This window comes from Azonexus hydrophilus, assembly GCF_001956855.1.
GTDB classification, from domain to species: Bacteria; Pseudomonadota; Gammaproteobacteria; order Burkholderiales; family Rhodocyclaceae; genus Azonexus; species Azonexus hydrophilus_A.
Window position 1 is genome coordinate 1 of sequence record NZ_MTHD01000001.1, and the last position, 54823, is coordinate 54823.

Annotated in this window: 64 protein-coding genes and 1 pseudogene (1 of these 65 cut by a window edge); 39 read left to right on the top strand and 26 right to left on the bottom strand. The window is 63.9% G+C overall.

All coding sequences use genetic code 11. From position 1 onward, the window contains the following. Positions 1-194 (top strand): annotated as a pseudogene (gene cca, locus BJN45_RS00005) (multifunctional CCA addition/repair protein); the annotation flags it as partial. Here cca and BJN45_RS00010 read toward each other — a convergent pair. After that, positions 159-356: a DUF2905 domain-containing protein gene (locus tag BJN45_RS00010; protein WP_076090859.1), complete on the bottom strand. Its 198-nt coding sequence runs from the start codon at positions 354-356 to the stop codon at positions 159-161. The pseudogene cca and the gene BJN45_RS00010 overlap by 36 nt on opposite strands. Positions 357-424: 68 nt before the next feature. Here BJN45_RS00010 and BJN45_RS00015 point away from each other — a divergent pair, with 68 nt between their 5' ends. Beyond that, positions 425-1231 carry an alpha/beta hydrolase gene (locus BJN45_RS00015; RefSeq protein ID WP_076090860.1) on the top strand — a complete coding sequence of 269 codons (807 nt, stop codon included), beginning with the start codon at positions 425-427 and terminating at the stop codon, positions 1229-1231. Here BJN45_RS00015 and BJN45_RS00020 read toward each other — a convergent pair. Then, positions 1221-1412, bottom strand: a complete 192-nt coding sequence (locus BJN45_RS00020) for a YjfB family protein (protein ID WP_076090862.1) — start codon at positions 1410-1412, stop codon at positions 1221-1223. The genes BJN45_RS00015 and BJN45_RS00020 overlap by 11 nt on opposite strands. Before the next feature lie 48 nt (positions 1413-1460). Further along, a complete protein-coding gene (locus tag BJN45_RS00025) occupies positions 1461-2621 on the bottom strand; it encodes a class I SAM-dependent methyltransferase (RefSeq protein WP_076090864.1) in 1161 nt (386 codons plus the stop codon). A 109-nt stretch (positions 2622-2730) separates the two neighbouring features. Here BJN45_RS00025 and ttcA point away from each other — a divergent pair, with 109 nt between their 5' ends. Together ttcA and BJN45_RS00035 are read left to right on the top strand one after the other, a co-directional pair. Next, on the top strand, positions 2731-3600 hold the full coding sequence (ttcA, locus tag BJN45_RS00030; protein WP_240494462.1) for a tRNA 2-thiocytidine(32) synthetase TtcA: 870 nt from the start codon (positions 2731-2733) through the stop codon (positions 3598-3600). Between the two features lie 55 nt (positions 3601-3655). Then, complete coding sequence (locus tag BJN45_RS00035; RefSeq protein WP_076090866.1) at positions 3656-4555, top strand: adenylate/guanylate cyclase domain-containing protein; 900 nt, start codon at positions 3656-3658, stop codon at positions 4553-4555. 21 nt (positions 4556-4576) lie between these two features. Here the strand turns inward: BJN45_RS00035 and hprK are convergent, their stop codons facing one another. Genes hprK through recA form a run of 7 tightly spaced genes read right to left on the bottom strand, consistent with a single transcriptional unit; the run spans position 4577 to position 10027 of the window. Then, complete coding sequence (gene hprK / locus BJN45_RS00040) at positions 4577-5512, bottom strand: HPr(Ser) kinase/phosphatase (RefSeq protein ID WP_076090868.1); 936 nt, start codon at positions 5510-5512, stop codon at positions 4577-4579. Positions 5513-5520: 8 nt separating this feature from the next. Next, the gene (ptsN, locus tag BJN45_RS00045; RefSeq protein ID WP_076090870.1) at positions 5521-5970 is read right to left on the bottom strand and encodes a PTS IIA-like nitrogen regulatory protein PtsN; all 450 of its coding nucleotides are present in this window, start codon (positions 5968-5970) and stop codon (positions 5521-5523) included. Positions 5971-6022: 52 nt separating this feature from the next. After that, complete coding sequence (gene hpf, locus BJN45_RS00050) at positions 6023-6346, bottom strand: ribosome hibernation-promoting factor, HPF/YfiA family (RefSeq protein ID WP_076090872.1); 324 nt, start codon at positions 6344-6346, stop codon at positions 6023-6025. Positions 6347-6361: 15 nt separating this feature from the next. Then, complete coding sequence (locus BJN45_RS00055; protein WP_076090874.1) at positions 6362-7816, bottom strand: RNA polymerase factor sigma-54; 1455 nt, start codon at positions 7814-7816, stop codon at positions 6362-6364. Positions 7817-7840: 24 nt separating this feature from the next. Further along, positions 7841-8575, bottom strand: coding sequence for an LPS export ABC transporter ATP-binding protein (lptB, locus tag BJN45_RS00060; RefSeq protein WP_076090876.1), 735 nt, complete (start codon positions 8573-8575; stop codon positions 7841-7843). Next, on the bottom strand, positions 8572-9006 hold the full coding sequence (gene recX, locus BJN45_RS00065; protein ID WP_076090878.1) for a recombination regulator RecX: 435 nt from the start codon (positions 9004-9006) through the stop codon (positions 8572-8574). Before recX ends, lptB begins: the two co-directional genes overlap by 4 nt. Then, positions 8999-10027 carry a recombinase RecA gene (gene recA / locus BJN45_RS00070; RefSeq protein WP_076090880.1) on the bottom strand — a complete coding sequence of 343 codons (1029 nt, stop codon included), beginning with the start codon at positions 10025-10027 and terminating at the stop codon, positions 8999-9001. Before recA ends, recX begins: the two co-directional genes overlap by 8 nt. Before the next feature lie 230 nt (positions 10028-10257). Here recA and BJN45_RS00075 point away from each other — a divergent pair, with 230 nt between their 5' ends. The 7 genes from BJN45_RS00075 to BJN45_RS00105 are packed head-to-tail and all read left to right on the top strand — an operon-like array spanning position 10258 to position 15607. After that, positions 10258-10464 (top strand): hypothetical protein, encoded by a 207-nt coding sequence (locus BJN45_RS00075; protein ID WP_205750522.1) that lies wholly within the window; start codon positions 10258-10260, stop codon positions 10462-10464. A gap of 1 nt (position 10465) precedes the next feature. After that, complete coding sequence (locus tag BJN45_RS00080; protein ID WP_076090882.1) at positions 10466-11146, top strand: pseudouridine synthase; 681 nt, start codon at positions 10466-10468, stop codon at positions 11144-11146. A 42-nt stretch (positions 11147-11188) separates the two neighbouring features. Then, entirely contained in the window at positions 11189-12604 is a 1416-nt protein-coding gene (locus tag BJN45_RS00085; RefSeq protein ID WP_076090884.1) for a sodium:solute symporter family protein, read from the top strand. A gap of 38 nt (positions 12605-12642) precedes the next feature. After that, on the top strand, positions 12643-13716 hold the full coding sequence (locus BJN45_RS00090; RefSeq protein WP_076090886.1) for a VanZ family protein: 1074 nt from the start codon (positions 12643-12645) through the stop codon (positions 13714-13716). A gap of 42 nt (positions 13717-13758) precedes the next feature. Continuing rightward, on the top strand, positions 13759-14067 hold the full coding sequence (locus BJN45_RS00095) for a (2Fe-2S) ferredoxin domain-containing protein (protein ID WP_076090888.1): 309 nt from the start codon (positions 13759-13761) through the stop codon (positions 14065-14067). Beyond that, the gene (locus tag BJN45_RS00100) at positions 14064-14702 is read left to right on the top strand and encodes an alpha/beta hydrolase (protein WP_076090890.1); all 639 of its coding nucleotides are present in this window, start codon (positions 14064-14066) and stop codon (positions 14700-14702) included. The genes BJN45_RS00095 and BJN45_RS00100 overlap by 4 nt, the downstream gene beginning before the upstream one ends. Then, the gene (locus BJN45_RS00105) at positions 14690-15607 is read left to right on the top strand and encodes an ATP-binding cassette domain-containing protein (protein ID WP_076090892.1); all 918 of its coding nucleotides are present in this window, start codon (positions 14690-14692) and stop codon (positions 15605-15607) included. The genes BJN45_RS00100 and BJN45_RS00105 overlap by 13 nt, the downstream gene beginning before the upstream one ends. Positions 15608-15622: 15 nt before the next feature. Here BJN45_RS00105 and BJN45_RS00110 read toward each other — a convergent pair whose 3' ends face one another. Beyond that, positions 15623-17188: a B12-binding domain-containing radical SAM protein gene (locus BJN45_RS00110; protein WP_076090894.1), complete on the bottom strand. Its 1566-nt coding sequence runs from the start codon at positions 17186-17188 to the stop codon at positions 15623-15625. A gap of 118 nt (positions 17189-17306) precedes the next feature. Here BJN45_RS00110 and BJN45_RS00115 point away from each other — a divergent pair, with 118 nt between their 5' ends. From BJN45_RS00115 to dsbD, 3 genes are read left to right on the top strand one after another with little or no spacing between them, the layout of a single operon-like run. Beyond that, a complete protein-coding gene (locus BJN45_RS00115; protein WP_076090896.1) occupies positions 17307-18092 on the top strand; it encodes an ABC transporter permease in 786 nt (261 codons plus the stop codon). A gap of 9 nt (positions 18093-18101) precedes the next feature. Further along, a complete protein-coding gene (cutA, locus tag BJN45_RS00120; RefSeq protein WP_083650800.1) occupies positions 18102-18419 on the top strand; it encodes a divalent-cation tolerance protein CutA in 318 nt (105 codons plus the stop codon). Beyond that, positions 18416-20179 (top strand): protein-disulfide reductase DsbD, encoded by a 1764-nt coding sequence (gene dsbD / locus BJN45_RS00125; RefSeq protein WP_430793407.1) that lies wholly within the window; start codon positions 18416-18418, stop codon positions 20177-20179. Before cutA ends, dsbD begins: the two co-directional genes overlap by 4 nt. Here the strand turns inward: dsbD and BJN45_RS00130 are convergent. After that, positions 20176-20886, bottom strand: coding sequence for a phosphatase PAP2 family protein (locus tag BJN45_RS00130; protein WP_083650798.1), 711 nt, complete (start codon positions 20884-20886; stop codon positions 20176-20178). The genes dsbD and BJN45_RS00130 overlap by 4 nt on opposite strands. A gap of 62 nt (positions 20887-20948) precedes the next feature. Between BJN45_RS00130 and BJN45_RS00135 the strand changes: the two genes are divergently transcribed. Genes BJN45_RS00135 through BJN45_RS00225 form a run of 19 tightly spaced genes read left to right on the top strand, consistent with a single transcriptional unit; the run spans position 20949 to position 37008 of the window. Then, on the top strand, positions 20949-21215 hold the full coding sequence (locus tag BJN45_RS00135; RefSeq protein WP_240494463.1) for an acyl carrier protein: 267 nt from the start codon (positions 20949-20951) through the stop codon (positions 21213-21215). 2 nt (positions 21216-21217) lie between these two features. Beyond that, positions 21218-22465, top strand: a complete 1248-nt coding sequence (locus BJN45_RS00140) for a beta-ketoacyl-[acyl-carrier-protein] synthase family protein (protein ID WP_076090902.1) — start codon at positions 21218-21220, stop codon at positions 22463-22465. A gap of 17 nt (positions 22466-22482) precedes the next feature. Continuing rightward, positions 22483-22767 carry a phosphopantetheine-binding protein gene (locus tag BJN45_RS00145; RefSeq protein WP_076090904.1) on the top strand — a complete coding sequence of 95 codons (285 nt, stop codon included), beginning with the start codon at positions 22483-22485 and terminating at the stop codon, positions 22765-22767. After that, a complete protein-coding gene (locus BJN45_RS00150; RefSeq protein ID WP_076090906.1) occupies positions 22767-23426 on the top strand; it encodes a hypothetical protein in 660 nt (219 codons plus the stop codon). The genes BJN45_RS00145 and BJN45_RS00150 overlap by 1 nt, the downstream gene beginning before the upstream one ends. After that, positions 23423-24760: an AMP-binding protein gene (locus BJN45_RS00155; protein WP_076090908.1), complete on the top strand. Its 1338-nt coding sequence runs from the start codon at positions 23423-23425 to the stop codon at positions 24758-24760. The genes BJN45_RS00150 and BJN45_RS00155 overlap by 4 nt, the downstream gene beginning before the upstream one ends. Then, complete coding sequence (locus BJN45_RS17720; protein WP_076090910.1) at positions 24753-25061, top strand: hypothetical protein; 309 nt, start codon at positions 24753-24755, stop codon at positions 25059-25061. Before BJN45_RS00155 ends, BJN45_RS17720 begins: the two co-directional genes overlap by 8 nt. Then, a complete protein-coding gene (locus tag BJN45_RS00165; RefSeq protein ID WP_076090912.1) occupies positions 25058-25969 on the top strand; it encodes an acyl-CoA synthetase in 912 nt (303 codons plus the stop codon). The genes BJN45_RS17720 and BJN45_RS00165 overlap by 4 nt, the downstream gene beginning before the upstream one ends. Continuing rightward, positions 25966-26535, top strand: coding sequence for a LolA-related protein (locus BJN45_RS00170; RefSeq protein ID WP_076090914.1), 570 nt, complete (start codon positions 25966-25968; stop codon positions 26533-26535). The genes BJN45_RS00165 and BJN45_RS00170 overlap by 4 nt, the downstream gene beginning before the upstream one ends. After that, complete coding sequence (locus tag BJN45_RS00175) at positions 26532-28871, top strand: MMPL family transporter (RefSeq protein ID WP_076090916.1); 2340 nt, start codon at positions 26532-26534, stop codon at positions 28869-28871. The genes BJN45_RS00170 and BJN45_RS00175 overlap by 4 nt, the downstream gene beginning before the upstream one ends. Beyond that, positions 28868-29512 (top strand): alpha/beta fold hydrolase, encoded by a 645-nt coding sequence (locus BJN45_RS00180; protein ID WP_076090918.1) that lies wholly within the window; start codon positions 28868-28870, stop codon positions 29510-29512. The genes BJN45_RS00175 and BJN45_RS00180 overlap by 4 nt, the downstream gene beginning before the upstream one ends. Before the next feature lie 3 nt (positions 29513-29515). Then, positions 29516-30316: a polysaccharide deacetylase family protein gene (locus BJN45_RS00185; RefSeq protein ID WP_076090920.1), complete on the top strand. Its 801-nt coding sequence runs from the start codon at positions 29516-29518 to the stop codon at positions 30314-30316. Then, a complete protein-coding gene (locus tag BJN45_RS00190) occupies positions 30313-31038 on the top strand; it encodes a class I SAM-dependent methyltransferase (protein ID WP_076090922.1) in 726 nt (241 codons plus the stop codon). The genes BJN45_RS00185 and BJN45_RS00190 overlap by 4 nt, the downstream gene beginning before the upstream one ends. Positions 31039-31043: 5 nt before the next feature. After that, entirely contained in the window at positions 31044-32219 is a 1176-nt protein-coding gene (locus BJN45_RS00195) for a DUF1615 domain-containing protein (protein ID WP_076090924.1), read from the top strand. Positions 32220-32264: 45 nt separating this feature from the next. Continuing rightward, positions 32265-33131 carry a YihY/virulence factor BrkB family protein gene (locus BJN45_RS00200; RefSeq protein WP_076090926.1) on the top strand — a complete coding sequence of 289 codons (867 nt, stop codon included), beginning with the start codon at positions 32265-32267 and terminating at the stop codon, positions 33129-33131. A gap of 30 nt (positions 33132-33161) precedes the next feature. Further along, positions 33162-34352, top strand: a complete 1191-nt coding sequence (locus BJN45_RS00205; RefSeq protein ID WP_076090928.1) for a beta-ketoacyl-[acyl-carrier-protein] synthase family protein — start codon at positions 33162-33164, stop codon at positions 34350-34352. Further along, the gene (locus tag BJN45_RS00210; protein WP_076090930.1) at positions 34349-35152 is read left to right on the top strand and encodes a beta-ketoacyl synthase chain length factor; all 804 of its coding nucleotides are present in this window, start codon (positions 34349-34351) and stop codon (positions 35150-35152) included. Before BJN45_RS00205 ends, BJN45_RS00210 begins: the two co-directional genes overlap by 4 nt. Beyond that, positions 35146-35598: a hotdog family protein gene (locus BJN45_RS00215; RefSeq protein ID WP_076090932.1), complete on the top strand. Its 453-nt coding sequence runs from the start codon at positions 35146-35148 to the stop codon at positions 35596-35598. Before BJN45_RS00210 ends, BJN45_RS00215 begins: the two co-directional genes overlap by 7 nt. Then, on the top strand, positions 35595-36314 hold the full coding sequence (fabG, locus tag BJN45_RS00220) for a 3-oxoacyl-ACP reductase FabG (RefSeq protein ID WP_076090934.1): 720 nt from the start codon (positions 35595-35597) through the stop codon (positions 36312-36314). The genes BJN45_RS00215 and fabG overlap by 4 nt, the downstream gene beginning before the upstream one ends. A gap of 7 nt (positions 36315-36321) precedes the next feature. Continuing rightward, a complete protein-coding gene (locus BJN45_RS00225) occupies positions 36322-37008 on the top strand; it encodes a 2-phosphosulfolactate phosphatase (RefSeq protein ID WP_076090936.1) in 687 nt (228 codons plus the stop codon). Between the two features lie 5 nt (positions 37009-37013). Here the strand turns inward: BJN45_RS00225 and BJN45_RS00230 are convergent, their stop codons facing one another. The 9 genes from BJN45_RS00230 to BJN45_RS00270 all read right to left on the bottom strand — a co-directional run bounded on the left by BJN45_RS00230 (position 37014) and on the right by BJN45_RS00270 (position 45694). Further along, positions 37014-37331 (bottom strand): thioredoxin family protein, encoded by a 318-nt coding sequence (locus tag BJN45_RS00230; protein ID WP_076092421.1) that lies wholly within the window; start codon positions 37329-37331, stop codon positions 37014-37016. Between the two features lie 13 nt (positions 37332-37344). Then, positions 37345-38544 carry a cation:proton antiporter gene (locus tag BJN45_RS00235; protein WP_205750523.1) on the bottom strand — a complete coding sequence of 400 codons (1200 nt, stop codon included), beginning with the start codon at positions 38542-38544 and terminating at the stop codon, positions 37345-37347. After that, positions 38541-39293 (bottom strand): class I SAM-dependent methyltransferase, encoded by a 753-nt coding sequence (locus BJN45_RS00240; protein WP_076090938.1) that lies wholly within the window; start codon positions 39291-39293, stop codon positions 38541-38543. Before BJN45_RS00240 ends, BJN45_RS00235 begins: the two co-directional genes overlap by 4 nt. Before the next feature lie 8 nt (positions 39294-39301). Further along, the gene (locus BJN45_RS00245; RefSeq protein WP_205750524.1) at positions 39302-40069 is read right to left on the bottom strand and encodes a glycosyltransferase family 2 protein; all 768 of its coding nucleotides are present in this window, start codon (positions 40067-40069) and stop codon (positions 39302-39304) included. Further along, positions 40069-40839, bottom strand: a complete 771-nt coding sequence (locus tag BJN45_RS00250; protein ID WP_076090940.1) for a lysophospholipid acyltransferase family protein — start codon at positions 40837-40839, stop codon at positions 40069-40071. Before BJN45_RS00250 ends, BJN45_RS00245 begins: the two co-directional genes overlap by 1 nt. Beyond that, complete coding sequence (locus BJN45_RS00255) at positions 40836-41831, bottom strand: hypothetical protein (RefSeq protein WP_240494464.1); 996 nt, start codon at positions 41829-41831, stop codon at positions 40836-40838. The genes BJN45_RS00250 and BJN45_RS00255 overlap by 4 nt, the downstream gene beginning before the upstream one ends. Position 41832: 1 nt before the next feature. Then, a complete protein-coding gene (locus tag BJN45_RS00260) occupies positions 41833-43167 on the bottom strand; it encodes an NAD(P)/FAD-dependent oxidoreductase (protein ID WP_076090942.1) in 1335 nt (444 codons plus the stop codon). 68 nt (positions 43168-43235) lie between these two features. Further along, a complete protein-coding gene (locus tag BJN45_RS00265) occupies positions 43236-44882 on the bottom strand; it encodes a B12-binding domain-containing radical SAM protein (RefSeq protein WP_076090944.1) in 1647 nt (548 codons plus the stop codon). Positions 44883-44920: 38 nt separating this feature from the next. Next, a complete protein-coding gene (locus tag BJN45_RS00270; RefSeq protein WP_076090946.1) occupies positions 44921-45694 on the bottom strand; it encodes a sulfite exporter TauE/SafE family protein in 774 nt (257 codons plus the stop codon). 92 nt (positions 45695-45786) lie between these two features. Between BJN45_RS00270 and BJN45_RS00275 the strand changes: the two genes are divergently transcribed. From BJN45_RS00275 to BJN45_RS00290, 4 genes are read left to right on the top strand one after another with little or no spacing between them, the layout of a single operon-like run. Then, positions 45787-46383: a DUF2726 domain-containing protein gene (locus BJN45_RS00275; RefSeq protein WP_076090948.1), complete on the top strand. Its 597-nt coding sequence runs from the start codon at positions 45787-45789 to the stop codon at positions 46381-46383. Positions 46384-46399: 16 nt separating this feature from the next. Then, complete coding sequence (locus BJN45_RS00280; RefSeq protein WP_076090950.1) at positions 46400-47164, top strand: ABC transporter permease; 765 nt, start codon at positions 46400-46402, stop codon at positions 47162-47164. A 4-nt stretch (positions 47165-47168) separates the two neighbouring features. Next, positions 47169-48017 (top strand): MlaD family protein, encoded by an 849-nt coding sequence (locus tag BJN45_RS00285; protein ID WP_076090952.1) that lies wholly within the window; start codon positions 47169-47171, stop codon positions 48015-48017. Continuing rightward, complete coding sequence (locus tag BJN45_RS00290; RefSeq protein ID WP_076090954.1) at positions 48014-48655, top strand: hypothetical protein; 642 nt, start codon at positions 48014-48016, stop codon at positions 48653-48655. The genes BJN45_RS00285 and BJN45_RS00290 overlap by 4 nt, the downstream gene beginning before the upstream one ends. 245 nt (positions 48656-48900) lie before the next feature. Here the strand turns inward: BJN45_RS00290 and mnmE are convergent, their stop codons facing one another. Genes mnmE through rpmH form a run of 5 tightly spaced genes read right to left on the bottom strand, consistent with a single transcriptional unit; the run spans position 48901 to position 52673 of the window. Beyond that, entirely contained in the window at positions 48901-50259 is a 1359-nt protein-coding gene (gene mnmE, locus BJN45_RS00295; protein ID WP_076090956.1) for a tRNA uridine-5-carboxymethylaminomethyl(34) synthesis GTPase MnmE, read from the bottom strand. A gap of 3 nt (positions 50260-50262) precedes the next feature. Further along, positions 50263-51918: a membrane protein insertase YidC gene (gene yidC, locus BJN45_RS00300; RefSeq protein WP_076090958.1), complete on the bottom strand. Its 1656-nt coding sequence runs from the start codon at positions 51916-51918 to the stop codon at positions 50263-50265. Between the two features lie 25 nt (positions 51919-51943). Continuing rightward, on the bottom strand, positions 51944-52153 hold the full coding sequence (gene yidD, locus BJN45_RS00305; RefSeq protein ID WP_076090960.1) for a membrane protein insertion efficiency factor YidD: 210 nt from the start codon (positions 52151-52153) through the stop codon (positions 51944-51946). Further along, entirely contained in the window at positions 52150-52521 is a 372-nt protein-coding gene (gene rnpA, locus BJN45_RS00310; RefSeq protein WP_076090962.1) for a ribonuclease P protein component, read from the bottom strand. The genes yidD and rnpA overlap by 4 nt, the downstream gene beginning before the upstream one ends. A gap of 17 nt (positions 52522-52538) precedes the next feature. Continuing rightward, a complete protein-coding gene (rpmH, locus tag BJN45_RS00315; protein WP_027457001.1) occupies positions 52539-52673 on the bottom strand; it encodes a 50S ribosomal protein L34 in 135 nt (44 codons plus the stop codon). Positions 52674-52908: 235 nt separating this feature from the next. Between rpmH and dnaA the strand changes: the two genes are divergently transcribed. Further along, entirely contained in the window at positions 52909-54291 is a 1383-nt protein-coding gene (gene dnaA / locus BJN45_RS00320; protein WP_076090964.1) for a chromosomal replication initiator protein DnaA, read from the top strand. 210 nt (positions 54292-54501) lie between these two features. Further along, a protein-coding gene (gene dnaN / locus BJN45_RS00325; RefSeq protein WP_076090966.1) for a DNA polymerase III subunit beta crosses the window boundary here: on the top strand, positions 54502-54823 show its 5' portion. Its footprint extends 785 nt past the window's final position; 322 of the gene's 1107 nt are visible here — the first part of the coding sequence; it begins with the start codon at positions 54502-54504; its stop codon lies off the right edge, out of view.

Consider the following 54823-nt stretch of genomic DNA (forward strand, 5'->3'; position numbering starts at 1 on the left):
GCTGGGAAATGCGCAGCTACGACAGCCCCGCGCGAATGCTCAAGGTGCTTGCTGCGGTCAACAGTGTCGATGCGGGAAAAATCGCTGCCGATTGCGTCGATCGCGGCAAGATCCCCGAACGGATCCGCCAGGCACGCATCAAGGCCGTGCGGCAGGCGCTAAATGAGGCGGCTGATGAGCCAGAGCAGCAATGAAAGCAGGATGATGCTGGCGAAGGGGAAACTGTAGGTCCGGCCGCGCAGGCGAAATGCCACATCGCCAGGCAACTTGCCGAAGCGGATGAAACGGGCGAGATGTGGCGTCACCAGCCCGAGCAGGAAGATCGCAATGACCAGCGTCAATATCCACTTCAGCATGAATCCGATTCAACCCGACAAGATGTGCGAAAGCACGCATTTAACCACGGCCGAGAACCCCTGACCCCATGATCACCAAACAAGACATCAACGGCCTGGAAGTATTTTCCTGCCTTCCCGAAGGCAAAAGCCAGCGACCGCCGCTGCTTTTCATCCACGGCGCCTTCGCTGGCGGCTGGATGTGGACAGAAACCTTCATGCCGCATTTCGCGGCGGCCGGTTACCCCTGTTACGCGCTGTCGCTGCGCGGTCACGGGGGCAGCAAGGGGCATCAGCAGATCGACTGGCTGTCGGTGGCTGATTACGTCGACGACGTGCGCCAGGTCGTCGACACGCTGAACATCGATCCGGTACTGCTCGGCCATTCGATGGGCGGCTTCGTCGTCCAGAAATATCTGGAACGGCATCCGGCGCGGGCTGTGGCACTGCTCTGCTCGGTCCCGCCACAGGGCCTGATCGCCGCACAGTTTCACCTGTTGCTGCAGAAACCCCAGATCTACCTGGAGATCAACCGCATCCTGGCCGGCGATCACACCGATACCGATACGCTGCGTGATGCGCTGTTCGCCGGCGAAGTCGAGCCGGCAATGCTCGCCGAGTGGCTGGAAAAGATGCAGAACGAGTCGCAACGGGCAATCTGGGACATGTCGATGTTCAATCTGCCCAATCTCTACTGCATGCGCCGTCCGCCGATGCTGATCGTCGGCGCCGAAAAGGACATGCTGGTTCCGGCATTCCTCGTGCAGACGACCGCGCACACCTACGGTCAGCCGTGCCACATCCTGCGCAACATGGGCCATGCCATCACCCATGAAAAGGAATGGCCGCACGCGGCGGCCATCATTGAAACCTGGCTGGAAAGCCTTACGCCTTGATATCGACGCTGTTGCCCAGATTGGGCGGGTTGCTGGAAACTTGCGGCAATGCCTGCAGCAGTTGCTGGGCATTGCTTGCCTCAAGGTCAATAGATTTCTTCAACACCAGCATGGCGGCAGCCGCACCGGTCTGTTCCTGCGTCATGGCAGAACTGAGACTGCCCATTCCTGAAACGTCCATCGCTCATCTCCTGATGGCTTGATCACGCATTCAGTGTAGTCCACTTTCCTACAAACGGCGACTCTGGTCGCCACTGGCAAACCCGAGCAGGGGTGCGTTGATGCCGCGACCAATGGCAATGACCTTGAACAACTCACCCATTTCGTGCGGCATCAGCAACTTGCCGGCGGCTGCCGAAGCCCGGAAATAATCCGGCGTCGCCTGCGGAATCCTAGCCAGGCAATCGAGCAGGCCGCAGTTCATCAGGAACTGTCCCTGACTGGTGTAGCCGAGCAGATCCAGACCGCTGGCGTGGGCGGCGGCGATAATTGCCGTGAAATCGACGTGGACCGTAACATCCTGCAAACCCGGCAGATAAAAGGGATCGGGATGCGAATGATGGCGGTAGTGGCACATCAGCGTGCCCTGATCGCGCTGCGGGTGATAGAACTCGTGGCGCGGAAAACCGTAATCGATCAGCAACAACGCGCCACGTTGCAGGCGATGCCCCCATTCCGCCGCCCACGCCCGGGCTGCCAGCGCAATTTCGCTGAGATAGGGCGACTCGATCCGGCATTGATCGGCGATCTCGTCAGCGGCCGCGAGCAGGGCGCCACTGGCCGGGCGGTCGTTCCACGTGAAACGGCCCGCGTCGTCCACGGCAACACCACGTTCGCATATGCCATCCGCCGTCCACAGCACGAGATGGGCGGGCAGTGCATCAAGCAATTCGTTGGCGACAACGACACCGTCAAAGCTTTCCGGCAGGCAGTCCAGCCATTCGACGCGGTCAAGGAGATGGGGCGCCGCAGCGGCAATCGTTTCACGCTGACGGGCGCGCAGGTCGGCGGACAGGTCGAGGATGGCGTAACGCTCGGGCAGCACCGACAGCGCTTCCAGCGCCAGCAGCAGATCGGCCGCGAGCCGTCCGGAACCGGCACCAACTTCGATCACCGCCGGCGCCGACAGCGCCATCACCTGCGCCACCTGGCGCGCCAGCGACTGGCCGAACAGCGGCGTCATTTCCGGTGCGGTAACGAAATCCCCCGCACTGCCGAACTTGCGTGCTCCGGCGGCGTAATAACCAAGTCCGGGCGCGTAGAGCAGCAGTTCCATGAACCGGGCGAACGACATCCAGCCGCCTTCCTCGCCGATTTTCCGGGCGATGTCGGCATGCAGGCGCTGGCTGTGAGCCAGCGCTTCGGGAGTGGGCGAGGGGAGGTTGCTCATCGGCAGGCAAAAGCCAGCATTCTAAATGCCCGGCACGCGTTTCCGGACGATGCGTGTAAACTTGCGACCTGCGGTCGACCGCAGCAATCTCACGAAAATGTCGCTGATCATGCATATCCCTGTCTCGTCCAACCTGCAAAAACTCCGCAAATTCCTCGAAGGCCGCACCGGCAAGGCGATCATGGAATACAACATGATCGAGGACGGCGACACCGTCCTGGTCTGCTGCTCCGGCGGCAAGGATTCCTACACGCTGCTGGCCATGCTGATGGCGCTGCAGCAGCGCGCACCGGTCAAGTTCCGCCTGATCGCGATGAACCTCGACCAGAAGCAGCCCGGTTTTCCCGCCGACGTCCTGCCGGCCTATTTCGAATCGATTGGCATCGAATACCGCATTGTCGAGGCGGACACGTATTCCGTGGTGAAGGACAAGATTCCCGAAGGCAAGACCACCTGCTCGCTATGTTCGCGACTGCGCCGCGGCATCATCTACCGGACGGCAAAGGAACTCGGCGCCAACAAGATCGCCCTCGGCCACCATCGCGACGACATGGTGCATACGCTGTTCCTGAACATGCTGTTCGGCGGCAAGCTGAAAGCCATGCCACCGAAGCTGGTTACCGACGACAAGGCACACGTGGTCATCCGCCCGCTGGCCTATTGTTCGGAAGCGGATATCGCCAAGTTTGCCCGCGGCATGGACTTCCCGATCATCCCGTGCAACCTGTGCGGTTCGCAGGAAAACCTGCAGCGGCAGAAAATCAAGGAAATGATGCACGACTGGGACAAGCGCTATCCCGGCCGTACCGAATCGGTATTCACCGCCATCCAGAACGTCGTTCCCTCGCATCTCGGCGATAACGGTCTTTTCGACTTCCGCAACCTGACGCTGGACACCCCGGTGGACGAGGGCGACATTGCCTTCGATTCCCCGGAAATGCCGATCAGCGGCACGATCCCGATCAAGCTGCCGGCATAATGTCAAAGTCTGCGCTTCATCATATAATCGGCCGTCCAACGAACCGACCCCGCCAATGAACGCGTCGCAACCGATTCCTGTCATCATGGTCGCCGACATCACCGGCAGTGCATCGCTGCATCAGCACCTTACCGAACAGGAAGCGGAACGGGCGGTCGACCGTTGCATCAAGCGCATGACCCGCACCATCGAAGCCTACCGTGGCACACTGCTGCAAGTCGTCGGCGATGAATTGCTGGCCTTGTTCAATTGCGCGGAAGATGCCTGCCACTCGGCAATCGACATGCATCAGCGCGTCGCCGACCTGCCGCCGGTATCGGGACACAAACTGAATATCCGCGTCGCCCTGCACGACAGCGACAGTCCTGCCGGACAGCCGCCCCAGTCGGCGAAACTCGCCAGCACCATGCGCATTGCCGGCCTGGCCCGTGCTGACCAGATACTGTGCAGTGCCGCGGTCGTCAACGCCCTGCCGGGGAGCGCCGTCCTGCAGACACTGCCACGTCCGGAACTGGGCGATGTCCACGAAGGCGAAGCGGCAATCCCGGTATTTCAGATCCACTGGCCGGCCCAGACCAGCAGCAGCCAGGTTCAGCATTCGATGTTCGGACCACTCAGCGCTGGCAAAATTTCCGAAAGACTCTGCCTGCGCTATCGCGGCAAAGCCTTCCTGATTGACGAGAAAACCCCGGTACTCAGCCTGGGCCGTGATCTATCGTGCAAGGTACTGGTAGACAACCGCAAGGTGTCTCGACTGCATGCCCGAATCGAGCGGCGCTCTGACGGTTATTACCTGATCGACACCAGCACCAATGGGAGTTTTCTGACGATGCAGGGACGCCAGGAAATCCTCGTCCGCAAGCATGAAGCCCTGCTTGATGGCAGCGGCACGATCTGTTTCGGCAGTTCGGCCAACGATGCAGCCGCCGAGCGAGTCGACTTCGAACACCTCTGAAGTCTGCCGGCGGAGCCGGGCTCAGACGTCCTCGTCGCTCATCATGCGCGCCTGGCGCTCGACGAAATCCTGCATGCTGTCGATCCCCCGATACTGAAGGATCGTATTGCGCACCGCCGCCTCGAGCAGCACAGCCAGATTACGCCCCGCAGCCACCGGAATGACCACCTTGCGTATCGGCACCCCCAGGACTTCCTGACTCTGGGCATCAAGTGGCAGACGCGGCGCATCTTCGGAAGACAGTGTCCGCTGCAGATGCACGATCAGCTTCAGTTTCATCTTGCGGCGCGACGCCGTTTCGCCAAAAATGGTCCGGATGTTGAGCAGACCGAGACCGCGCACCTCGAGAAAATCACGCAGCATGCCGGGGCAGCGGCCTTCAATAGTCGTTGGCGCAATGCGGGCCATTTCGACGACATCGTCCGCAACCAGCCCATGACCACGGGAAATCAGCTCCAGCGCAAGCTCTGATTTGCCGACACCGGAGTCGCCGGTAATCAGCACGCCCATGCCAAGTACGTCCATGAACACGCCATGCAGGCTGACGGTATCGGCCAAGCGGGCAGAAAGATAGATCCGCAGGTGATCGATTACCGCCGAGCAGTGCTTCGGTGACAGGATCAACGGTACATCGGCGGCCATGCAGGCATCGACGACGAAATCGGGCGGCTTCAGGCCATCGGCAACGATCATTGCCGGCGTACGGGCCGACAGCAGGTCGATGAACAACTGTCCGAAGCGCCGCTCGCCGATGCGCATGGCCCAGTCGTATTCGGCCTGGCCCATGACCTGCAGACGTTCGGGATGGATGATGTTGATGTGGCCGACGACATCGGCCCCGTAGTTGCTGGCGGCCTTGAGTTCGATGCGGCGGTCGGCGCGATGCCCGACTGTCCAGTTGAACAACAGCTTTTCGCGATTGTCCTGGTACAGCTGGTCCAGACTGATGTGGCGCACGGGCCGGATCAGGGTTTCTTGAACAGGCCGAGCACGGCCTCGGCATCCGTTGCAGCCTGCAAGGCCTCACGGAAGGCGCGATCAGAAAAGCGCTGGGCAAGTTCGGACAGGATCTGCAGATGCTCCTCGGTCGCCTGCTCGGGTACGAGCAATACGAACAACAAGGTGACTGGGCGGCCATCCGGAGAATCGAAAGGGATTGGCGTCGCCAGCCGGATCAGCGCACCAGCGGCCTGCTTGAGACCCTTGATACGGCCATGCGGGATGGCAACACCCTGGCCAAGACCGGTTGAACCAAGCTTTTCACGCGCAAACAAGCTGTCGAAAATAAGTGAACGGGACATGCCGAGACGGCCTTCAAAAAGCATCCCGGCTTGTTCGAAAACACGCTTCTTGCTGCTCGCATCGAGATCGAGAAGGACCTGATCGGCAGTCAGAATATTGTCTAGAGGGTTCATGGAGGGTGTGAAGCAAAAAAACCGCACCCGATCGGGTGCGGTTGATCAGGGCTTATTCGTCGTCTTGCAACGACGGCTTTTCGCCACGATGGTGGTCCTGCATCTTCTGCTTGTACTTCTGGACCTGACGGTCGAGCTTGTCAAACATCGTATCGATGGCGGCATACAGATCATCACCGGCTTCTTCAACGTGCATGTCCTTGCCCGGCACATGAACGGTAACTTCAGCCTTCTGCTTCAGCTTCTCGACGGAAAGCACGACGCTGACGCCCGTGACCTTGTCAAAATGGCGGACGACCGGATCGAGCTTGTTCTCGACGTATTCACGGAGTGCCGGGGTGACTTCGATATGATGACCACTGATTTGCAGATTCATTTTTCTCTCCTCTCTCTACAGGGTCTTGCGTAAATTGACCGGCGGGATGTTAAGCGATTCACGGTATTTCGCAACCGTGCGTCGGGCAACGACAATTCCCTGCTGGCCTAGTATTTCGGATAATTGGCTATCCGACAAGGGCTTCTTGCCATCTTCCGCCGAAATCAATTGCTTGATCAGGGCACGAATGGCCGTGGCAGAACAAGCGCCACCGGTGTCGGTGGATACGTGGCTGCCGAAGAAGTATTTCAACTCGAAGATACCACGCGGCGTCGCCATGTATTTCTGGCTGGTCACCCGCGATATGGTCGATTCATGCAAACCCAGGAGGTCGGCAATCTCACGCAACACCAGTGGCCGCATCGCCACTTCGCCATGTTCGAAGAACTGGCGCTGACGGTCGACAATGGCCTGGGTCACGCGGTGGATGGTCTCGAAACGCTGCTGGACATTCTTGATCAGCCAGCGCGCTTCCTGCAGTTGCCCGGTCATGTTGCCATTGCCGCGCCGCTGCCGGGAAAGTATCTCGGCGTACAGCCGATTGATGCGCAGACGCGGATAGGCATCGGGATTGATGTAGGCCGTCCACTTGCCCTTGAGCTTCTTCACGATCACGTCAGGCGTGATGTAACGGGCTTCAACCTGCGAATAACCGGCGGCCGGCCGTGGATCGAGGCTGGTGATCAGTTCATGGGCACCGCGGAGGATTTCATCGTCACAGCCGGTGAGGCGGCGAATCTTGGCGAAATCGCGGGCTGCCAGCAGTTCCAGATGCTTGTCCACGATCGTCATGGCCAGCGTCCGTTCGGCACAATCCTCCGCAACCTTCAGTTGCAGCATCAGGCACTCGCGCAAGTCGCGCGCGCCGATCCCGATCGGATCGAAATTCTGGATATGGTTCAGGGCGATATCCAGCTCTTCGAGCTCGATTTCGTATTCCGGCGGCAGGGTTTCCCACAATTCCGCCAGCGGGGCCGACAGATAGCCGTCATCGTTGAGCGCTTCGATCAGGAAGCGCACCAGACTGCGGTCACGATCCGACATCTGGGTCATCCCCAGTTGCCAGGTCAGGTGTTCGCGCAGGCTGATGGTCGCCGCGTGGCTGTCCTGGGCATCGCTGTCGTCATCCTCGTCGCGGCCGGCACCGGTGAAGGTCCCGGCATCGCTGGACCAGCGGTCGTCGTCGACATCACTGGGCGTCATCGGCGGTTCGCCCTGTACGTCCTCGTGACTTTCCGCCTGGGGTGCGTCGGCATTGGACGACTTCTCCGGCGAATCGAACTGCTGCGCTGCTGCGTACGATTCCGTTGGCTGGTCGTCATCGCGCTCCAGCATCGGATTTTCCAGCAGGTAACGCTCTATTTCCTGCTGCATCTCGACGGTCGACAACTGCAGCAGCTTGATCGATTGCTGCAGTTGCGGCGTCAGTGCCAGGTGCTGCGAAAGCTTGAGCTGAAGTGCCGGTTTCATCGAGAAATTCTGGTCATGGTCCGGTCAGAGCCTGAAATGTTCGCCAAGGTAAACCTTGCGTACGCTCTCATTTTCGACGATTTCGTCGGGCCGTCCAGAGGAGAGGACATGCCCGGCGTTGATGATCACCGCGTGATCGCAGATACCGAGGGTCTCGCGAACATTATGATCCGTAATCAGCACACCGATGCCACGTTCTTTCAGGAAACGGATGATTTTCTGGATTTCCAGCACGGCGATCGGGTCAACCCCGGCAAACGGCTCGTCGAGCAGGATGAAGCGTGGATTGGTGGCCAGGGCACGGGCGATTTCAACCCGCCGCCGCTCACCGCCGGAAAGCGCCGCCGCATTGACGTGACGGACGTGGCCGATGTGCAGTTCAGCCAGCAGGTTTTCCAGACGTTCGGTGAGTTCGGCCGGTGGCAGCTTCTGCAACTCGAGGACGGCAAGGATGTTTTCCTCGACATTGAGCTTGCGAAAGACCGAAGCCTCCTGCGGCAGGTAGGAAAGTCCCAGCCTGGCGCGGGTATGCATCGCCTGGTGGGTCAGCCGTTCCTCGTCGATATAGACTTCGCCGCCATCTGCCGCGACCAGCCCGACGATCATGTAGAAGCAGGTCGTCTTGCCGGCACCGTTCGGGCCGAGCAGACCGACGACTTCGCCGGACTTGACCTCGAAGGAAACGTCCTCAACGACAGTCCGCGCCTTGTAGCGCTTTTTCAGGTTATGGGCAGAGAGGGTGGCTATCGTCTGGCTCATTCTTCATCGACTCCGCGCATGGCGCGCCGGATGGCTTCGGCAGAAAAGCCGCGATATTGCAGGAAACGCTTCTGTTTCGCACGCTCTTCTGCAGACTGGGGCGGTCGACCAAACTTTTTTGCCCAGATTGCCCGGCAACGCTCCCCCTCGTCGCCACCGTCCGGGAGGGCCGCTTCGATGTCCTCGTCGCTGACCCCCTTTTGCCGCAGTTCCTGACGCAAACGACCGTTGCCGTAACGACCGGCCCGGGCCACGACGCGCTGGCTGGCATAGCGGTGATCGGACAGCAGGCGCTCGGCCTGCAGGGTATCGAGCACGGCCTCCAGCTCTTCCCCGGTTTCGGCATGAGCTGCGAGTTTGGCCAGCAATTCTGCCCGGCTGTAATCCCGCCGGGTCAGATATTGCAAGGCACGAACCCGCAGATCAGGCATCGGCGGCCGCGGCCTTCGTCGGTTTCAGGACGGTGGTGCTGGCTGCTTCACGGATGCGCGCCTCGATTTCCCGGGCGATTTCCGGATGAGCCTTGAGGAACTCGCGGGAATTGTCCTTGCCCTGGCCGATCTTCTCGCCCTTGTAGGAATACCAGGCGCCGGACTTGTCGACCAGCTTGTGGGCGACGCCCATTTCGACAATCTCGCCTTCACGCGAAATGCCCTCGCCGTAGAGGATGTCGAAGATGGCTTCGCGGAACGGCGGTGATACCTTGTTCTTGACGACCTTGACGCGGGTTTCGCTACCAACCACCTCGTCGCCCTTCTTGATGCCGCCGATGCGACGGATGTCGAGGCGGACCGAGGCGTAGAACTTCAGTGCATTGCCGCCGGTCGTGGTTTCCGGCGAACCGAACATGACGCCGATCTTCATCCGGATCTGGTTGATGAAGATGACCAGCGTATTGGTCTTCTTGATGTTGGCGGTCAGCTTGCGCAGCGCCTGCGACATCAGGCGGGCATGCAGGCCGACCATCTGGTCACCCATCTCGCCTTCGATTTCGGCACGCGGCGTCAAGGCGGCGACCGAGTCGATGACGATGATGTCGACCGAGCCGGAGCGCACCAGCATGTCGGAGATTTCCAGCGCCTGTTCGCCGGTATCCGGCTGGGAAATCAGCAGATCGCCGACGTTGACCCCGAGTTTCTGTGCATATTGCGGATCGAGCGCATGTTCGGCGTCGATGAAAGCGGCGACGCCGCCGAGTTTCTGCATTTCGGCAATGACCTGCAGACACAGCGTCGTCTTGCCCGAGGATTCCGGACCGTAGATTTCGACCACCCGGCCGCGCGGCAGGCCGCCGACGCCGAGGGCGATGTCCAGCCCGAGCGAGCCGGTCGATACGACCTGAATGCCTTCGTCGATTTCGGCATCGCCCATCTTCATGATGGAACCCTTGCCGAACTGCTTTTCGATCTGTTGCAGCGCTGCGGCGAGCGCCTTTGCCTTGTTGTCGTCCATGTTCTTACCTCGAAACGTTGAGCGGATTATGGCACAGGGGCCAGGGATGGAACAAAAATTGCTGGTTCATTGTTGCTGGATTACCGATCGACTGCCGGACCTCACCACCGGGAAAAAATGCCAATGGCAAGCATGGATTCTATGGAACATCCCGAGACGCAAGGTGTATTCTTTGCGCCCGACCCGACCGACAACAAAACATACTGTACAACTATACAGTATTTTTCATCATGACCAAGCCCATCCACCGCATCCTGTCATTGCTGCTTCTGTGTGCGCTGACTGGCACGGTCAACGCCCGACCGGCCTCCTGGCACTGGTGGGCGAGCAAGATCGACGGCGCCCGCATCTGCATGCAGACGCCGCCGGGCGAAGGCTGGACCTACAGCGGCGGCCCTTACCGCGACGCCCGCTGCACCTTGCCCGCGCGCTACTGAGATGAGCGCCTATCTGCCGCCGGCCGACCCGGTACGGGTGATTCACGTCGACGCCCATCTGCTGGTTGTCGACAAGCCTTCCGGCCTGCTGTCGGTACCCGGGCGCGGCGAGGACAAGCAGGATTGCCTGATCTCGCGCGTCCAGCGGGACTACCCGGAAGCCCTGGCCGCCCACCGTCTCGACATGTCCACTTCCGGCCTGCTCATCGTTGCCCGCGGCGAAGCGATGCAGCGCGAGATGTACCGCCTGTTTCGCGAGCGCGCGGTGAGCAAGCGCTATCTTGCTGCGGTCGACGGGCTGCTGGCAGCAGATTCCGGCGAGGTCGACCTGCCGCTGATCTGCGACTGGCCGAACCGCCCGCGGCAGATGGTTGACCACACCATCGGCAAGCCTTCGCAAACGCTGTTCCGCGTCATCGAACGCCAGCCCGGCAACAACCTGACGATCGTCGAACTGGAGCCGATCACCGGGCGCTCGCATCAGTTGCGCGTGCATATGGCGGCGCTCGGCCATCCGATACTCGGCGATGAACTCTACGCCGGCGCAGCCGTCGACCGGGCACCACGACTGCTGCTGCATGCGGCAGAAATTGCCTTTGTCCATCCGGGCGATGGCAGCGCCGTGAAATTTCGCAGCGAGGCCCCGTTTTTTCCCTTCGGAAAAGCCGCAATAACCTTATAATCCCCCGCGTTTTCAACCCCTTGCCGTAGTCGACCCCACACCATGCTGATCTGGTTCGTCGTCATCTATCTCGTTATTTCCATCGGCATCGGCCTTTACGCCGCGACCCGGGTCCACAGCGCCCGCGACTACATCGTCGCCGGCCGCAATCTGCCTTTTCCCATCGTGCTGGCGATGGTCTTCGCCACCTGGTTCGGCGCGGAAACCGTGCTCGGCATCTCGGCCACCTTCATTGACGAAGGTTTTCGCGGACTGATATCGGACCCGCTTGGTGCGTCGATCTGCCTGGTGCTGTTCGGGCTGATCTTTGCCCGTCCCCTGTACCGCCTCAACCTGCTGACACTCGGCGATTTCTTCCGCGTCCGCTACAACCGCCAGACCGAGATTGCCCTGTCGACAGCCATCATCATTTCCTATCTCGGCTGGGTCGGTGCCCAAATGGCCGCCCTTGGCCTGGTCTTCAATGTCCTCTCCGACGGTGCCGTCGCGCTCAACCACGGCATCCTCATCGGCGCCGGTGTCGTCCTGCTGTACACACTGTTCGGCGGCATGTGGTCGGTGGCGATGACCACCTTCGTCCAGATGATCGTCATCGTCCTCGGCCTGCTCTACGTCACCTGGCTGGCCGGCGACATGGCCGGCGGCTTTACCACCGTGGTCGGCAAAGCTGCCGCCGACGGCAAGCTGAATTTCCTGCCGACTGCCGACCTGCTCGACATCCTGTCCTGGATTGCCGCATTGCTGACCATGGCGCTCGGCTCGATCCCGCAGCAGGACGTTTTCCAGCGGGTCAATGCTTCGAAGAACGAATGGGTCGCCGTCTGGGGCACCACCATCGGTGGTCTGTCCTATTTCTTCTTCGCCGCCGTGCCGCTGTTCCTTGCCTATTCGGCAACGCTGATCGACCCGGCGATGGTCGAACGTTTCATGGCCGAGGATTCGCAACTGATCCTGCCGCAACTGATCGTCAATTACATGCCCTTCGGTGCCCAGGTCATTTTCTTCGGCGCACTGCTGTCGGTGATCATGAGTACCGCTTCCGGCACCCTGCTGGCACCGGCGGTCACCTTCTCGGAGAACATCCTGCGCGGCCACTACCGCGACATGACCGATCGCCAGCTGCTGCTCGCCACCCGCGGCGCCGTCGTGGTGTTCACCTGCATCGTCGCGATCTATGCCATATCGACCAATGCGACCATTCACGCCATGGTCGAAAACGCCTACCGGGTCACCCTCTCTGGCGCCTTCATCCCGCTGGCTGCCGGCCTCTTCTGGAAGCGGGCGAACAATCTCGGCGCCGGCCTGGCAATCATTTTCGGCATCGGCACCTGGCTGTTCCTCGAACTGTTCGTGCCCGAAGGCGATATCGGCCCGCAACTGTACGGCCTGGCCGCCAGCTTCACCGGCATGCTGATCGGCGGCTACCTGCGTCCGGCGAACACAATCAAAAAGCACTAAAGGCTGACGCCAGCGCCAACAGGCCATAAAATCGGGGCATGTCCCAACATGGCAAGCGTCCCGTCGTTTTTGCCCGCTACCTGGCGCTCGCCTGGTGCGGGCTGATCGTTTATGGGAGCCTGCACCCGTTCTCCGGCTGGCGCGATTCCGGCGTCTCTCCCTGGGCCTTCCTTGAAAGTGCGTGGCCGCGCTACTGGACGGTCTTCGATCTGGTCACCAATGTTGCGGTCTACGTCCCGCTCGGCTTCTTTCTCGCGCTGGCGCTGCTGCGCCTGCCCGGCCGCTTTACCGCAGCCTGCCTGGCAGTGCTGCTCGGCGGCACACTCAGCCTCGGGCTGGAGACATTGCAGAACTGGCTGCCCAGCCGCATCCCGTCGAATCTCGATCTTGCGTGCAACACACTGGGCGGGCTGATCGGTGCCGTGTGGGCGCATATCGTCGGCCCGCGCGTGTTCGCTCGCCTGGAAGCACTGGCGCACCGCCTGCTGGCGCCGGTGGCCCACGGCGAACTGGGCCTGACGCTGCTCGGCCTGTGGCTGATCGTGCCGCTGTCGCCGGAGATCCTGCTGTTCGGTGCCGGCGACTTGCGTCAGCTGCTGGGTTTCACCCCGGCCATTCCGTTTTCCGTCGATCGCTATGCGCTGATCGAAGCCGGCATCACCGCCTGCAACGCGGTTGCCGTCGGCCTGATCCTCGGCCAGTTGCTGGCCAGGACCTGGGTCGCCTACCTGCTGGTACCGCTGTTCCTGATCGGCGGCCTGGCCATCCGGATGCTCGGAGCAGCGGTGCTGGTCGGCCCCGGTGAAGCCATGGCCTGGCTGACGCCGGGCGCTCGGCAAGGGTTGCTGGCAGCGGCAGCGGTACTGGCCCTGACGCTGTGGCTGCCAACTCGCGCCGGCCTGCTGCTGGCGGCACTGGCTCTGCTCGCCGGCACCGTGCTGGTCAACCTCGCACCACCCAATCCGTATTCCGAAGCCGCACTGGCGGCCTGGCGCCAGGGGCACTTTCTCAATTTCAACGGTCTAACCCGCCTGGTCGCCAGCCTGTGGCCCTTCCTGGCCCTGCCATTCCTGCTGCTGACCCTGCGCGGACCGCAGCCACGTTCCACGTGAAACGGCGCCGCCTATAATGGCTGGCTACAACGGAGATCAACAATGAGCTATTTCCAGCACCACGTATTCATCTGCACCAACCAGCGCGAAGGCGGCGAGGCTTGCTGCAACAACGTCGGTGGCAGCGATGCCTTCGCCTACGCCAAGGACCGCATCGGTGCGCTGAAGAAGAACGGCGCCGGCGCGGTGCGCATCAACAAGGCTGGCTGTCTCGGCCGCTGCGACAACGGGCCGGTGATGGTCGTCTATCCCGAAGAGACCTGGTACGGCTTCGTCGATAATGAGGATGTCGAAGAAATCATCCAGCAACATCTGATCAACGGACATGTCGTCGAACGGCTGAAAATATGAAAGTCACGGAAGAAAAGATCAACGTCGCCGGCCCGGCCGGCAACATCGAAGTCATCATGGAACGCCCGGATGCGCCGCGCGGCATCGCGCTGATCGCCCATCCGCACCCGATCGGTGGCGGCGCCAATACCAACAAGGTCGCCTACACGCTGGCGCGCACCTTCGTCAGCCTCGGCTACGCCGCCTTCCGCCCGAACTTCCGTGGCGTCGGCGGCACCGAAGGCGTGCACGACGAAGGCATTGGTGAAACCGACGACCTGCTCGCCGTGCTGCACGAAGCCACCTTGCGCTGCGGCGAAATCCCGGTCGCGCTCGCCGGCTTCTCCTTCGGCGCCTATTGCCAGACGCGCGTCGGCAAGCGACTGGAAGAAGCCGGCCATCCGGCCCAGCGCCTGGTGCTGGTCGGCACCGCCGCCGGCTTCGTCGAAGGCACGCGCCAGTACGACACCGAAGCCGTGCCGCACGACACCATCGTCATCCACGGCTCAAACGACGAAACGGTGCCGCTGGCCAACGTGCTGGCCTGGGCGCAGCCGAACGACCTGCCGGTCGTCGTCGTCCCCGGTGCCGACCATTTCTTCCACCGTCGCCTGCACCTGATCCGCGACATCGTGACCCGCGCATGGCGGCACTAGACGTTTCCGGCCTGCACAAGACCTACGGCGACACTGAAGTCGTCGCCGGCTTGTCGTTCACCGTCGAACCCGGCACCTGCTTCGGCCTGCTCGGCCCCAATGGTGCCGGCAAGACGACGACGCTGCGCCTGTGCCTCGGCCTGACCGCGCCAGCCAGCGGCAGCATCACGCTCGGCGGCCACGTCATCCCCGCCGACGCGCAGGCAGCACGGGCCAAGGTCGGCGTCGTACCGCAATTCGACAACCTTGACCCGGACTTCACCTGCGCCGAAAACCTGCTCGTCTTCGGCCGCTATTTCGGGCTGAAGGACGCCGACATCCGGCCACGCATCCCGCAATTGCTCGAATTCGCCAGCCTCGCCGGCAAGGCCGACGCCAGGATCGCGACGCTGTCCGGCGGCATGAAACGGCGGCTGACGCTGGCCCGCGCACTGGTCGCCAACCCCGACATCATCTTCCTCGACGAACCGACCACCGGCCTCGACCCGCAGGCCCGCCACCTGATCTGGGAACGCCTGAAGAAGCTGAAATCGGCCGGCAAGACGCTGATCCTGACGACGCATTTCATGGACGAAGCCGAGCGTCTGTGCGACCGCCTGATCGTCATCGATCACGGCCGCAAAATCGCCGAAGGCAGCCCACGCGAACTGATCGCCACGCACATCGAACCGCAGGTGATCGAGGTCTTTGACGAATCCTGCGGTCAACTACCCGATTTCACCGAAAACCACCGCCACCTGGCCGACCGCGTCGAACAAAGCGGCGAAACCGCCTTCTTCTACTGCCGCGATCCCCAGCCGCTGCTCACCGCCCTGGCCGACGCCGACGGCCTGCGCTACGTCCATCGTGCTTCCAACCTGGAAGACGTGTTCATCAAGCTGACGGGACGGGAATTAAGGGACTGAGGGGCGGGGCGACGCTTACCCCAAACCTCCATGCCGTTCCTGCCGGTGCACCAGGCCTTTGCCATCGCGCGCCACCGGCTTCGGTCGGTCCTTGAGCAAGCCCTGCAGGCACGCGGGATTGGCGCGGGCACCGCTGGACTGGTAGTCGCTCAGCAGGTGCTGGCGGACTTGCGCGGGGTCCAGTCCGATCACTTGCGTCAGGTAATCGAACAAGCGGTCGACCAGCGTTTCCGGGGTCAGGCGGGTGGTGCTGGCGGTGGTTTGCCATAGCCAGTCGCTGAAGGCGAGGAGGGTGGCGAAGGGGGAGGTGGCACTTAGTAGCAGGGGCAGGGTTTGCGGGAAGCGGCCGGAATTGGCGAGCAGGTCCCAGTAGCGCGCCAGGCGGGTGAAGCGCTGGATGTCGGCAGCCGGGACGGCGGCGGTTTGCTGCACGGTGTATGGCGGTTCGGGGTCGTAGATCATGCCGTGTTCGGCGCTGTGCCGGGCGATCGGTGTGCCGCGCAGGCGCTTGAGCAGGCCGAGCTGGATTTCGTGGGCGTGCAGCGCGTACAGGCGGTCGAAGCCGGCGGCAAAGCCGGCCAGGGTTTCACCGGGCAGGCCGAAGATGAGATCGGTGTGCAGATGGGCGTGGCTGTGCCTGAGCAGCCAGTCGAGGTTGGCGCAGGTTTTGTCATTGTCCTGGCGGCGCGAGATGCGTTGCTGGACGACCGGGTCAAAGGTCTGGATGCCGACTTCGAGTTGCAGCACGCCGGGCGGGAAGCGGGCGATCATCGCCTTGAGGCGTTCCGGCAAGTGGTCGGGGATGACCTCGAAATGCAGGAAGAGATCGGGCGTCAGCCGGTCGAGGAAGAATTGCAGGATGGCCAGCGAGTTGTCGATTTTCAGGTTGAACGTGCGGTCGACGAACTTGAAGTGACGCGCACCGCGTGCATGCAGATCCGCCAGTGCGGCGAAAAAACGCGGCTGCTCGAAGGCCCAGGCGGTCTGGTCGAGGGCGCTGAGGCAGAATTCGCATTTGAACGGGCAGCCGCGCGAGGCTTCGACGTAGAGCAGGCGATGGGCAAGGTCGTCGGCGCTGTATTCGGCGTAGGGCAGGTCGATCTGGTCGAGCGGCGGCTGTTCGCCGGGGATCACTTTCATCAGCGGTTGCGGGCCGTGGAGCAGGGCACGGCACAGTCGGGCAAAGCTGACGTCGGCCCAGCCGGTGATCAGGTGGTCGGCGAGGCGGACGATTTCCTGACCCTCCCATTCGTGACTGACTTCCGGGCCGCCGAGAATGATCTTCAGCGCCGGGCGCGCCGCCTTCAGCTGGCGGACCACTTCGGTAGTCTGCCGCACGTTCCAGATGTACACCCCGAAACCGATGATCTGCGCTGTCATGCCCGGTTCACCAAGTTCAGAGAGCAGGGCGGCGACGATTTCATCGACCGGCCGCTTGATGGTGAATTCGCGCAGCACGCAGGTCGCCCGCAAGTCGGCGCCACCGTGGCGGGCCAGGTTGGCGAGCAGGTAGCGCAGGCCGAGCGCGGCATGGATGTACTTGGCGTTGAGGGTGCTCAGGATGATGGCGGGCGGCGTCATGCCGCCATTTTGCCAGCTTCGCCGGGCACCGGCCGGTGAGCCGGGCACTTACACACTGTCACCGCACGCGGCGCTGCAGGCTCTAGAATGACGGGTCACCCTTGCTGCCACTATTCCGATGTCCGCTGCGCCCGCCGTCACCCGCCCCGATCTGTTCGGTTTCCTGCCTGTCTGGCAGCGCAACTTCCTCGTCTGGCGAAAACTCGCGTTGCCGTCCATCCTCGGCAACCTGGCCGACCCGCTGATCTACATGCTCGGCCTCGGCTACGGCCTGGGCGCGATGCTGCCGGAGATCGACGGCCAGCCCTACATCGCCTTCCTCGCCGCCGGCACCATCTGCGCGTCCACGATGAATGCGGCAACTTTCGAGGCGCTGTACTCGTCGTTCTCGCGCATGCACGTGCAGAAAACCTGGGATGCCATCCTCAACACGCCGCTCGGCCTCAACGATGTCGTCGCCGGCGAGCTCTTCTGGGCGGCGACCAAATCCTTCTTCTCCGGCTGCGCGATCCTGATCGTCATCACCGCGATGGGCCTGACCAACGGCCCGACCGCGCTGCTCATCCTGCCGGCGATCGTCCTCACCGGCCTGGCCTTCGCCGCGCTCGGGCTGATCTGGAACGCGCTGGCGCCGTCCTACGATTTCTTCATGTATTACTTCACGCTGTTCATCACGCCGATGACGCTGATTTCCGGCGTCTTCTTCCCGACCGACCAGCTGCCCGGCTGGCTCGCCGCGATCGGCGGCTGGCTGCCGCTGGCCCAGGGCGTGGCGCTGATCCGGCCGCTGCTCGCCGGCCAGTGGCCGGCCGACGCCCTGATCCACATCATGGCACTGCTGGCGACCACCGCCATAGCCTTCACCATTGCCTTGCGTCTGACCCGGCGCCGGCTGCTCAAATAAGGCTCAATGATGAATCCGCTGCTGATCCTCACCAACTGCCCCGACGAAGCCACGGCCAACGCCATCGCGCTCGCCCTCGTCGAGGAAAAACTGGCCGCCTGCGTCAACCTGTTGCCGCGCGTGCAATCGATCTACCGCTGGCAGGGTGCCGTCGAGTCGGCGTCGGAAATTCCGCTGCTGATCAAGTCGACCGCAGAAAACTACCCGGCGCTGGAAAAACGCATCGCCGAACTGCATCCCTACGACCTCCCCGAAATCATCGCCCTGCCCATCACGCACGGCCTGCCGGCGTATCTGAACTGGCTGGCCGCGGAAACGCTCCAATGATCATGCGCACCCTATTTCTCCTCTTCGCCTTCCTGAGCTCGCTGGTCCACGCCCAGGAATTCCTCGACCCGGCCGTCGCCTTCAAGCCGAGCGCCCGCGCGCTCGATGGCGAGACGGTCGAGATCCGCTACGAAATCGCCAAAGACTACTACCTGTACGGCGACAAGTTCCGCGTTCATCCGGTCGACGACAGCATCGTCGTCGGCCCGCTGCAGGTGCCCAAAGGCAAGGAAAAGAACGACGAGAATTTCGGTCTGGTCGAGGTCTTCTACAAGGAAGTGACATTCCGCGTACCGGTCGAGCGCAGCAGTTCCGGCGAGTTGCCGCTGCGCCTTGACGTCATTTCCCAGGGTTGTGCAGACGCCGGCGTCTGCTATCCGCCGCAGACCCAGACCGTCGCCGTCGTCCTGCCCGATCCGGCGAGCACGCCCAAGGCGCCGCCGGTGTCGGCAGCCCCGTCAACCGGCGACGAGAGCGGCCTGATCACGCAGACGCTGAAGGATGCAGGCTTCTGGACCATCCTCGGCGTCTTTTTCCTGGCCGGTCTTGGCCTGTCGCTGACACCCTGCGTCTTCCCGATGATTCCCATCCTGTCCGGCATCATCGCCGGCCAGGGCGAGCAGGCAACGCGGGGGCGGGCGCTGGCGCTGAGCCTGGCCTACGTCCTCGGCATGGCCATCACCTATGCCGCCGTCGGCGTCGCCGCCGGCCTGTCCGGCACCCTGCTCACCGCCGCCCTGCAGAATGTCTGGGTATTGACTGGCTTCGCGCTGGTTTTCGTCGTGCTGTCGCTGTCGATGTTCGGCTTTTATGAGTTGCAATTGCCGACATCGCTGCAGAGCAAGCTGTCGGAAGAATCCGGTCACCTGCAGGGTGGACGCGGTATTTCGGTCTTCCTGATGGGCGCGCTGTCGGCGCTGATTGTCGGCCCCTGCGTCGCGGCGCCGCTGGCCGGCGCGCTGCTGTACATCGGCCAGACCGGCGATGCACTACTCGGCGGCACGGCGCTGTTCGTCATGGCGCTGGGCATGGGCGCGCCGCTGATCGCCGTCGGTGTCGCCGGCGGTACGCTGCTGCCAAAGACCGGTCCGTGGATGGAAGGGGTCAAGAAAACCTTTGGCGTGCTGCTGCTGGCCACCGCGCTGTGGCTGCTGTCGCCAGTGATTCCGGCGGCCGTCAGCATGGTCGGCTGGGCACTGCTGTTCATCGTCCCGGCGATCTACCTGCACGCGCTCGACCCGCTGCCGCCGCATGCGAAGAACTGGCAACGTTTCTGGAAGGGCATCGGCATCGTCATGCTGCTGACCGGTGCCGCGCTGCTGATCGGCGCGCTGGCCGGTGGCCGCGACCCGCTGCAACCGCTGGCCGGCCTGCGCGGCGGCGCGCTCGCCGCCGAGACGCAGAAGCTGCCGTTCGAGCCGGTACGCTCGGTCGCCGAACTCGACGCCCGGCTGGCTGCGGTCGACCGCCCGGTGATGCTCGATTTCTACGCCGACTGGTGCGTCTCGTGCAAGGAAATGGAGAAATTCACCTTCACCGACCCGGCGGTGCGCGCCAAGATGTCCGGTTTCATCCTGCTCAAGGCCGACGTCACCGGCAATACCGCCGACGACAAGGCGCTGCTCGCCCGCTTCGGCCTCTACGGCCCGCCGGGAATCATCTTCTTCAGCCCGGCCGGCGAGGAAATCAGCGGCGTGCGCGTCGTCGGCTTCCAGGATGGCGAAAAATTCCTCGCCAGCCTGAACCGCGCCAGCAGCTAGATCGTATCGCCAGCCCGTTCGACCTGGCGCAGTGACAGCCAGGCGAACAGCACCCCGACGGCAACGCCGGCAACGACATCGAGCACGACATGCTGCCGGGTGGCGATGGTGGACCACAGGATCACCAGACAATGGACGGCACTGATGCCACGCAGCCAGCGTGGCGCGTCGATGTTGCGAAACAGCCGCTGCAGCCAGAAAGCGGAGAACACGGCCGAGGCAACATGCAGCGACGGACAGGCATTGCCGGCGGCATCGAGGCCCTTGATCACCGCCATTTCCGGGTGCAACGTCCAGTCGATGTCGGCCATCGGCACCGCCGTCGGCAGCAACCAGAAGATCCCCAGGCAGAACAGGCACAGGGCCGCAATCCACACGCCGAAACGCAACAGCGAGGGCAGGCTGCCGATCAATGCCGGGGGCAGGGATACATAGACCCATAGCGAGACATACGCCGGAAAGGCTGCCGTCGAGAAGGGAATCCAGGCATCGACGAAGGTCGCCGGCATGGTCACGGCAGCGAACAGAGGATTGTTCAGAACCGCGAAATAACCCCAGAAAAACAAGGCCATGAAGATCATCGTCCCAACCGCCTTGAGTGGCCAGAGCAGGACAACCCGATCGACAATCTGTCGATGCCAGGGCTGGCTGCTGGAGAACTCGGGGAGGTAATGGCGCATGGGATCAATGAAGTCGGGCTGTCGCATGGTACCAAATCCGGGGCAGACGTCCGTCATGCAACGAACCCGGGGACAAATCTTTGGAAAACATGACCTTTCGGCTAAAATCCGCGCCTATGGATTGCATTGGCCTGATTCGCGAATTTCTTGAGGACCGCCTCGGCGTCGCACCGGAACGCGTCGTTCCGGCAGCGTTGCTGGGCGAACTCGGCGTTGACTCGCTGATGATGCTCGAACTGATGTTCGAGTTCGAGGACCGTTTCGGCATCAAGCTTTCCTCCGATCTGAAGACCCCGAAAACCGTCGGCGAGCTGGTCACGCTGATGGACGGTCTGATCGCCGAACAGAAGTCCTGAACATGAACCGGCGGCGGGTGGCGATTACTGGCCTCGGGCTGGTCAGTCCCTACGGTGGCGACCTCGCCGATTTCTTCAGCCGCCTGTGCGCCGGCGAATCGGCCGTGCGCTACCTGCTGACCGACGATGTCCCGCGGCCGCTGTCGATGCCCTTCGTCAGTTGTCCCGGCTTCGACCCGGATGCCGTACTCGGCAAGCCGCTGGCCTCGATGATGGACCGCTTCGCCCAGCTCGGCATGGCCGCCGCCTTTGCCGCCTGGGACGACGCCGGTCTGGCGCGCGGCAACGATGGTGCCAGACGCGACACCTGGGGCTGCGCCTGGGGCACGGCACTGGGCGGCACGCTGGCCTATGAAAAAGGCTATCGCGAACTCTGGCAGAAGGGGCGTGAACGCCTGTCGCCGCTGGCCGTCGTACTCGGCATGAACAATGCGGCGAACGCCCACATTTCCATCCAGCTCGGCCTCGGCGGCGTCAGCATGAGTCATACCGTGGCCTGCGCGTCGTCCGCCGTCGCCATCGGCGAAGCCTTCCGCCGTGTCCGTTCCGGCGAAGCGACGGTGATGCTAACCGGCGGTTCCGATGTGCCGCAGGCCTACGGCGTCGCCCGTGCCTGGGAAGCCCTGCGCGTCATGGCACCCGGCGATGCCGACACCTCGCCGTACGCCTGCCGGCCGTTTGCCGCCGACCGCCGTGGCCTGGTGCTGGGCGAGGGTGGGGCGGCGCTGGTCCTCGAGGACTGGGAGCATGCGTGTGCGCGCGGCGCCCGCATCCACGGCGAAATCGTCGGTTACGGCACCAGTTGCGATCACAGCCATCTGGTCAAGCCGGAAGCCGCCGGCCAGGTCCGGGCGCTCCGCGACACGCTGGCCGATGCCGGCCTGGACGCCGACGACATCGATTACATCAACGCCCACGGGACCGCGACGGCCGAGGGCGACCCGGTCGAAATCGCTGCCCTGAAGATGGTCTTCGGCGAACGGGCCGGGCAATTGCCGGTCAGCGCCACGAAGTCGATGCACGGCCACCTGCTCGGTGCCGCCGCGGCGATCGAAGCCATTGCCACGGTGCTCGCCCTGCGCGAACAGGTGCTGCCGCCAACCGCCCATCTCGACACGCCCGATCCGGCCTGCGCCGGCGTCGATCACCTGGTCGTCGCGCGCCGGCAGACAGTCCGTGCCGCGCTCTCCAATTCCTTCGCCTTTGGCGGCAGCAACGCGGTGCTCGCGTTCCGTGCCGTCGCCCCCTGAACACCACGGAAACCGCCATGTCCGCAACTGCCACCCCGGAAACCGTCAGCGCCTTGCTGCCGGAAATCGCCCAGCTGATCGTCACTGCACTCAACCTCGAGATGGCGCCGGAAGAAATCGAACCGGATGCACCGCTATTCGGCGACGGCCTCGGCCTCGATTCGATCGACGTGCTGGAAATCGCGCTGGTCGTCTCCAAGCGTTACGGTTTCCAGTTGCGCTCGGACAATGAAGACAACGTCCGCATTTTTGCCTCGCTGCGGGCGTTGACCGCACACATCGCCAGCCAGCGCAGCCAGTAATGCCCAGCCACCCGGTCCAGCTGCTGCGCGCTCTGGCCGTGGTCCTGCTGTTTGCCGCCTGGGCCGTGGCCGCCCATTACGGCAGTGCCGGCGGCGGTCAGCCGGATATCAATGCCGCCCTCGGCACACTGCCGCTGGCGTTCGTCGCCGGCCTGCTGCTGTGGCGCATCGCCAATCGCTGGCTGCGCGCCACCGGCGTGATCGCCGTTGCCGCACTGCTCGCCTGGCTGTGGCCGCAATTGCGCGAGAACGTGCCGCTGCTTTACTACATCCAGCATCTCGGCACTCACCTCGCGCTCGGGACACTGTTCGGCCGGACGCTGTTCGGTCCCGGCGAGGCCCTGATCACGCGCATTGCGCGCAACGTCTTCAAAGGTACGATCTCCGAGCGCAAGGCCCGCTACACGCGCCAGGTGACGATTGCCTGGACCGCGTTCTTTTTCGGCAATGCGCTGCTGTCGACCGCACTATTCCTGTTCGCGCCAGCCGAGGTTTGGTCGGTCCACGCCAACCTGCTGACCGGACCGCTGATCGGCCTGATGTTCATCGCCGAGCACCTGGTGCGCCTGCGCGTGCTGCCGCCCGAGGAACGCCCGAGCTTCATCGCCGCCATCCGCGCCTATCGCGCCGGCGTGAACCAGCCGGAGCAATCGCCATGAACCGCCGGCCGCTGCTGTCCCGGCGTCAGCTGGACGATGTCTTCGCCTGGCGCGCCGACGGCCCGGTCAGCGTCCGCCGCTTCCTCGCCGAGGCCGACGCGCTGGCCGGACAACTGCCGCCGGGCGACTGGCTGCTCAACGTCTGCAACGACCGCTACCGGTTCGCGGTCGGCTTCGTCGCCGGCCTGCTGGCCGGCAAGACCAGCCTGCAACCGGCTTCGCAGTCGGCCGAAACCCTGGCCCGGATCGAGGCCGACCATCCCGGCTGCTGCTGCCTGTGCGACGGCGAGTTCGCTGCCGGCGGACTGCCGCGCATCGATTTTCCCGATCTTTCTGCGGTCGACCCCGCGAAAATCAGCAAAATCCCTGACATCGACGCCGACCGTGTCGTCGCCATCCTGTTCACCTCCGGCTCGACCGGCCTGCCGCAGCCGCACCGCAAGACCTGGGGCAAGCTGGTCGACAACGGCCTGGCCGAAGCCAGCCGGCTCGGGGTCGATCGCCAGCCGCTGCACATCGTCGGCACCGTGCCGGCACAACACAGCTACGGGTTCGAATCGACCTTCCTGCTGGCACTGCATGGCGGCTGCCCGTTCTGGTCGGGCAAGCCCTTCTATCCGCAGGACATCGCCGCCGCGCTGGCCGCGCTGCCGCCACCACGCCTGCTGGTGACCACGCCATTCCACCTGTCGGCGCTGCTTGCCGCCGACATTCCGCTGCCTGAAATCGCGCTGCTGCTGTCGGCAACGGCACCGCTGTCGAACGAGCTGGCGGCGCAGGCCGAGGCACGCTGCCAGGCGCCACTGCTGGAAATCTACGGTTCGACCGAAAGCGGTCAACTGGCCAGCCGGCGAACACTTGACGGCGCGTCCTGGCAGTTGCTCGCCGGCGTCGAACTGGCGCAGGAGGGCGAATACACCATCGCCCACGGCGGCCATGTCGAAGGCCGGGTGCCGCTCGGCGATGTCATCGAGTGCCGTGACGATGGCCGCTTCGTGCTGATCGGCCGGCACGCCGACCTGATCAACATCGCTGGCAAGCGGACTTCGCTGGCCTGGCTGAATCACCAGATCGCCGGCATTCCCGGCGTCGTCGACGCCGCCTTCTTCCTGCCCGACGAAGACCCGGCCGGAGGCATCACCCGCCTGGCCGCCTTTGTCGTCGCGCCGACACTGAACCGCCAGCCGTTGCTGCAGGCGCTGCGCCAGCGCATCGACCCGGTTTTCCTGCCACGGCCGCTGGTTTTCCTCGATGCGCTGCCGCGCAACACCACCGGCAAGCTGCCGCGGCAGACGCTGCAGGCACTGTTCGCCGAAAGGCAGCGCGATGGCTGAAGCCTGCAGCTTTGCCTGGCAGGTGCCGCCAGCACATCCGGCCTTTGCCGGCCATTTTCCCGGCCGGCCGATCGTTCCCGGCGTCGTCCTGCTCGACCAGGCGATCCTGTTTGCCGAACGCCTGCGCGGCGTGCCGACGGCCGCGTGGCAGGTCGGCAATGCCAAGTTCCTGAGCCCGGTCGGTCCCGGCGAAATGCTCGACTTCATACTGCAGACCGGTGCCAGCGGTAGCATCGCCTTCAGCGTGCACGCCGCCGACCGCATCGTCGCCAGCGGCAGCCTGACGCCGGTCAGCGCATGAAGCCGGAAAGCACGCCGACCGGCGACTGGCGCCGCCAGCAGGAACGCAGCAACCTGGCCATCCTGAAACTGATGGTGTGGATTTCGCTGACCTTCGGCCGCCGGATCGGCCGCCTGGTGCTGCACGGCATCGCCGCCTACTACGTGCTGTTCGCGCCGCGCGCCCGGCGGGCCAGCCGCGACTACCTGCATCGGGCGCTCGGGCGCTGGGCCGAATGGACCGATGGCTACCGCCACGTGTTCAGCTTCGCCAGCACCATCCACGACCGCATCTACCTGCTCAATGACCGTTTCGACCTGTTCGACATCGAAGTCGTCGGCGCCGAAGCGCTGCAGGCCTCGCTTGCCAGCCAGCCCGGCGCGTTGCTGGTCGGCGCCCATCTCGGCAGTTTCGAGGTGCTGCGGGCAGTCGGCCGGGGCAGGGCAGGGCTGCAGGTGGCGATGCTGATGTACGAGGAAAACGCACGCAAGATCAACGCCACGCTACAGGCGATCAACCCGAAGGCGACCGAGGACATCCTGCCGCTCGGCCGCGTCGACTCGATGCTGGCGGCACGCGACAAGCTGGACCAGGGCTACCTTGTCGGCATGCTGGCCGACCGCGGCCTGGGCGGCGATCCTGCGGTCGACTGCGAATTTCTCGGCGAAACCGCCGCCTTCCCGCTCGGTCCGTGGCGCATGGCGGCGATGCTGCGCCGGCCGGTATTCTTCATGACCGGCCTGTATCTCGGCGGCAACCGTTATCAAATACACTTCGAGCCGCTGGCCGATTTTTCCTCGGTACCGCGCGCGGAACGCGAGCAGGCAATCCAGGCGGCAGTTCACGCCTACGCCGACCGGCTGGCGTATTTTTGCCGCCGGGCACCCTACAACTGGTTCAATTTCTTCGATTTCTGGCAGAAAAAATGATCAAGTCCCTGAGTTTCGGGCTGCTGCTTACCCTCCTTGTCCTGCCGGCCCAGGCGGCCTTCGATGTCGGCCAGTTGATGGCCGGACTGGCCCGCCACCCCGGCGGCAAGGCGAAATTCGTCGAAACCCGTTTCCTGGCGGTACTCGACAAGCCGCTGAAGGCCAGCGGCGAAATGACCTACATCGCGCCCGACCGACTGGAGAAGCGGACGCTGCTGCCGAAGCCGGAGATCCTGATTCTCGACAAGGACGTGCTGACGCTGGAGCGCGAGAAGCAGAAATTCTCGATCAACCTGGCCAGCCAGCCGGAAGCGCTGGCTTTCGTGGACAGCATCCGCGGCACGCTGGCGGGCAATCGTCTGGCGCTCGAACGGAATTACCTGCTGCATCTGGTTGGCAACGAAGAGAAGTGGGTACTCACGATGCTGCCGCGCGACCAGCGCATCGCCAGTTTCGTCCTGCGCATCGTCGTCAGCGGCAGCCGCGGCCAGATGCGCAGCATCGAATACCTGCAGGCCGACGGCGACCGCTCGTTGCTGACCATCGAACCATTGGCCGGCCCATGAGACGAAACGCCCTGCGAGCCCTGCTGATCTGGCTGCTGGCGATGCTCGCCGGCCTGGCCATCGCATGGAACAGCCGCTTCGCGGCTGACATGAGCTTTTTCCTGCCGGCCGAACCGACCGCCGAACAGCAGGTGCTGATCGAACAGATCAAGGAAGGCGCCGTGTCGCGCCTGCTGATGCTCGGCATCGCCGGTGGCGACGCGCAGCAGCGGGCGGCGGTATCGCGTGAATTGCGCGGTCGACTGGCTGGCAGCAGCGAATTCGTCTCGGTGCAGAACGGCGAAGCTGGCAGCCTGGATGCCGATCGCGACCTGTTGCTCGCGCATCGCTACCAGCTCAGTCCGGCGGTAACGGCGGAGCGTTTTACCGTCGCCGGCCTGCGCGCCGCCATTGGCGACAGCATCGACCTGCTGGCCTCGCCGGCCGGCATGCTGTTCAAACCCTTCCTGACCCGCGACCCGACCGGTGAAATGGCCGAACTGCTGGGCGGCCTGGGCAGCGGCAACCAGCCGGCCAGCCGCGACGGCGTCTGGGCATCCCGCGATGGCGAGCGCGCCATGCTGCTGGTGCAGACCCGTGCCCATGGCGCCGATACCGACGGTCAGGAGGCCGCCATCCAGACCATCCGCGCGCAGTTTGCCGCCAGCCTGCCGGCAAGCGCTGGCGCCGATCTGCAGCTGCTGCTTTCCGGCCCCGGGCATTTCGCCGTCGAGTCGCGGGCACTGATCAAGGACGACATATTCCGTCTGACGCTGATCAGCAGCCTGGCGATCATCGCCGTGCTGTTCTTCGTCTACCGTTCGCCACGCCTGATCGCCCTCGGCATGTTGCCAGTGGTCAGCGGCGCACTGGCCGGCGTCGTCGCCGTCAGCCTCGCCTACGACACGGTGTTCGGCATCACCGTCGGCTTCGGCGCAGCGCTGATCGGCGAAGCGGTCGATTACTCGACCTACTATTTCATGCAGTCCGGCCGCCACGGCCTGGCCGACTGGCGCCGGCGTTTCTGGCCGACCATCCGGCTCGGTGTCGCCACCTCGGTCTGCGGTTTCGGCGCCCTGTTGTTCTCCGGCTTTCCCGGTCTGGCGCAACTCGGCCTGTACGCGCTGGCCGGCGTACTGACGGCAGCGCTGGTCACCCGCTACATCCTGCCCGACCTGGCCGGCCCGCTGGTTGCCGGCATCGGTTCGACGCAGACGGCAGTCCGCTGCGAAGGTGCCATCGCCCTGCTGCAGCGCCTGCGCTGGCCGACCCTGCTCCTCGCCGTCGCCGCCGCCACCTGGCTTGGCCTCCAGCGCGACCAGCTCTGGCACCCGAACCTGTCGGCGCTGAGCACCGTCAGCGAAGCCGATTCGCGCATCGACGGGCAATTGCGGGCCGATCTCGGCGCCCCGGATTCGCGTTATCTGGTCGTCGTCACCGGCGCCGACCAGGAAGCCGCACTGCAGGCAGCCGAGCGGGCAGGGCAGCGCCTCGACCAGCTGGTCGAGGCCGGCGTCATCGGCGGTTACGACAGCCCGGCCCGCTTCCTGCCTAGCCTGGCGACGCAGGCCGAGCGCCGCCGGGCGCTGCCGCATCCCGATGAACTGCGCCAGCGCCTCGTCCCGGCGCTGGCCGACCTGCCGCTGGCCGCCGACAAGCTGGCGGCTTTCGTCCACGATATCGAAAACGCCCGCCAGGCCCCCGCGCTGACCCGCGCCGACCTGGCCGGCAGCAACCTGGCACTGGCCGTCGATTCGCTGATGCTGCAACGCGCCAGCGGCTGGAGCGTGCTGCTGCCCCTGCATCCGCGGGTCGAAGCGGACGAACTGCTGATTCCCGCAGAGCAGATCCGCAGCGCGCTGGCCGGCAGCGATGCGCTGTTCATCGACATGAAGGACGAATTCGACACGCTGTACAGCGATTACCTGGGCGAAGCGATCACGCTGTCGCTGGCCGGCGTCGCTGCCATCATCGTGCTGCTGGCGTTCAACCTGCGCTCGCCGCGCCGTCTGGGCGGCGTGCTGTTGCCGCTGCTGCTGGCCGTCATCTTCGTCGTTGCCGGCCTGCACCTGCTCGGCGAACGCCTGCATCTGCTGCACCTGGTCGGGCTGTTGCTGATCGTCGCCGTCGGCTCCAATTACGCGCTGATCTTCGACAGCGCTTCCGGCCAGGCCACGCTCGACCCGGAAACCTTCAGCTCGATGGGCGTCGCCAACCTGACCACGGCGATCGGCTTCGGCACGCTGGCACTGTCTTCGGTCCCGGTGCTCAACGCCATCGGCACCACCGTCGGCCCCGGCGCCATCCTGGCGCTGCTGCTGGCGGCGATGTTCGTTCCACGTGAAACGGCAAGATGACGCCCGCCTTGCGCAAGCTTCGCCTTGAGCACGGCGGCCGGGATCTGCTGGTCTTGCTGCCCGGCGCCGGCATGGGTCCGGAAGATTTCGTCACGGCCGGCTTCTTCGCCACTACCCGGACACGCGCACCCGGCCTCGATCTTTGTGCGGTCGACCTCGGTCCGGACAGCATTTCCAGCGGTCAGGCGCTACCCGCAGTCAGCCGTGAAATCCTCGAACCGGCCCGCGCGCGCTACGCCCGCGTCTGGCTGGGCGGAATTTCGCTCGGCGGCCTGCTCGCGCTCTGCCAGGCGGCCGATCACCCGCACAGCGTGGACGGCCTGTGCCTGCTCGCCCCCTATCCCGGCAGTCGCCTGACCCAGGGCGCGATCAGGGAAGCCGGCGGACTGGCCAACTGGAAGGCCACGGCGGAACAACTCGCCGATCCCGAATTCCGCGTCTGGCACTGGCTGAAAGCACCACCGGCGGACTGCCCGGTCTATGTCGGCTACGGCACGGAAGACCGTTTCGCCGACGGCATGGCGCAGATCGCCGACTGTTTCCCACCGGCCAGCCGATGTACCGTGCCCGGCGGACACGACTGGCCGGCCTGGCAGCTTCTGTGGGAAGATTTCCTCGCCTCCGGTCACTTTTCCGCCTGAACCATGCCCCGGCCCTGGACCCCTTCGCCTGCCATCAAAGCCAGCTTCGCCGTGCACGCCGCCGCGGTCGGCGGCCTGCTCGCGGTGCCGGCCCAATGGCCCTGGCTGATCGGTGCGCTGGCCGCCAATCACGCGCTGCTGACCGCCGCCGGCCTGCTGCCGCGCTCGACGCTGCTCGGCCCGAACCTCACCCGCCTGCCAGCGGCCGCCGCAGCGCGCCGGGAAATCGCGCTGACCATCGACGACGGCCCCGATCCCGAGGTCACACCACGGGTGCTCGACCTGCTCGATGCCGCCGGCGCCCGCGCCAGTTTCTTCTGCATCGGCTGGCGCGCCCGCGAGAATCCGGCGCTGTGCCGGGAAATCGTCGCCCGCGGCCACCGCATCGAGAACCACGGCGATGCCCACGCCCGGGCCTTCGCCACCTTCGGCCCGGGCCGCATGCGCGCCGACATCGCCGCCGCCCAGGCAACGCTGAGCGAAATCAGCGGCCAGGCACCGCGCTTTTTCCGCGCCACCGCCGGCCTGCGCAATCCCTTCCTTGACCCGGTGCTGGCCGGGCTCGACCTGAAACTGGCCGCCTGGACCCGTCGACCGTACGATACCCGCTGCGCCGATCCGGACATCGTCCACGCCCGCCTGGTCCGCGACCTCGGCCCCGGCGACATCCTGCTGCTGCACGACGGCCACGCCGCCCGCGACAGCACCGGGCAGGCGGTCATCCTCGCCGTGCTGCCGCGCCTGCTGGCCACGCTGGCCGAACACAAACTCACTCCCGTCACGCTCGCCGACGCCTGCCCATGAACCACCCGGACTTCCTCAAAACCCTGCTCGACGAAGCCACCCGCCCGTTCCGCGGCGGTGGCCGTTTTGCCTACCACTACGCCCGCGGCAAGCTTTCGTCCGACTGCATCTTCCGCGAACTGCTGCGCCAGGGCATCTTCCCTGCGGAAGGCCATTACCTGGACCTCGGCTGCGGCCAGGGCAGCCTGTTCGGCTGGCTGCTCGCCGCGCGCAAGCTGTACGAGCAGGGCAATTGGCCGGACGACTGGGCGCCGGCGCCAAAAGCCCTGAGCCTGCGCGGCTATGAACTGATGCAGCGGGATGTCGACCGCGCCGCCCGCGCCTTCGGCACCCGGCATCCGCTCGTCGACATCCGTCAGGGCGACATGTGCCGGATCGATTTCGGCCGGGCCGATGTCATCACCATTCTCGACGCGCTGCATTATTTCGACCATGCCGGCCAGCAGGACGTGCTCGCCCGCATCCGCGCCGCGCTGCCGCCCGGCGGCCTGTTCCTGACCCGCGTCGGCGACGCCTCGGCCGGCCTGCCTTACCACCTGTGCAACTGGGTCGACCACGCCGTCACCTTCGTCCGCGGCCACCGTCTGCCCCGCCTGTACTGCCGGCCACTGAGCGAATGGGTGGCGATACTCGAAGCGCTTGGTTTTGTCGTCGGCACGATGGAAATGAACGAAGGCAAGCCTTTCGCCAACGTCATGCTGATCTGCCGGGTACCGGCCTGAAGCGCATGCGCCGCTGGCCGCTCTACCTGCTGCTCGTCTCCCTCGCCAGCGGCTGCTCGCTGTTCGAGAACGAGCAGGAAGGCCCGGCGCTGCCGCCTGACATGGCGCGGCGGGCCGACGGCAAGACCGCCAGCGCCTGGCCGGCAGCGCTCGACGAAGCGGAAACCCGGCGCCGCATCGCCCGGCTGATCCCGGCGCACGCCAGGGATCGCGAAGCCTGGGCCGGCGACCTGCATACCGCCTTCGCCCACCTCGGCGTGCCACATGCGACGCAGACTTATTGCGCGGTGATCGCCATCATCGAACAGGAATCGAGCTTCCAGGCCGACCCCAGGGTGCCCGGTCTACCCCGCATCGTGCGTCGGGAAATCGGCCAGCGGGCGGAGCAGTACCGGATTCCGCAGGCCATCATCACGGCCGCGCTGGCCAAAACCTCGCCGGACGGCAAGACCTACGACGAACGCATTGCCGCACTGAAGACCGAAACCCAGCTGAACGCGCTGTTCGAGGACATGATCGGCGAACTGCCGTTCGGCCGGCAACTGTTCGGCGGCTTCAATCCCGTCCGTACCGGCGGCCCGATGCAGGTCAGCATCGACTTTGCCGAGCAGCACGTGCGCCAGCGCGACTATCCCTACCCATTTGCAGGCAAGTTGCGCAACGAGGTGTTCACGCGCCGCGGCGGCGTCTATTTCGGCGCCGCCATCCTGCTCGACTACCCGGCCCCCTATGACCAGATCGTCTATCGCTTCGCCGATTTCAACGCCGGCCGCTACAGCAGCCGCAACGCTGCCTTCCAGGCGGCACTGGGCAAGCTGTCCGGACAGAAGCTGACGCTCGACGGCGACCTGCTGCGCTACGAGAACGGCGAACCGTCGACCAGCCAGAGCGAGGTCGAGGCCGTCGCACTGACGCTGGGCAAGCAACTGGAGATGAGCCGGCCGCAGATCCGGCGCGATCTGCTGCTGGAAAAATCCGCAGCCTTTTCGCGCAGCCCGCTGCAGCAACGCGTGTTTGCCCAGGCCGACGCCGCCGTCGGCAAACCGCTGCCGCGCCAGGCAATGCCGCAGATCAACCTGAAAAGCCCGAAAATCACGCGCCAGCTGACCACCGAGTGGTTCGCCAAGCGGGTCGAGGGGCGCTACCGGACCTGCCTGAAGCGCAGCAGCCGCCAGGGCTGACATTTCCGGTTGCACAATTGCCGGCGGCATGAGAAAACCCGGAACATGATCAAATCCCTGCTCGACGCCTTTCCGCCACTGGCCTTCGCGCTGCAAACCATCCGCGGCTTTCACCGCAACCAGGGCCTGCTGCTGGCCGGCGCCATCGCCTATTACGCGCTGCTGTCGATCCTGCCCTTGCTGATCCTGTCGATCGTCGGCTTGTCGCATCTGGTCGACCGCACGCTGCTGATCGACACCTTCGGCCTCTACCTCGACTGGCTGCTACCCAGCATGGCCGACGTCCTGATCGGCGACATCGCCACCTTCCTCGACAAGCGGGCCACGATCAGCCTGATGATGCTCGGCACCTTGCTGTTCTTCAGTTCGTTAGCCTTTTCCGTGCTGGAAAAGGCCATGGCGGTGATCTTTGCCCATCGTGGCACCGGCAAAAAGCGGCACTTCCTGGTCTCGGCAATCCTGCCTTACTGTCTCGTCGTGGTCCTGGCCAGCGCACTGCTGTTGCTGACGCTCGGTGCCCTGGCGCTGCAGGCGCTGGCCGGGGAGAACCTGGTGCTGTTCGGCCAGGTCTGGTCGCTGAGCGGCGTCGCCGGCTTCCTCTTTCCGGTCCTCGGGGTGGCGCTGGTCACCTTCGTCCTCAGCGCGCTCTACCTGATTGTCCCGGTCGGTCGCACCCGCCTCAGTCATGCGCTGGTCGGCGGGCTGGCCGGGGCACTGCTGTGGGAGGTATTGCGCCACGTGCTGGTCTGGTATTTCTCGTCGATCTCGAAAATCGGCGTCGTCTACGGCTCGATGGCCACCGCCGTGGTGCTGCTGTTCTGCATGGAACTGGCGGCCGGACTGCTGCTGTTCGGCGCCCAGGTCATCGCCGAATTCGAGCAGCGGTCAAAGCCGGACGGCCCCCTCTGCTAAAATTCCCGCCAACTTGATACGGGCAACGACGTGACGCCACTGCTGCTTTCTTCCTTTACCGCCACCACCTGTCTCGGCAGCGGCCTGGCGGCGACGCGCGCGGCCCTGCATGCTGGCAGCAGCGGTCTGCAGCCCTGTGCCTTCGAAAGTGTGGAATTGCCGACCTGGATTGGCGAGGTTGCTGCGGTCGACGCGCAGAAATTGCCGGAAATGCTCGCCCGCTACGACTGCCGCAACAACCGCCTGACCCAGCTGGGCCTCGAAGCCGACGATTTCGCCTGTGCCGTGCGCGCCGCCGTCGGCCGCTACGGCAGGACACGCGTCGGCGTTTTCCTCGGCACCAGTACCGCCGGCATCCTGCAGACCGAGCTCGCCTACCGCCGCCGCGACCCTGACAGCGGCGCGCTGCCGGACGATTTCAATTACCGGGCAACGCACAATTCCTTCTCGCTGGCCGAATTCACCCGCGACTATTTCGGCCTGGAAGGCATGGCGATGGCCATCTCGACCGCCTGTTCGTCGAGCGCCAAGGTCTTCGCCGCCGCCGCCCGCCAGCTCGCGCTCGGCAGCATCGACGCGGCCATCGTCGGCGGTGTCGACAGCCTGTGCCTGACGACGCTCTACGGCTTCGCCTCGCTGCAACTGACCTCGCAGCAGCCATGCCGGCCCTACGACGCAGCCCGCGACGGCATCTCGATCGGCGAAGGCGCGGCCTTCGCGCTGCTTGAACGCGCCGACCGCGCTGCACCCGGCGACATCCTGCTGCTCGGCGCCGGCGAGTCGAGCGACGCCTACCACATGTCCTCGCCGCATCCGGAAGGGCTGGGCGCCCGGCTGGCCATGGAAGCCGCGCTGCGTTCGGCGAATCTTGCGGTCGACGCCATCGATTACATCAATTTGCACGGTACTTCGACGCCGGCCAACGACGCCGCCGAAGGCAAGGCCGTCGCCGCGCTGTTCGCCGACCGCGTGCCGTGCAGCTCGACCAAGGGCGCCACCGGCCACACGCTCGGTGCCGCCGGCGCCGTCGAAGCGGTGATCTGTGCGCTGGCACTGCGCGATGGCTTCCTGCCCGGCAGCCCAGGCACCGTCAATGCCGATCCGCAGATTCCGCTGCAGTACCTGGTGCACGGTCGCGACGGCAAGCTGCGCCACGCGCTGTCCAATTCCTTCGGTTTCGGCGGCAGCAACTGCAGCCTGATTTTCGGGGTCACGCCATGAATCCCACAGCCCTGAGCGCCTGGATCGACGGCATCGGCTTCATTGCGCCCGGCCTGCCGGACTGGCCGACCGCCCGCGCGGTTTTGCGTTCAGAACAGGCGTTGACCGCAGCACCGAGCATCCTGCCGGTGCCGGCGATCCTGCCGCCGGCCGAACGCCGGCGCGCCAGCCGCGTCGTCAAGCTGACGCTGGCCATCGGCCTCGAAGCCGCCGCCCATGCCGGCGCCGACGTGGCGACGCTGAGCACGGTGTTTGCTGCCTCCGGCGCCGACGGCCACAACTGCCATGCGCTGTGCGAGCAACTGGCAACCGACGACCGCCAGATTTCGCCGACCCGCTTCCATAACTCGGTGCATAACGCCGCCGCCGGCTACTGGGGCATCGCCACGCACGCGATGGCGCCGTGTCAGGTCATCTGCGCCTACGACGCCAGTTTCGGTGCCGGCCTGCTCGACGCCATCGGCGAATTGCTGCTGGCGCGTCAGCCGGTACTGCTGATCGCCTATGACAGCGAATATCCGCAGCCGCTGCACGCCAAGCGCGACACGCCCGATTGCGGCGGCGTCGCCTTGTTGCTGGCGCCTGAGAAAAGCGAACGCTCGCTCGCCGGCATCACCGTGACGCCGACCACCGATGCCGCCGAAACGCTGGCCGACAACGGACTGGAAAGCCTGCGCACGAGCATCCCGGCGCTGCGCTCGCTGCCGCTGCTGCAGAAGCTGGCGCGGGCGGAAGCCGGGCCGGTCTGCCTCGACTACCTGGCGCCGATGCAACTCGCCGTCACCGTTCAGCAATGCTAGACCACGCCTGGATCGCCGGCCACATTCCGCACCAGGGCACGATGTGCCTGCTCGATGCCGTGGTCGACTGGTCGGCCACGGCAATTTCCTGCCGCGCCGTCAGCCACACCGATCCGGACAACCCACTGCGCGCCGCCGACCGTCTCGGCGCCGCCAGCGGCATCGAATACGCGGCGCAGGCGATGGCCGTCCATGGCGCGCTGCTCGCCGGCGACGATGACGCACCGCGCCAGGGCTACCTGACCAGCGTGCGCGGCGTGCACCTCAACAGCGCCCGCCTCGACGACCTGCCGGGGCCGCTCGACATCCGGGCCGAGCGCCTGTCCGGCGACGGCAACACCATCCTCTACCAGTTTTCCGTCGACCACCAAGGCCGCAACCTGCTCACCGGGCGCGCCGCCGTGATCCTCGACGCCGCCAAGCTCAGCACGGAGAAACCTGCATGAAACGCGCACTCGTCACCGGTGGCAGCGGCGGTATCGGCGCCGCCATCTGTCGCCGCCTGGCCGCCGACGGCCATCACGTCATCGTCCATGCCAACAGTGGCAGCGCCCGTGCCGCCGCGGTCGTCGCCGACATCGTCGCTGCCGGCGGCAGTGCCGAAGCCGTCACCTTCGACATCACCGAGCGCGCCGCCACTGCCGCCGCGCTCGACCAGCTACTCGAAGCCGGCAGCATCCAGATCCTGGTCAACAACGCCGGCATCCACGCCGATGCGGTTTTCCCGGGCATGAGTTCGACGCAATGGCACGACGTGCTCGACGTCTCGCTGAACGGCTTCTTCAACGTCACGCAACCGCTCAGCCTGCCGATGATCCGCACGCGCTGGGGCCGCATCGTCAACATCACCTCGGTCGCCGCGATCGCCGGCAATCGCGGCCAGGTCAATTATTCGGCAGCCAAGGGCGCGCTGCACGCGGCGACCAAGTCGCTGGCGCTCGAACTGGCCAGCCGCGGTATCACCGTCAACGCGGTGGCGCCGGGCATCATCGAAACTGGCATGAGCGAAGGCGCTTTCGACACCGAGGCGATCCGTAAGCTGGTGCCGATGCAGCGCGCCGGCCAGCCGGAGGAAGTGGCCGAACTGGTCGCCTTCCTGGCCTCGGACAAGGCGGCCTACATCTCGGGCCAGATCATCTCGATCAACGGCGCAATGATCTGACGCTGCCATGCAGTTTTCCCGGGTCTTCCTGAATCGCATCCAGACCCCGCCGGCGACCGCCGATACGGTCGTCGTCATCGACGTGCTGCGCTCGTTCACGACGGCTGCCGTCGCACTGGCCAACGGTGCCCGCGCCATCTACCCGGTCGAAAACCTCACCGCTGCGGCAGCGCTGGCCGGGCGACTGGACGATACGCTGGCCATCGGCGCCGTCGGCGGCGGCGATCCGGTACCCGGCTTCGATTTCGGCAATTCGCCGGCGCAGCTTCAGGCCGCCGACGTCGCCGGCAAAAGCCTGGTCATGAGTACCGCCGCCGGTGTCCGCGGCCTGCAGCGCTTCCATCAGGCCCGCCATCTGTACGCGACCAGCCTGGTCTGCGCGCAAGCCACTGCGGCGGCGATCCGGGCGCTGGAAACGGATGCGGTCTGTTTCGTCATCACCGGCGAATGGGTCGATCGCGACGGCGACGAGGATGTCGCCTGCGCCGATTACATCGAAGCGCTGTTGCGCGGTGAACGCCCCGATCCGGACGATTTTGCGCGCCGTGTCCGCGATTCCGATTTTGGCCGGCGCTTCGTCGCCGGTAGCTGGCCCAACCTGCCAGCGGCCGACCTCGAACTGTGCGCCCGCGCCGACCTCTTCGACTTCGCCATGCCGGTACAGCGCGAGGACGGGCTGCTCGTCATCCGCTGAAGCGCTTACTGGCGCAGCAAGACCGCCACATCGTCCTGCTTGGTCGGGCGAACCGCCCGGCCGATTTCCTCGCCAGCGCGCAACAGGATCAGCGTCGGCCACAGCTTGACCCGGTAGCTGCGCCCGAGCCGCCGTCCGGGGCCATCTTCGACCCGGATGTGCCGGAGTGCCGGCCCGGCGGCCAGCGCGGCAGCAATGACCGGCTGCGCCGCCTGGCAATGCGGGCACCAGTCGGTGCCGAATTCAAGCAGCACCAGGCCGGGCATGGCTTCGATTTCCTGCCGATCCGGCACGTCGACCGCAGAATTTCCAGCATCAGTCATCATCGTCTCCTCATCAGGCCGAGCGCCCGATCAGTTCGCGCAGGCGTGCCAGTTTCGGCGCCACCATCGGCACCGTCAGCATGGTACTCGCCACGGCCATCAGCAGCAGGGCGGTGAAGGCCTCGCTGGTAATGATCTCGCGGTCGAGCAGGATATTGGCGAAGATGATCATGATCAGCGCCTTGGTCTGCAGCAGCCAGCCGATGATCGACGCTTCGCCCGGCGCCCAGTTCAGGATGCGCCCGGCAATGCGCACGCCGATCAGCTTGCCGGCGACGGAAGCAACGAGCAGCAGCGCGGCGGCAACGAAAACGGCTTCACCGCCGAGCGTCCAGTTGGTACGCAGGCCGGTGGACAGGAAGAAGACCGGCATGACGACCAGCAGCACGTGATGGCGCAACAGGTCCATCCTTTCCTGGTCGAACCATTCGGCTTCCATCACCGCGCCGGCAAGGAAGGCGCCGACCATGAAATGCAGGCCGGCCCAGTCGGCACCAAAACCGCAGACAGCCAGCCAGATCAGCGCCACATACCAGCGGTCGCGCTCGCTCAGCCAGGCCATCAGCTTGCGGAACAGCCAGCCGATGACGATGAAGGCGATCAGGAAAACCAGTTGCTTGCCGACCCGGCTCCAGTCCATCAGGATCAGCGCCAGCACGCCCCAGATCGCAATGTCGTCCACGCTCGCATAACGCAGGATGCGCTGGCCGACAGGCTGGCGCAGGACTTCCAGTTTTTCCATGAACAGGATCAGGATGGGCAGCGCGGTCACCGCGCAGGCCATGCCGACCCCGAGCACGAACTGCCAGCGCTCGCCGTGGGCGCCCAGCCAGCCGTCAGTCAGCAGCATCACCAGCGCCGCACCACCGCCGAACAGCAGCGGCGTGCCGAGCGCCAGGCCGGCGGTGATACCGCTTTCCCGGCGATGCACCCAGGCTTTCTTCAGGTCCAGTTCGATGCCGGCGATCATCACGAAGATCATCACCGCCCACCAGGCGATGCCGTTCAGCGACTGGATCACCGGCGGCGTGAACACGAAGTTGTAGTAATCGGGGAAAATCTGCCCGAGAACCCCGGGCCCGAGCAGGATGCCGGTCAGGATCTGGACGACGACCAGCGGCGCGTAATACTCGGTGCGACCAACGCGCCAGATCAGCCAGGGCACCGCGAAGATCAGGATCATCGCGATCAGGAAGATTTCAGTCGTATTCACGGCTTGCGACCGACGTACTCGCGGAAGACACCGAAGGTCACCGCGCACTCGACCTCGACGAAGCCGGCACGGCGCATTGCCGCGAGGATCGCCGCCGGATCGATGGCCGCCTCGATGGTATCTCCGTAGTAGGCCCACAACCGCCGGACATCGGCATGACGACCGGACAGGCGAGCCAGCAGCGGCACCACGCCACCGATGTAGGCGCGCAGCGCGAGGCGTCCGAAACGACCGGCCGGCCGGCTGATTTCCATGATGCAGGCGCGGCCGCCGGGACGCAGCACGCGGAAATATTCGGCAAAGGCCAGATCCATGTCGCCGACGTGGCGCAGCGCATATCCCATCGAGACGAAATCGACGCAGGCCTCGGGCAGCGGAATCGACTCGGCGTAGGCGACCAGCGTTTCCACCGCCAGTTTTTTCTTCAGTTCGGCCAGCATCCCCGGCGACGGATCGAGTGCCACGACGCGACCTTCGGGACCGACCAGCCGCTGCCCCTCGGCCGTCACCAGGCCGGTACCGGCGGCAACATCGAGCAGGTGCATGCCGGGGCGCAAGCCGCAGCGCTGCAGGACTTCGCGGCGGTACCAGCTGCCACTGCCGAGGGCGGTGATGCGCTCGGCGTTGTCGTAGCCCGGCGCCGCCTCGTCGAACATGCTGCGGGTCACGGCCCGGCGTTCGTCCTCACCGGCAAAATAGGCGCCGAGGCGGGGATCGTCCTTCAGGGCGGAGTTCTTGGGCAGGGGCATGGTGACAGTCAGCGGGAAGTGGACAGGCGGCGCAGCAGCAATGCGGGCAGGCGCCAGAGGAAGCCAAGGAACAGGCGGCTGTGCATCCAGGTCAGCAGGACATTGTCCCGCAGGTAACGGAAATGCGAAACGCCACCGTCCTCGGCCCGGAAATAACGCACCGGCGCATCCATGTTGCGCGGCCGGACACCGGCCCAGCACAGGCGCACGACGGCCTCGGGGTCGAAATCGAAACGGCGCATCCAGCGGTTGCCGCGCATGATGCGGATCAGCGGCTGCAGCGGATAGACGCGGAAGCCGTAAAGCGAATCGCCAATCCCCATCCACAGCGTTTCCAGGTTGGCCCAGCCGTTCGACACCTTGCGCCCGTTGACCCGCAGCGCCGGTGCATCGGCGTCGAAGACCGGGCGGCCGAGGATCATCGCCGCCGGATCGGCCTGCGAGGCGGCCATGAATTCGGGAATCAGCGCCGCCGGATGCTGGCCGTCGGAATCCATCGTCAGCGCGTGGGTGAAACCTTCGGCAGCAGCCTGGCTGATGCCTTCGAGCACGGCGGCGCCCTTGCCGCGATTTTCCGGCAGCACGATCAGGCGCAGGCCGGGGTCGCTGGCTGCCAGCGCCTGCAGTCGCTCGGCGCTGCCATCGGTGCTGCCGTCGACGACCACCCAGACCGGCGTCCATTGCGCGCGGGCGGCCAGGACCGTATCAATGACGGTGGGCCCGGGGTTGTAGCTGGGAATCAGGACGAAATGCGTGGTCGAAGGAGAGGTCATCATCAGCGTGTTGCGGTCAACGGCGCCGGCGAGTGCAATTCGCTGCGCAGATAGGTATCGAGTTCGGCGGTGAAGACGCTGACGCTGGCCGGCGGTGTAAAGCGCCGGCCGAGCCGGATGCGGCAGCGCAGCGGCAGTTCCGGACGGCGGAACAGCGGCCAGGTCTTGCCGAGATACGGCGTCGAGAATTCGATAAGCAGCGTCTGCACCGGCACCCGCGCCCGGCCGGCGATCAGGCCGGCGGTGGGCATGCAGCGGTCGAGCGGAAATTCCAGCGTCCGGCTGCCTTCGGGGAAGATCACCAGCTGGCTGCCGGCGAGCAGTTCGTCACGCGCATCGATGATCATTTCCAGCGGCACATTGTTGCGGATATAGCGGGCCAGGCGGGCGGCCGCGCCGAACAGGATGTTGTCGAGCAGCGACGCCTTCATGACGCAGACCGCATTCGGCAGGCGGGACAGGATCATCACCGCATCGAGCAGGGAAGGGTGGTTGGCGACCAGGATCAACGGCCCGGCATCGCGCAGTTGATCGAGTTCCCGCAGATCGAAACGGCAGGCGCAGAAGGTTTCGAGGAAAGCCAGATAGAGGCGAAAGCCGTTGCGGATGGCAAAGCGCCCGAGCGGCTGGCCGAGACGGCGCGGCAGCAGCGGCTTCAGCAGCAGCGCGAAGGGCAGCCAGAGCAGGCAGATCAGCGCCAGCGCGCCGAGCCCCAGGCCCATCGCCAGGGTTTCGTAGGCACGCCAGAGCAGGCCGCAACGCCGCCGGCTCATCGCGGGTGCGAGGCCATGGCCTCGATCTCGACCAGCAGGTCGGCGCGGCAGACATCGGCCTCGATGTAGCTGACTTCGACCGGCCCGAGAATTTCCCGCAGCACGGCGTCGACCGCAACATGATCGGCCGCGTTGCGCAGATAGGCCCGGCAGAGCAGCTCCTGCGGGCGGAAATCGCCGGTGCACGCCAGCCGGTTGGCCTCGGCCACGACCGCCAGGATGTTGGCCAGCGTTTCCCGCGTCTGCCCGGCGACATCACCGACATGCATGCTGCGGTGGCCGACGATGCTGGCGGTTCCGGAAATGAACAGGATTTCCTGGCCGGGCGGATGCACCAGCGCCGCCCGTGAGAAGGTCGGACTGCGCGGACCGTAAACGTCCGGGTAATGATAGGCGCTGACCTGGCGCGGATTTTCCACCGGTACTGCCGCTATCTTGCCGGCCATGAAGGCAATCGACAGCGGGCCGCCGGCCAAGCCAAGCGCGCAGGCTGCCGGAACGTTGCCGGTGGAACCGCGGCGACAGGCGAGAAAGGCATCCTGGCGACCGATGTTGAACTGGCGATAGCGCTCCAGACCATGCGAACCGGCATTGATCCCGGCCATGTAATTCCACACCCGCCACAATTCGGGCAGGCCCTGCGCGTCGAGCAGACGGAAGATGCGCCGGTAGGCGGTTTCGCTGGCGGCCTGCAACGGCGTCCGCGCATCGTCGGCGAAATCGGCCTCGGCCAGTTCGATGACGCCGTACAGCACGTCGTCGCTGCGCCGCCAGACAATGCCGTCGCTCTCGCCGGAAAGGCAGGGCGAAGCACTCAGCCAGGTTTCGCGCAGCGCCGTCGCGGGGCTGCCGGGCAGGCTGGCGGAAATTGCCTGTTGCGGCCAGTCGACCGCAGAATCCTGTCCGCCCAGCAGCGCGCCGCCGAGGATAAAGGCGGTTTCACGTGGAACAGGGGCGGCGCCGGGTGTGGTCTGGAAATGCAGCAAGGACACGTCAGAGTGCGTTCATCGCCGGGTCTTCCACCCGACGGATGTTGAAACGTCGCCGCTTCCAGCCCATGAAGGCGCGCTTCGGCTGCAGCAGGTTGGCCCCGTAGTAGAGCGCCTTGAACATCCAGATCGAACGCCAGATCGGCGTCTTGCCGAAGATGTCGCCGGCGAGCACGGACAGCAGCGCTTCCTTGACGCGGAAAACGTTCTTCGGATGCATGAAGAAATCGCGCATGATCGGATTGGTCACGCGGTAGATGAACCAGGAAAACTCCTTCGGCCCGTGTTTCATCAGCCGGTCGAAACGCTTCAGCGCGGCCGGTGCCGCTGCCGGATTCTTCAGGCAGGCATCGATCGCCTCGGCACCGATGACACCGCCGCTCATCGCCAGCCAGACGCCGGAAGAAAACACCGGGTCGATGAAGGCGTAGGCATCGCCGAGCAGCAGATAGTTGCGGCCGTGGTTGCGTTCGGAAACATAGGAGAAATTGCCGGTCGCCTCGACCTCGTGCACCAGGGTCGAATCCTTCAGCCGCTCGGCCAGCCGCGGACAACTGGCGATGCCGTCGCGCAGGAACTGCTCCAGGCTGCGCTCGCCGCGGGTTTTCATGTGATACGGCCAGGTCACCATGCCGACACTGGTGATGTCGTTCATCATCGGGATGAACCAGAACCAGCCGTGTTCGAACCAGTAGATGGTGATGTTGCCGGCCTCGCTGCCGGGATGCCGGCGGGCTTGCGAGAAATGGCCGTAAACCGCCGAACTGTTGTGCTTCGGGTTGCGGTGCTTGATCTGGAAACGGTTGGCCAGGAAAGTATCGCGGCCGGACGCGTCGACGACGAAGCGGGCCTGCCAGACCTGTTCGCGACCATCGTCGTGAACCGCGCTGACGCGAACGCTTTCATCGGACTGGAATTCGACTGCCTTGGCCCGACACCCTTCGAAAACCTCGACGCCTTTTTTCGCCGCGTTGCGGATCAGCACGGTGTCGAACTCCGAGCGCAGCACCTGGTAGGCGTAGGGCATCGACTTGTCCCAGGCTTCGGCAAAGTGAAAGACCTGCGTACGCTCAAGGAACGGAGAAACGAATTCGGCGCCGTGCTTTTCCATGCCGATGGCGCGTATTTCATCGGCCACGCCAAGCCGTTCGAACAACGGCAGGTTGGCCGGCAGCAGCGATTCACCGATGTGAAAACGCGGATGGTGAGCCTTTTCCAGGATCACCACCTTGTAACCTTTTTCCGCCAGCAGTGGCGCCACCGTCGAACCCGCCGGCCCGCCGCCAATCACCAGCACGTCGCACTGGCAAGTTTCCGGATGCTGAATCTGTTCTTCCATGGGACGATCTCCCTGTTCTCTGTGGCGGCCGAAATTATGTTCTTGTGCCTGGGCCGGCAGGGCGCAGATTATAGCGCTGTCACGCCGGCCGGCGGCGCGCAACTGCCACTGCCTTCGTAGACCAGCGGAATGATCTGCTTCATCGCCTCGCGCCGCGACAGTTTCACCGGCGACATGGCGACGATGTTGTCCACCTGCAGATCGGTCGACAGCATCGGCTTGAGCCCCAGCGGCTGGCGCGGATGCAGCGCGAATTCGCGCCGCGCCTGTTCGATCTGCGCCTTGTTGGCACTGAAATAGCGGGCCGCAGCAATGGTTTCCGGCAGGTGCTTCAATACATGCCACAGGCTCCAGCGATGCTGCCACAACCGCTTGGCGAAGCGCCGGCGGTAGCCCTTGCTGTCGTAAAAGCGCTTGACGTGCCAGTTGTACAGCGCATCCATCTCGTCGCGCGAGGAAAAGCCATTGGGCAGGAAGACAAAGTTCAGGCAGTTCATCAGCCGCCAGTCCTCGATGAAATCGCCGGACTCGCCGCTGACGCATTCATCCCAGATCGGGGCGCCATGCAGCGGGCTGAACTTGGTCATGTTCATCTCGTCGAGGTCGAGCGACAGGATGAAATCGCTGGTCACCTTCACCGTTTCCGGCGTCTCGCCCGGCATGCCGAAAATGAACAGGCCCTTGGCGCGCAGGCCGGCGGCGTGGATCTGGCGCACCGTGTCGCGCACCGCATCGAGCGTGACCCCGGCCTTGTGCCGTTCCATCATCCCCGGATCGGCCGATTCGACCCCCATCGACACCATCAGCGCACCAGCCTGCTTCAACTTGGCCAGCATTTCGTCCGAGGTATGACCGGTGCGGATCGCGCAATTCCACTGCACACCCAGCGGCTTCTCGATCAACAGCTCGCACAGGTCCATCACGCGCTGCTTCTTGGCGGTGAAAAGATCGTCGTACATGTTGATGTGCCAGACCCCGAAGTTGTCCCGCAGGTACTTCATGTGGTCGTAGGTGTATTGCGCCGAATTGGTCTTGTACAGGCGTTCGAACACTGTCCGGTCACAGAATGAGCAGGTGTAGGGGCAGCCGCGCGAGGTGATCATCGTCGCCCCATAGCGCTTTTCGTAGGCGAACAGCGGCAGGTGGTAGGCATGCGGGAAACCGGCCAGCTTCTCGTAGGCCGGGAAGGGCAGTTCGTCGAGGTCGAGGATGCGGTCGCGGCGCGGATTGGCGACGATGCGCCCGGCCGGGTCGCGCCAGATCAGGTTGCCGATGGTCTCCGGCGGCTTGCCGTCGGCCAGGTCGAGCATCGCGCCTTCGCCTTCGCCGATGACCAGGCAGTCGATTTCCGGGAAATGTTCGAGGATGGGCGCACCGAGCGACGAGACATGGACGTTGCCGAAGACGATGCGGATGTCCGGCCGCTTTTCACGGATGTACAGCGCCATGTCGACCGCGTCCATGAAACCGGACGTGGTCGCCGAAAAGCCCACCATTTCCGGCTCAGTGGCCAGGACGATTTCAGCGTTGGCGGCGATTCCCGGCGGCGCATAAGGTCCGAGACAGTCGTGCAGGGCCACGCTGTGACCGAATTTTTCCAGCCACGAAGCCATCTGCATGATGCCGATCGGCGGCATGCGGTTTGCCAGCACCGAGAAATCGGGCTGTCCGGGAACGAAGTTGAAACCGGCAGGATGGACGAGGGTGATGCGCATGGAAATCCTTGGCGTAGGCTGCCGATTCTATTGGAAATTCAGCCGGCGAAGGTATCCCAGGCAAACTTCACGATCAGCACGCCGACTACCACCAGGAAGACGATGCGGATGAAGCCGCTGCCATGCTTCAGTGCCAGCCAGGTACCGGTGATCGAACCGGCAACATTGGCTACCGCCATGCCGACCGCCAGCGCCGCAATGATGTGGCCGGCCGGCAGGAAATAGGCCAGCGCGGCGAGGTTGGTGGCGACATTGACGACTTTGGAACCAGCCGAAGCGTGCAGGAAATCGAAACCGAAAAAGCGGATGAACAGGAAGATCAGGAAGCTGCCGGTACCCGGGCCGAAGAAGCCGTCATAGAACCCGATCACACCGCCGAGCAGCACCGCATAGGCGAGTTCGCGCCGGCCGCTGTGCGCCGGCCGGTGCAACTGGCCGAAATCCTTCTTCAACAGCGTGTAGACCGCAGAAAAGATCAGCAGGATCAGGATCAGTGGTCGTACCGCGTCCTTCGGCAGCCAGGCCACGGCAGCCGCCCCGGCATAGGACAAGGCAAAGGCCGCGATGGCCGCCGGCAGTATGGTGCGCCAGGGCATCTCGACGCGGCGGGCATAACGCCAGGCAGCGTTGGCGGTGCCGAAAACGCTGGCAAACTTGTTGGTCCCGAACAGCGTCGCCGGCGCTACGCCCGGCTGTGCGGCAAACAGGGCCGGAATCTGGATCAGTCCGCCGCCGCCAACAACGGCATCGACCAGACCGGCGAGAAAGGCGGCAGCAACCAGCCAGCCCAGGGCAGTTTCAAAAATTTCCATCGGTGACTCAAGACAGACCGTCGGTCGGAAGGGTGGGGATGAAGGGGATGTTCATGTCGTTATAATGGCCGCTCAAGACAAGGATGCCCTGTATGGACAACGTGACCCTGAGTATCGTGCTTGCTGCTGGCGCCGTTGCCGGCATCCTGCTGTTCATCTACCGCCGTTCCGGCCAGACACCGGTTGCCGAAACGGCGCGCAGTCGCCAGTACGCCGGCAGCCATCGCGAAGTCCGCCAGCAACAGCTGGATCTCGACCCGCAAACGCGCTTTGTCGAATCGCCAAAACGCAAGCAATACCGGCTGCTCAACGACAGCGAGCAGGAACTTTACCACCGCTTGTGCGAAGCCATGCCCAGCATGCAGGTTTTCGTCCAGGTCGGCGTCGCCCAGCTGGCACTGGCCCGTGGCCGGCAGGAAGCGCAACGACTGAGCCGGATGGCCGGCCGCGGCGTCGATTTTGTCGTCTGTGATGCCGATTTCTCGATTGTCGCCGCCATCGAACTGGCCTGGCCGACGACCGGCCAGGAAACCGACAATGCCGAGGACGTCAAACGCGTGGCGTTGCAGAGTCTGGGCATTCCGCTGATTGTCTTCCGGCCGAACAAATTGCCGGATGCCGACACCATCAGCCGCGAAATCGCCGACGCCATCCTCCGCCGCAACCGCCTGGAAGCAGAGCGCGACTGAGACCGGATCAAACAGCGTGAGCCCGTTTCTCTCCCGCCTGCTGCCAGCTGGCCGTGGCAAGGGTTTGACGGGCTGGCTGCGCAACCAGTACCGCTATCTGCAATTTGCCGCGCTGCTCGTCATCGCGACGTTTTCCCCGAGCATTCACGATCGTGCGACGCGGCAGCAGTCGGCCCGCATCCTCTGCGCCGCCGCCTGGCAGACGCTGCCGGGCTACCTGCTCGCCAGCATCCTGATCAGCGCCGTACTGACGCGCATCGTCGCCGTCACCGCCGACAGTTACGGACTTTCCTATCTGGCGCTGGAAGCCATCCTGCGGGTTTTCGTGGTCGAAGTATTGCCGCTGGTATCGACGCTGTTCGTCGCCATGCGCGCCGTACCACTGGCCATGCAACACCTGTCGGCGATCCCGGGCCAACCGGGGCCGACCATCCGTGACGCGCTGCCTTACGCGGTTGGCAACGCCATTGCCGTCGCCATCCTGGCGATCATCGGCGGCATCGTTTCGCTGCTTGTCGCCTATATCGTCGTCTATGGCTTCAGTCACTGGGCGCTGCCGGCGTACGCCCGGCTGATCGGCCAGGTCTTCGATCCGGTGCTGGCCATCGCTTTCCTCGCCAAGATTGCGTTGTTTGGCATCGCCGTCGGCATTGCGCCGACGACTGTCGTGCTTGATCCGGGCAGACGCAACGCCGGCATCCGTGAAATGCGGGTGATGGTGCGCCTGCTGTTGATCCTGGTGCTGATCGAGGGTAGCTTCCTGATGTTGCGAGGTTTTTGAATTCATGTCCGAACAGCCGCCCGTTCCCGTCATTCCCCATGCCGAAGCCAAGGCCGCCGGTCTGCTGTTGCTGACGCTGCTGCTGATCGCCGCCTTTGTCGTCTATGTCATGACGGCACGTGGCGTTTTCGACGAAAGCCAGCGCCTGGTGCTGATCGCCGAAAACTCTGAAGGCGTCTTTGTCGGCGCCGACCTGACCTTCTCCGGTTTTCCTATCGGCCGCGTCGTCCGCATCGAACTCGGCGACGACGGCAAGGCGCATATCCACGTCGATGTGCCATTGCACGATGCGCGCTGGCTGAAAACCTCGTCGATCTTCACGCTCGAACGCGGCGTCGTCGGCGGTGCCAAGTTGCGTGCCTTCAGTGGCGTGCTTGAAGATCCACCGCTGGAAGACAACGCCCGGCGCGACGTGCTGATCGGTGATGCCGCGGCCGGCGTGCCGGAACTGGTCGCCACCATGCACAAGCTGATCGGCAACCTGGAACGCCTGAGCAGCGAACAATCGCCGCTCAGTGCCAGCCTCGACAATGTCCAGCAATTCACTGCCGCACTCAACGGCAAGCATGGTGCGCTCGGGGCGCTGCTCGGCAATGAAAAGGATGTCGCCCGTGTCATCGCTTCACTGGAACAGACCCGGCTGATGCTCGGCGAAGCCCGCGCCAGCCTGCAGAAACTCGATGCCGCGCTGGTCGACGTCAAGGCCATCACCGGCAATACCCGCGAAGCGACCGAGGATCTCGATGCCTTGCGTGCCGAAATCGACCTCAACCTGCGCAAGGTTTCCGGGCTGGTCGACGACCTCAACCGCAAATGGCCGTTCGCCCGTGAACGCGAACTGAAACTGCCATGAAACGCGCTGCCTCATTCCTGGCTGTCCTTTTGCTGGCCGCCTGCGCCAACAACCCGCCGCCGCCCGACTGGTTGCTGACTGCCGACACCGCCATCAACAGCCACGCCCGCCTGTGGCTGGAAGGGCGCGACAAGCTGGCCACAGTGCAGCTCGCTGTCGCCCGCGAAGCGGTTTCCCGTACCGGGGATGCCAGCCAGCAGGCCCGCGTCGAGCTACACGCCTGCGCCGTGCGTCTGGCTGGCCTGCAAGGTGGTCAATGTCCGGCCTTTTTACCGCTTGCCCGTGATGCCGGTCAGGCAGAAAACGTTTACGCCGCCTATCTTGCCGGCCAGCTTGTTGCGGTCGACAGCCAATTTCTGCCGGAAATGCAGCGTCAGGCCTGGCAAAACCCGCAAAACCTGAAGTCCATCAAGGACCCGCTCACGCTTCTGGTTGCCGCCGCGGCATTGCTGGAAGCCGGGCGATTGCCGCCGGAAAACATCGCGCTGGCCATTGAAACCGCCGCCGGGCAGGGCTGGCGTCGGGCCTTGCTGGCCTGGTTGAGCCTGGAAAAGGAAAGATTGCAGAAAGCTGGCGATCAGTCTGGTAGCGAAGCTATAGGCCGACGTATTGAACGGGTTCTCGGCGGCGGCCGCTGATTTTTGTTGTGCTTTGTCTTTTATTTAAAACCTTAAATAAAGAGACTATGTTAACTACCTGCACGACAGTTCTGTGGATAACTCTTTAAACAACAATAAAATCAATCAATTGAAATCGGTAAACGCAGCTTGGCAAGTACCTGCGATGACTGTTGATGCAATGGGGACAGTTTTGCCGGTATCGGGAAATGGATGATTGATCCACAAACTGCGAACAACTTGTCCACAGCCTTGCTCACAGGGTTTTACTTGCCGATGCAGAAGCGGCTGAAGATGACGCCGAGGAGGTCGTCGGCGGTGAATTCGCCGGTGATCTGACCGAGTGATTGCTGGGCCAGACGCAGTTCTTCAGCGAACAGTTCGAGTGCCGGCATGATGCCTTCGACGACGCTGCGGGCGGCGGCGACGTGTTCCTGAGCGGCGGCCAGCGCACGCAGATGGCGTTCGCGGGCGATGAAGACATCTTCGGCCTGATGCCAGCCGGCGATGCGCAGCAATTCCTGGCGCAACAGCTCAATCCCGCGATTGGCCTTGGCGGACAGCGAGATCGCCACACCATCGCTTTCATCGTGGCGTTCAGGCTCGCGGCCGGCGAGATCGATCTTGTTGTAGACGGTGATGCGCTGCAGGCGCTCGGGCATTTTTGCCAGAATCTCGCGGTCGACCGCAGAAACGCCCACATTTGCATCGACCAGCAGCACGACCACGTCAGCGCGTTCGATTTCCTGCCAGCTGCGTGCTATGCCGATCTTCTCGACGACATCCTCGGTATCGCGCAGGCCGGCGGTGTCGATGATGTGCAGCGGAATACCCTCGATCTGGATGGTCGAGCGCAAGGCATCGCGGGTAGTGCCGGCAATCGGCGTGACGATGGCCAGATCGTCGCCAGTCAGGCGGTTGAGCAGCGAGGACTTGCCGACGTTCGGCTGGCCGGCGAGAACGACGTGCAGGCCGCTTTGCAGCAGCTTGCCCTGGCCGGCCCGGTCGAAGATCTCGGCCAGTTTCAGTTGCAGGCGTTCGAGGCGGCCGAAGGCATTGGCGGCCTGCAGGAAATCGATGTCTTCTTCGGGAAAATCGAGTGTTGCTTCAACCAGCATGCGCAGATTGATCAGTTCCTCGTTCAGCTCGCCAATGGCGCGCGAGAACTCACCCTGCAGCGAACGGACTGCCGAACGTGCGGCGCTGGTCGTGGCGGCGTCGATCAGGTCGGCGACGGCCTCGGCCTGGGCCAGGTCCATCTTGCCGTTGAGGAACGCCCGGCGGGAAAACTCCCCGGGTTCGGCCAGCCGGGCGCCAAGGTCGAGGCAGCGGGCAAGCAGCATCTGCATGACGACCGGCCCACCGTGGCCTTGCAGTTCGAGCACGTCTTCGCCGGTGAAGGAATTCGGGCCGGGGAAAAACAGCAACAAACCGCTGTCGACCGCAGTACCGTCGGCCGCCTTGAAATCAGCCAGCGTCGCGTAACGCGGCTGGGGATTCTTTCCCGTCAAGGCAAAAGCAAAGGGCAGCAAATTGCTGCCCGATACCCGGATCACGCCGACCCCGCCACGACCTGGGGCCGTGGCGATGGCGGCGATGGTGTCCGAAGTTGCTACAACTGCCACACCTTAAGCCTTGGCGTCATTGGCAGCCTTGCCACCGGCTTCCATCATGCGCGTGATCTGCCATTGCTGGGCGATCGAGAGCACGTTGTTGACCACCCAGTACAGCACCAGACCGGCCGGGAACCACAGGAACATGATGCCGAAGACAAAAGGCATGGCCATCATCACCTTGGCCTGGATCGGATCCGGCGGCGTCGGGTTCAGCTTCATCTGGATGACCATCGAGATGATCATGATCACCGGCAGGATGTACCAGGGGTCCGGCGACGCCAGGTCGGTAATCCAGCCGATCCACGGTGCGTCACGCATTTCGACGGCGCCAAGCAGCACCCAGTACAGCGCGATGAAGACCGGAATCTGGATCAGGATCGGCAGACAGCCGCCGAGCGGATTGATCTTCTCGGTCTGGTACAGCTTCATCATTTCCTGGTTAAGGCGCTGCTTGTCGTCGGAATAGCGTTCCTTCAACTGCACCAGACGCGGGGTAACCATCCGCATCTTGGCCATCGACTTGTACGACGCGGCCGACAGCGGGAAGAAGGCAAGCTTGATCAGGATGGTCAGGACAACGATGGCCCAGCCCCAGTTGCCGACGATGTCGTGGATGAACTGCAGCGCCCAGAAGATCGGCGCAGCGATCACCGTCAGCCAGCCGTAGTCGACGACCAGGTCGAGACCCGGAGCAATCTGCTTCAGTGCAGCCTGTTCCTGCGGACCGGCAAACAGCGTCACGGAAGTATTGGCACTGGTACCCGGCCCGATTTCGGCGACCGGAACGATCACGCCCATCTGGTACAGGTTGCTGCCGTCGAGCTTGCGCATGTAGTACTCGCGCTGCACGCCCGCTTGCGGCACCCAGGCCGAGACGAAGTAATGCTGAACCATGGCCAGCCAGCCGTTATCGGCAGTCTTGGTGAACTTGGCGCTCTTGTCGGCGACATCACCAAAGCTGGATTTCTGATACTTCTCCGCATCCGTATAGACCGCCGGACCAGTGAAGGTATGCATCATCATGTTGCCGCCAGCCGGTTCACCGTCATCGCGCTGGATCTGGAAATATGCGTGCGGTGCCAGCGGCTTGCCGGAACCGTTGATGATTTCCCAGGCGACATCGATGGCGTAGGAGCCGCGCTTGAAGGTCAGCACCTTGGCGATGCGCACGCCTTCCGGACCGTCGGCTTCGAGGCGAACCTTCAGTTCGTCGCTGCCGGCAGCCAGCTGGGTCGGGCCGTCGATGCGACGGAACATGGAACGATGCGACGGCAGGCCTTCACCGATCAGTCCGCTCTGGGCGGAATACTGATGCTTGGTGTCGAACAGGACGAAATTCTTGTCCTTGGCGTCGTTTTCCTTGTAATTGAGCAATTCCAGGCCGACCAGATCGCCACCCTGGGTGGAAATCGTCACCTTCATCAGATCGGTATCGATGCTGAAGGTTTCGGCAGTGGAAGCCGGTGCCGCCGGTTCGCTGGCGACCGGAGTACCACCCGCCTGCAGGCTGACGGAAGGCGTGGGTGCTGCCCCGTTGGCGGCGGCCGGCGCGGCGTTTGCCGCCACTTCGGCAACCGGTTTCGGGTGCTTGTACTGCTGCCAGTTTTCCCACAGCATGAAGCTGGAGAAAGCGAAGATCATGACCAGTATCAGGCGTCGAGTATCCATGAGCTGCCTACGTAGTTAATGGTGTTCAGGGAACGGGATCATACCCGCCCGGATGCCAGGGGTGACAGCGGCAGATGCGTTTCACACCCAACCAGCCACCTTTTACGGCGCCGAATTTCTGTATTGCATCGACCGTATACTCCGAACAGGTCGGAAAATAACGGCAACGCCTTCCGAGCATGGGACTGATTGCATATTGATAGAAGCGGACCAGTGCGATCAGCACATGCTTCATTCTGCATCCCTTTTCGGACGGGGCCGTGACAGGCGATCGAGCAGGCCGGTAAAGTCTGCTGCAATTGCCTTGCCATCGAGCGGACGCGGCTTTACCGCCAGTCTGACGATCAGATCGCAAACCGGCAATGTTCCGCGCCTCAGTCTGAATTGCTCGCGCACGATACGCTTGACCCGATTGCGGTCGACCGAGCGCTTGAGCAATTTCTTGCCGATGACCAGACCAAGCCTGGCATCGGTACTGCCTTCGGGTCTTGGAAGATAGTGCAACATCAGCCAGGTACCGCGAATAGCCTTCCGGAAACCAAAAACGGATGAAAACTCATCCGTTTTGGTCAGGCGATAGCGTCTGGCGAAGTTTGAATCCACCTCGCCGGGCGTCCGGTTTAAACGGCCAGACGCTTGCGACCCTTGGCGCGGCGAGCAGCGAGAACTGCACGGCCACCCTTGGTGCGCGAACGGACCAGGAAGCCATGGGTGCGCTTGCGGCGCACGACCGACGGTTGATACGTGCGTTTCATGTCGTAATTCCTTGAGTGAGCGGAGAAAAACGCGTGATTACACCCTGTTTGACCGGGTCATGTCAAGCTGAATTATTTGTTGAAGCTGTGGATAACCTGTTCGCGGAGGGGTAGAATTGCGCCTTGGTCGGCGGCCATCAAGCCGCCGATTTCATTGGAATTTCGTTTTCAAATCATAGAACTAATAAATCCGCCAGCAATGCTATCGACTGTGCGGAATGGAGCTGTTTCTTCAATGACTGGTTTTTGGGAATCCTGTTTGCAGCGCTTCGAACAGGAACTGCCCGCGCAACAGTTCAATACCTGGATCAAGCCATTGCGCCTGGAAGGCGAAACAACGGCGCTTGAAGACGGACTTCGCCTGATTGCCCCGAACGGTTTCATCCTGAAATGGGTTCGTGACCGCTACCTGTCGCGGATCGAGGATTACGGCAATACCTTCTTTGCCGCACCAGTCAGCATTGCGCTGGTCATCGGCAGCGGCAAGCCGGCTGCAGCACGCAGCGACACCGGCCGTGCCGAAGTCGAGGCGCCGCGAGTGGAAAGCCGGCCGGCGCCGGCCGCGGAAAAACCGCGGGCAAAAACGGCATCGGTGTACGAAAAGTCCCGCCTGTTCTCGAACTTCACCTTCGACAACCTCGTCGTCGGCAAGGCCAACGACCTGGCCCGGGCCGCCGCACTGCAAGTCGGCAGCAATCCCGGCGGCGCCTACAACCCGCTGTTCATCTACGGCGGCGCCGGCCTCGGCAAGACCCACCTGATCCACGCCATCGGCAATCACATCGTCAAGGACAACCCGGACAAGATCATCCGCTACGTTCATGCCGAGGATTATTACTCCGACGTCGTCCGCGCCTATCAGCAGAAATCCTTCGACACCTTCAAGCGCACCTATCGTTCACTCGATGTGCTGCTGCTCGACGATGTCCAGTTCTTTAACGGCAAGAACCGCTCGCAGGAAGAGTTCTTCTTCCTGTTCAACGCACTGATCGAAGCGCGCAAGCAGATCATCATCACCTGCGACACCTATCCGAAGGACATCAACGGTCTCGACGACCGACTGGTGACCCGCTTCGACTGGGGGCTGACGGTGCAGATCGAACCGCCCGAGCTGGAAATGCGCGTCGCCATCCTGCAGAAGAAAGCCGAAGCCGAAGGCATCCGCCTCGACGACGAAGTCGCCTTCTTCATTGCCAAGCACCTGCGCTCCAACGTTCGCGAACTCGAAGGCGCATTGAAGAAGGTGCTGGCCTATTCATCGTTCCACGGTCGCATCATTGCGCTGGACCTGGCCAAGGAAGCGCTCAAGGACATCATCGGTTCGGTGCGCAATGTCGGTATCGACAATATCCAGAAGACCGTCGCCGACTATTACAAGATTAAGGTCGCCGAGTTCTTCTCGAAGAAGCGCACGCGAGCAATTGCCCGGCCGCGCCAGGTGGCGATGTGGCTGTGCCGCGAAGTCACTTCGCACAGCTTCCCGGAAATCGGCGATGCTTTCGGCGGGCGCGATCACACGACGGTGATTCATGCGGTCAAGACCATCGATGCACTGCGGGCCAAGGACAGCGAACTGAACCATGATCTGCATGTGTTGCTGCAGGTATTGAAGGGGTAACGGCTGTAGACAAGTCTGTGTATAAGTTGTTGGTCAATTGTGGGTATGCCGTGCTTTTCCGCTTTGTGGGAAAATTACCCAGTTTTCATCCACAGCCAGTTCAGAGACTTTCAGGGATGTGAAAATCTGCTTCAAGTTGTTGAAATAAAAACTAAATATTTTGTTATCCACAGAACTGTTCCCGATATAGTCTATTAAGGAATTTAATTTATGGTTCTTATTAAAAGCCAAAGAGACACGCTTCTGGCCCCGTTGCAGTCTGTGTCGGGAATCGTTGAGCGTCGCCATACACTGCCCATCCTGTCCAACGTCCTGCTGGAAAAGAAGGGCGACCAGCTGACCTTGCTGGCCACCGATATCGAAATCCAGATCACCACCAGCACCACCGGTGCCGGCGGTGAAGGTGACGGTGCCGTCACCGTTGGTGCGCGCAAGCTGCAGGAAATCCTGCGCTCGCTGCCGGACAGCACCGAAATCACGCTGAGCCTTGAAGACAAGCGCCTGCAGGTCAAGGGCGGCAAGAGCCGGTTCA

Bases quoted from the DNA above. Each gene is read 5' to 3' on its own strand.
- dnaA (WP_076090964.1), top strand. From the start codon at position 52,909: ATGACTGGTTTTTGGGAATCCTGTTTGCAGCGCTTCGAACAGGAACTG.
- BJN45_RS00140 (WP_076090902.1), top strand. From the start codon at position 21,218: ATGAACCGGCGGCGGGTGGCGATTACTGGCCTCGGGCTGGTCAGTCCC.
- BJN45_RS00215 (WP_076090932.1), top strand. From the start codon at position 35,146: ATGCTAGACCACGCCTGGATCGCCGGCCACATTCCGCACCAGGGCACG.
- lptB (WP_076090876.1), bottom strand. From the start codon at position 8,575: ATGAGCCAGACGATAGCCACCCTCTCTGCCCATAACCTGAAAAAGCGC.
- BJN45_RS00185 (WP_076090920.1), top strand. From the start codon at position 29,516: ATGCCCCGGCCCTGGACCCCTTCGCCTGCCATCAAAGCCAGCTTCGCC.
- BJN45_RS00080 (WP_076090882.1), top strand. From the start codon at position 10,466: ATGAGCGCCTATCTGCCGCCGGCCGACCCGGTACGGGTGATTCACGTC.
- ttcA (WP_240494462.1), top strand. From the start codon at position 2,731: ATGCATATCCCTGTCTCGTCCAACCTGCAAAAACTCCGCAAATTCCTC.
- dsbD (WP_430793407.1), top strand. From the start codon at position 18,416: ATGATCATGCGCACCCTATTTCTCCTCTTCGCCTTCCTGAGCTCGCTG.
- recA (WP_076090880.1), bottom strand. From the start codon at position 10,027: ATGGACGACAACAAGGCAAAGGCGCTCGCCGCAGCGCTGCAACAGATC.
- recX (WP_076090878.1), bottom strand. From the start codon at position 9,006: ATGCCTGATCTGCGGGTTCGTGCCTTGCAATATCTGACCCGGCGGGAT.
- BJN45_RS00115 (WP_076090896.1), top strand. From the start codon at position 17,307: ATGTCCGCTGCGCCCGCCGTCACCCGCCCCGATCTGTTCGGTTTCCTG.
- BJN45_RS00155 (WP_076090908.1), top strand. From the start codon at position 23,423: ATGAACCGCCGGCCGCTGCTGTCCCGGCGTCAGCTGGACGATGTCTTC.
- BJN45_RS00105 (WP_076090892.1), top strand. From the start codon at position 14,690: ATGGCGGCACTAGACGTTTCCGGCCTGCACAAGACCTACGGCGACACT.
- ptsN (WP_076090870.1), bottom strand. From the start codon at position 5,970: ATGAACCCTCTAGACAATATTCTGACTGCCGATCAGGTCCTTCTCGAT.
- BJN45_RS00145 (WP_076090904.1), top strand. From the start codon at position 22,483: ATGTCCGCAACTGCCACCCCGGAAACCGTCAGCGCCTTGCTGCCGGAA.
- BJN45_RS00175 (WP_076090916.1), top strand. From the start codon at position 26,532: ATGAGACGAAACGCCCTGCGAGCCCTGCTGATCTGGCTGCTGGCGATG.
- BJN45_RS00260 (WP_076090942.1), bottom strand. From the start codon at position 43,167: ATGGAAGAACAGATTCAGCATCCGGAAACTTGCCAGTGCGACGTGCTG.
- BJN45_RS00130 (WP_083650798.1), bottom strand. From the start codon at position 20,886: ATGCGACAGCCCGACTTCATTGATCCCATGCGCCATTACCTCCCCGAG.
- BJN45_RS00135 (WP_240494463.1), top strand. From the start codon at position 20,949: ATGACCTTTCGGCTAAAATCCGCGCCTATGGATTGCATTGGCCTGATT.
- BJN45_RS00195 (WP_076090924.1), top strand. From the start codon at position 31,044: ATGCGCCGCTGGCCGCTCTACCTGCTGCTCGTCTCCCTCGCCAGCGGC.
- BJN45_RS00020 (WP_076090862.1), bottom strand. From the start codon at position 1,412: ATGGACGTTTCAGGAATGGGCAGTCTCAGTTCTGCCATGACGCAGGAA.
- rpmH (WP_027457001.1), bottom strand. From the start codon at position 52,673: ATGAAACGCACGTATCAACCGTCGGTCGTGCGCCGCAAGCGCACCCAT.
- BJN45_RS00230 (WP_076092421.1), bottom strand. From the start codon at position 37,331: ATGACTGATGCTGGAAATTCTGCGGTCGACGTGCCGGATCGGCAGGAA.
- BJN45_RS00075 (WP_205750522.1), top strand. From the start codon at position 10,258: ATGACCAAGCCCATCCACCGCATCCTGTCATTGCTGCTTCTGTGTGCG.
- BJN45_RS00245 (WP_205750524.1), bottom strand. From the start codon at position 40,069: ATGATGACCTCTCCTTCGACCACGCATTTCGTCCTGATTCCCAGCTAC.
- BJN45_RS17720 (WP_076090910.1), top strand. From the start codon at position 24,753: ATGGCTGAAGCCTGCAGCTTTGCCTGGCAGGTGCCGCCAGCACATCCG.
- BJN45_RS00285 (WP_076090952.1), top strand. From the start codon at position 47,169: ATGTCCGAACAGCCGCCCGTTCCCGTCATTCCCCATGCCGAAGCCAAG.
- BJN45_RS00100 (WP_076090890.1), top strand. From the start codon at position 14,064: ATGAAAGTCACGGAAGAAAAGATCAACGTCGCCGGCCCGGCCGGCAAC.
- BJN45_RS00085 (WP_076090884.1), top strand. From the start codon at position 11,189: ATGCTGATCTGGTTCGTCGTCATCTATCTCGTTATTTCCATCGGCATC.
- BJN45_RS00150 (WP_076090906.1), top strand. From the start codon at position 22,767: ATGCCCAGCCACCCGGTCCAGCTGCTGCGCGCTCTGGCCGTGGTCCTG.
- BJN45_RS00180 (WP_076090918.1), top strand. From the start codon at position 28,868: ATGACGCCCGCCTTGCGCAAGCTTCGCCTTGAGCACGGCGGCCGGGAT.
- BJN45_RS00200 (WP_076090926.1), top strand. From the start codon at position 32,265: ATGATCAAATCCCTGCTCGACGCCTTTCCGCCACTGGCCTTCGCGCTG.
- yidC (WP_076090958.1), bottom strand. From the start codon at position 51,918: ATGGATACTCGACGCCTGATACTGGTCATGATCTTCGCTTTCTCCAGC.
- yidD (WP_076090960.1), bottom strand. From the start codon at position 52,153: ATGAAGCATGTGCTGATCGCACTGGTCCGCTTCTATCAATATGCAATC.
- BJN45_RS00090 (WP_076090886.1), top strand. From the start codon at position 12,643: ATGTCCCAACATGGCAAGCGTCCCGTCGTTTTTGCCCGCTACCTGGCG.
- BJN45_RS00170 (WP_076090914.1), top strand. From the start codon at position 25,966: ATGATCAAGTCCCTGAGTTTCGGGCTGCTGCTTACCCTCCTTGTCCTG.
- BJN45_RS00165 (WP_076090912.1), top strand. From the start codon at position 25,058: ATGAAGCCGGAAAGCACGCCGACCGGCGACTGGCGCCGCCAGCAGGAA.
- BJN45_RS00035 (WP_076090866.1), top strand. From the start codon at position 3,656: ATGAACGCGTCGCAACCGATTCCTGTCATCATGGTCGCCGACATCACC.
- BJN45_RS00210 (WP_076090930.1), top strand. From the start codon at position 34,349: ATGAATCCCACAGCCCTGAGCGCCTGGATCGACGGCATCGGCTTCATT.
- BJN45_RS00250 (WP_076090940.1), bottom strand. From the start codon at position 40,839: ATGAGCCGGCGGCGTTGCGGCCTGCTCTGGCGTGCCTACGAAACCCTG.
- BJN45_RS00010 (WP_076090859.1), bottom strand. From the start codon at position 356: ATGCTGAAGTGGATATTGACGCTGGTCATTGCGATCTTCCTGCTCGGG.
- hpf (WP_076090872.1), bottom strand. From the start codon at position 6,346: ATGAATCTGCAAATCAGTGGTCATCATATCGAAGTCACCCCGGCACTC.
- BJN45_RS00275 (WP_076090948.1), top strand. From the start codon at position 45,787: ATGGACAACGTGACCCTGAGTATCGTGCTTGCTGCTGGCGCCGTTGCC.
- fabG (WP_076090934.1), top strand. From the start codon at position 35,595: ATGAAACGCGCACTCGTCACCGGTGGCAGCGGCGGTATCGGCGCCGCC.
- BJN45_RS00270 (WP_076090946.1), bottom strand. From the start codon at position 45,694: ATGGAAATTTTTGAAACTGCCCTGGGCTGGCTGGTTGCTGCCGCCTTT.
- BJN45_RS00095 (WP_076090888.1), top strand. From the start codon at position 13,759: ATGAGCTATTTCCAGCACCACGTATTCATCTGCACCAACCAGCGCGAA.
- BJN45_RS00265 (WP_076090944.1), bottom strand. From the start codon at position 44,882: ATGCGCATCACCCTCGTCCATCCTGCCGGTTTCAACTTCGTTCCCGGA.
- BJN45_RS00015 (WP_076090860.1), top strand. From the start codon at position 425: ATGATCACCAAACAAGACATCAACGGCCTGGAAGTATTTTCCTGCCTT.
- BJN45_RS00240 (WP_076090938.1), bottom strand. From the start codon at position 39,293: ATGCCCCTGCCCAAGAACTCCGCCCTGAAGGACGATCCCCGCCTCGGC.
- BJN45_RS00290 (WP_076090954.1), top strand. From the start codon at position 48,014: ATGAAACGCGCTGCCTCATTCCTGGCTGTCCTTTTGCTGGCCGCCTGC.
- BJN45_RS00190 (WP_076090922.1), top strand. From the start codon at position 30,313: ATGAACCACCCGGACTTCCTCAAAACCCTGCTCGACGAAGCCACCCGC.
- BJN45_RS00225 (WP_076090936.1), top strand. From the start codon at position 36,322: ATGCAGTTTTCCCGGGTCTTCCTGAATCGCATCCAGACCCCGCCGGCG.
- BJN45_RS00025 (WP_076090864.1), bottom strand. From the start codon at position 2,621: ATGAGCAACCTCCCCTCGCCCACTCCCGAAGCGCTGGCTCACAGCCAG.
- cutA (WP_083650800.1), top strand. From the start codon at position 18,102: ATGAATCCGCTGCTGATCCTCACCAACTGCCCCGACGAAGCCACGGCC.
- BJN45_RS00055 (WP_076090874.1), bottom strand. From the start codon at position 7,816: ATGAAACCGGCACTTCAGCTCAAGCTTTCGCAGCACCTGGCACTGACG.
- BJN45_RS00110 (WP_076090894.1), bottom strand. From the start codon at position 17,188: ATGACGCCGCCCGCCATCATCCTGAGCACCCTCAACGCCAAGTACATC.